General features: G+C 42.3%; 41 protein-coding genes and 1 tRNA gene. 18 read left to right on the forward strand and 24 right to left on the reverse strand.

Features of this window, described 5'->3' with window-relative positions; all coding sequences use genetic code 11:
- Positions 1 to 126: 126 nt before the first annotated feature.
- Positions 127 to 1,326 (forward strand): RsmD family RNA methyltransferase, encoded by a 1,200-nt coding sequence (locus tag R8P61_00705; protein MDW3645564.1) that lies wholly within the window; start codon positions 127 to 129, stop codon positions 1,324 to 1,326.
- 205 nt (positions 1,327 to 1,531) lie between these two features.
- Here the strand turns inward: R8P61_00705 and R8P61_00710 are convergent, their stop codons facing one another.
- The 3 genes from R8P61_00710 to R8P61_00720 all read right to left on the reverse strand — a co-directional run bounded on the left by R8P61_00710 (position 1,532) and on the right by R8P61_00720 (position 4,199).
- A complete protein-coding gene (locus R8P61_00710; GenBank protein ID MDW3645565.1) occupies positions 1,532 to 2,254 on the reverse strand; it encodes a hypothetical protein in 723 nt (240 codons plus the stop codon).
- Positions 2,255 to 2,317: 63 nt separating this feature from the next.
- Positions 2,318 to 3,043 (reverse strand): hypothetical protein, encoded by a 726-nt coding sequence (locus R8P61_00715; protein MDW3645566.1) that lies wholly within the window; start codon positions 3,041 to 3,043, stop codon positions 2,318 to 2,320.
- A gap of 55 nt (positions 3,044 to 3,098) precedes the next feature.
- Positions 3,099 to 4,199, reverse strand: a complete 1,101-nt coding sequence (locus R8P61_00720) for a mechanosensitive ion channel (protein MDW3645567.1) — start codon at positions 4,197 to 4,199, stop codon at positions 3,099 to 3,101.
- 113 nt (positions 4,200 to 4,312) lie between these two features.
- Here R8P61_00720 and R8P61_00725 point away from each other — a divergent pair, with 113 nt between their 5' ends.
- A complete protein-coding gene (locus tag R8P61_00725) occupies positions 4,313 to 5,065 on the forward strand; it encodes a lysophospholipid acyltransferase family protein (protein MDW3645568.1) in 753 nt (250 codons plus the stop codon).
- Positions 5,066 to 5,097: 32 nt separating this feature from the next.
- Positions 5,098 to 6,075, forward strand: a complete 978-nt coding sequence (locus R8P61_00730; protein MDW3645569.1) for an acyl-ACP desaturase — start codon at positions 5,098 to 5,100, stop codon at positions 6,073 to 6,075.
- Positions 6,076 to 6,280: 205 nt separating this feature from the next.
- On the opposite strand, the gene R8P61_00735 is transcribed toward R8P61_00730, so the two are convergent.
- Entirely contained in the window at positions 6,281 to 8,674 is a 2,394-nt protein-coding gene (locus R8P61_00735) for a penicillin acylase family protein (protein ID MDW3645570.1), read from the reverse strand.
- 142 nt (positions 8,675 to 8,816) lie between these two features.
- On the opposite strand from R8P61_00735, the gene R8P61_00740 reads away from it, so the two are divergent.
- The gene (locus R8P61_00740) at positions 8,817 to 9,848 is read left to right on the forward strand and encodes an AI-2E family transporter (protein MDW3645571.1); all 1,032 of its coding nucleotides are present in this window, start codon (positions 8,817 to 8,819) and stop codon (positions 9,846 to 9,848) included.
- A 60-nt stretch (positions 9,849 to 9,908) separates the two neighbouring features.
- Here the strand turns inward: R8P61_00740 and R8P61_00745 are convergent, their stop codons facing one another.
- Positions 9,909 to 13,553, reverse strand: a complete 3,645-nt coding sequence (locus tag R8P61_00745; protein ID MDW3645572.1) for a M1 family aminopeptidase — start codon at positions 13,551 to 13,553, stop codon at positions 9,909 to 9,911.
- Between the two features lie 23 nt (positions 13,554 to 13,576).
- Complete coding sequence (locus R8P61_00750; protein MDW3645573.1) at positions 13,577 to 14,473, reverse strand: ABC transporter ATP-binding protein; 897 nt, start codon at positions 14,471 to 14,473, stop codon at positions 13,577 to 13,579.
- A 156-nt stretch (positions 14,474 to 14,629) separates the two neighbouring features.
- Between R8P61_00750 and R8P61_00755 the strand changes: the two genes are divergently transcribed.
- Positions 14,630 to 15,733: a GDSL-type esterase/lipase family protein gene (locus tag R8P61_00755; GenBank protein MDW3645574.1), complete on the forward strand. Its 1,104-nt coding sequence runs from the start codon at positions 14,630 to 14,632 to the stop codon at positions 15,731 to 15,733.
- Between the two features lie 273 nt (positions 15,734 to 16,006).
- On the opposite strand, the gene R8P61_00760 is transcribed toward R8P61_00755, so the two are convergent.
- Positions 16,007 to 17,800, reverse strand: coding sequence for an acyl-CoA dehydrogenase family protein (locus R8P61_00760; protein ID MDW3645575.1), 1,794 nt, complete (start codon positions 17,798 to 17,800; stop codon positions 16,007 to 16,009).
- A gap of 157 nt (positions 17,801 to 17,957) precedes the next feature.
- On the opposite strand from R8P61_00760, the gene R8P61_00765 reads away from it, so the two are divergent.
- From R8P61_00765 to R8P61_00775, 3 genes are all read left to right on the forward strand, one after another.
- The gene (locus R8P61_00765) at positions 17,958 to 19,064 is read left to right on the forward strand and encodes a DUF3524 domain-containing protein (protein ID MDW3645576.1); all 1,107 of its coding nucleotides are present in this window, start codon (positions 17,958 to 17,960) and stop codon (positions 19,062 to 19,064) included.
- 72 nt (positions 19,065 to 19,136) lie between these two features.
- Positions 19,137 to 20,840, forward strand: a complete 1,704-nt coding sequence (locus R8P61_00770; protein ID MDW3645577.1) for a 1-acyl-sn-glycerol-3-phosphate acyltransferase — start codon at positions 19,137 to 19,139, stop codon at positions 20,838 to 20,840.
- Complete coding sequence (locus R8P61_00775; protein ID MDW3645578.1) at positions 20,818 to 21,873, forward strand: NAD(P)H-dependent glycerol-3-phosphate dehydrogenase; 1,056 nt, start codon at positions 20,818 to 20,820, stop codon at positions 21,871 to 21,873. The genes R8P61_00770 and R8P61_00775 overlap by 23 nt, the downstream gene beginning before the upstream one ends.
- Positions 21,874 to 21,988: 115 nt before the next feature.
- Here the strand turns inward: R8P61_00775 and R8P61_00780 are convergent, their stop codons facing one another.
- The 9 genes from R8P61_00780 to R8P61_00820 all read right to left on the reverse strand — a co-directional run bounded on the left by R8P61_00780 (position 21,989) and on the right by R8P61_00820 (position 30,532).
- Positions 21,989 to 23,968 carry a caspase family protein gene (locus R8P61_00780; GenBank protein ID MDW3645579.1) on the reverse strand — a complete coding sequence of 660 codons (1,980 nt, stop codon included), beginning with the start codon at positions 23,966 to 23,968 and terminating at the stop codon, positions 21,989 to 21,991.
- A 120-nt stretch (positions 23,969 to 24,088) separates the two neighbouring features.
- Positions 24,089 to 24,616 (reverse strand): hypothetical protein, encoded by a 528-nt coding sequence (locus R8P61_00785; protein ID MDW3645580.1) that lies wholly within the window; start codon positions 24,614 to 24,616, stop codon positions 24,089 to 24,091.
- A gap of 122 nt (positions 24,617 to 24,738) precedes the next feature.
- On the reverse strand, positions 24,739 to 25,566 hold the full coding sequence (locus R8P61_00790) for a hypothetical protein (protein ID MDW3645581.1): 828 nt from the start codon (positions 25,564 to 25,566) through the stop codon (positions 24,739 to 24,741).
- Positions 25,563 to 26,075, reverse strand: coding sequence for a hypothetical protein (locus R8P61_00795; protein ID MDW3645582.1), 513 nt, complete (start codon positions 26,073 to 26,075; stop codon positions 25,563 to 25,565). The genes R8P61_00790 and R8P61_00795 overlap by 4 nt, the downstream gene beginning before the upstream one ends.
- A gap of 45 nt (positions 26,076 to 26,120) precedes the next feature.
- Positions 26,121 to 27,815: a serine hydrolase domain-containing protein gene (locus R8P61_00800; GenBank protein ID MDW3645583.1), complete on the reverse strand. Its 1,695-nt coding sequence runs from the start codon at positions 27,813 to 27,815 to the stop codon at positions 26,121 to 26,123.
- A gap of 76 nt (positions 27,816 to 27,891) precedes the next feature.
- Positions 27,892 to 28,950: a helix-turn-helix domain-containing protein gene (locus R8P61_00805; protein MDW3645584.1), complete on the reverse strand. Its 1,059-nt coding sequence runs from the start codon at positions 28,948 to 28,950 to the stop codon at positions 27,892 to 27,894.
- A gap of 202 nt (positions 28,951 to 29,152) precedes the next feature.
- Positions 29,153 to 29,227: transfer RNA gene (locus R8P61_00810), tRNA-Pro, on the reverse strand.
- Between the two features lie 32 nt (positions 29,228 to 29,259).
- Complete coding sequence (locus tag R8P61_00815) at positions 29,260 to 29,613, reverse strand: MerR family transcriptional regulator (GenBank protein MDW3645585.1); 354 nt, start codon at positions 29,611 to 29,613, stop codon at positions 29,260 to 29,262.
- Positions 29,594 to 30,532, reverse strand: coding sequence for a M23 family metallopeptidase (locus R8P61_00820; GenBank protein MDW3645586.1), 939 nt, complete (start codon positions 30,530 to 30,532; stop codon positions 29,594 to 29,596). The genes R8P61_00815 and R8P61_00820 overlap by 20 nt, the downstream gene beginning before the upstream one ends.
- 197 nt (positions 30,533 to 30,729) lie before the next feature.
- Here R8P61_00820 and alaS point away from each other — a divergent pair, with 197 nt between their 5' ends.
- The 4 genes from alaS (at position 30,730) to R8P61_00840 (ending at position 37,289) form a co-directional block, all read left to right on the forward strand.
- Positions 30,730 to 33,354 (forward strand): alanine--tRNA ligase, encoded by a 2,625-nt coding sequence (alaS, locus tag R8P61_00825; GenBank protein ID MDW3645587.1) that lies wholly within the window; start codon positions 30,730 to 30,732, stop codon positions 33,352 to 33,354.
- Positions 33,355 to 33,434: 80 nt separating this feature from the next.
- The gene (locus tag R8P61_00830) at positions 33,435 to 34,214 is read left to right on the forward strand and encodes a TerC family protein (GenBank protein ID MDW3645588.1); all 780 of its coding nucleotides are present in this window, start codon (positions 33,435 to 33,437) and stop codon (positions 34,212 to 34,214) included.
- A gap of 108 nt (positions 34,215 to 34,322) precedes the next feature.
- On the forward strand, positions 34,323 to 36,089 hold the full coding sequence (locus R8P61_00835; protein MDW3645589.1) for a glycoside hydrolase family 9 protein: 1,767 nt from the start codon (positions 34,323 to 34,325) through the stop codon (positions 36,087 to 36,089).
- Between the two features lie 12 nt (positions 36,090 to 36,101).
- Positions 36,102 to 37,289, forward strand: a complete 1,188-nt coding sequence (locus R8P61_00840) for a DUF5009 domain-containing protein (protein ID MDW3645590.1) — start codon at positions 36,102 to 36,104, stop codon at positions 37,287 to 37,289.
- Here the strand turns inward: R8P61_00840 and R8P61_00845 are convergent.
- Positions 37,278 to 38,060, reverse strand: a complete 783-nt coding sequence (locus R8P61_00845) for a polysaccharide deacetylase family protein (GenBank protein ID MDW3645591.1) — start codon at positions 38,058 to 38,060, stop codon at positions 37,278 to 37,280. The genes R8P61_00840 and R8P61_00845 overlap by 12 nt on opposite strands.
- 98 nt (positions 38,061 to 38,158) lie before the next feature.
- The gene (locus R8P61_00850; protein MDW3645592.1) at positions 38,159 to 38,599 is read right to left on the reverse strand and encodes a PepSY-like domain-containing protein; all 441 of its coding nucleotides are present in this window, start codon (positions 38,597 to 38,599) and stop codon (positions 38,159 to 38,161) included.
- 242 nt (positions 38,600 to 38,841) lie between these two features.
- Between R8P61_00850 and R8P61_00855 the strand changes: the two genes are divergently transcribed.
- From R8P61_00855 to R8P61_00865, 3 genes are all read left to right on the forward strand, one after another.
- Positions 38,842 to 40,149, forward strand: coding sequence for a gliding motility-associated C-terminal domain-containing protein (locus R8P61_00855; protein ID MDW3645593.1), 1,308 nt, complete (start codon positions 38,842 to 38,844; stop codon positions 40,147 to 40,149).
- Between the two features lie 37 nt (positions 40,150 to 40,186).
- The gene (locus tag R8P61_00860) at positions 40,187 to 40,471 is read left to right on the forward strand and encodes a hypothetical protein (GenBank protein ID MDW3645594.1); all 285 of its coding nucleotides are present in this window, start codon (positions 40,187 to 40,189) and stop codon (positions 40,469 to 40,471) included.
- A gap of 146 nt (positions 40,472 to 40,617) precedes the next feature.
- The gene (locus R8P61_00865; protein MDW3645595.1) at positions 40,618 to 45,114 is read left to right on the forward strand and encodes a response regulator; all 4,497 of its coding nucleotides are present in this window, start codon (positions 40,618 to 40,620) and stop codon (positions 45,112 to 45,114) included.
- Between the two features lie 3 nt (positions 45,115 to 45,117).
- On the opposite strand, the gene R8P61_00870 is transcribed toward R8P61_00865, so the two are convergent.
- Entirely contained in the window at positions 45,118 to 45,852 is a 735-nt protein-coding gene (locus R8P61_00870) for a LytTR family DNA-binding domain-containing protein (protein MDW3645596.1), read from the reverse strand.
- Entirely contained in the window at positions 45,849 to 47,351 is a 1,503-nt protein-coding gene (locus tag R8P61_00875; protein ID MDW3645597.1) for a histidine kinase, read from the reverse strand. Before R8P61_00875 ends, R8P61_00870 begins: the two co-directional genes overlap by 4 nt.
- Before the next feature lie 190 nt (positions 47,352 to 47,541).
- On the opposite strand from R8P61_00875, the gene R8P61_00880 reads away from it, so the two are divergent.
- Complete coding sequence (locus R8P61_00880; protein ID MDW3645598.1) at positions 47,542 to 48,444, forward strand: ABC transporter ATP-binding protein; 903 nt, start codon at positions 47,542 to 47,544, stop codon at positions 48,442 to 48,444.
- Complete coding sequence (locus R8P61_00885; GenBank protein MDW3645599.1) at positions 48,434 to 52,015, forward strand: M1 family aminopeptidase; 3,582 nt, start codon at positions 48,434 to 48,436, stop codon at positions 52,013 to 52,015. Before R8P61_00880 ends, R8P61_00885 begins: the two co-directional genes overlap by 11 nt.
- Here R8P61_00885 and R8P61_00890 read toward each other — a convergent pair.
- Positions 51,990 to 53,504, reverse strand: a complete 1,515-nt coding sequence (locus R8P61_00890; GenBank protein MDW3645600.1) for an amidase — start codon at positions 53,502 to 53,504, stop codon at positions 51,990 to 51,992. The genes R8P61_00885 and R8P61_00890 overlap by 26 nt on opposite strands.
- Before the next feature lie 95 nt (positions 53,505 to 53,599).
- Between R8P61_00890 and R8P61_00895 the strand changes: the two genes are divergently transcribed.
- Positions 53,600 to 55,063 (forward strand): CoA-acylating methylmalonate-semialdehyde dehydrogenase, encoded by a 1,464-nt coding sequence (locus tag R8P61_00895; protein ID MDW3645601.1) that lies wholly within the window; start codon positions 53,600 to 53,602, stop codon positions 55,061 to 55,063.
- Positions 55,064 to 55,167: 104 nt separating this feature from the next.
- Here the strand turns inward: R8P61_00895 and R8P61_00900 are convergent, their stop codons facing one another.
- The 3 genes from R8P61_00900 to R8P61_00910 form a co-directional block, all read right to left on the reverse strand.
- Entirely contained in the window at positions 55,168 to 55,401 is a 234-nt protein-coding gene (locus R8P61_00900) for a hexameric tyrosine-coordinated heme protein (GenBank protein ID MDW3645602.1), read from the reverse strand.
- Positions 55,402 to 55,490: 89 nt separating this feature from the next.
- A complete protein-coding gene (locus tag R8P61_00905) occupies positions 55,491 to 56,291 on the reverse strand; it encodes an AraC family transcriptional regulator (protein ID MDW3645603.1) in 801 nt (266 codons plus the stop codon).
- A 242-nt stretch (positions 56,292 to 56,533) separates the two neighbouring features.
- On the reverse strand, positions 56,534 to 57,616 hold the full coding sequence (locus R8P61_00910; protein ID MDW3645604.1) for a DUF4440 domain-containing protein: 1,083 nt from the start codon (positions 57,614 to 57,616) through the stop codon (positions 56,534 to 56,536).
- Between the last annotated feature and the right edge of the window lie 55 nt (positions 57,617 to 57,671).

The raw sequence follows: 57,671 nt of genomic DNA on the forward strand, positions 1-57,671 counted from the left end.
AATAAAAGGAGAAATGCTATGGCTATTTGCTTTGCACGTTTCATAAAGAAAAATCTTTTTAAAATAGTGATCGAATCGTTTAAATTAGCGTTTGCTTACGTAAAAGTAAAATATTCGTGCATGTAAATGACTATTGAAGAATTTGAAATTCTAACGCATGATAAGATTCAAGACCTTATCGAAGCAAATTTGTACGAGAATCCGTCAAATTTGGCCTTGAGTCAAAAGTACAACGACTTTCCTATCTATATAGTTTCCCAACAACTGAAATACCTCCAAAAAAGTCGAAAAAAAATTCCTTCTTTTTATGAAAGCTGTTGTATCATACCCGGAATAGCCTTTGAGCAGGCAAGTAGTGAGCAAAGTGCTGGCATGAAATCCTTTAGTGGTGAAAGTTGTTTGGATTTAAGTACAGGGCTAGGCGTGGATGTTGCTCATTTCTCTCGGTATTTTCAGCAGGTCGATACAGTAGAAATTGATGGGTTAAAGGTTGAAGTGGCCAAACACAATTTTCGGAAACTTGGAATAAAGAATGTAAACTTTCATCACGATTCTTCCGAAAACTACCTGAAAAATTATACAGGTGAAGCTTATGATCTGATTTACCTCGATCCTGCCAGAAGGGATAAAAGGGGCAGAAGGACCTTTGCGCCTGAAGATTGTCAGCCCAATGTCTTCGAATTGCTTCCCCTTCTTTTGCAGAAAGGCCAAAAAATTCTGGTCAAACTTAGTCCGCTTTATGATCATGTTGAGGCCTTTCGAAAGTTCCCTCAGATGAGTCGCTTTCATATTTATTCAATTGATCATGAAGTCAAAGAAGTCTTGTTGGAATTGGATAGAGAGCCAGTGGGGGAAAAGGAAATTCTGCTTAAAATCCACCGAAATGGAATTACGCAAAGTTTTCATTTCCTTTTAGAAGAAGAAGGTTCCCTTGATTTTGAAGAACGCGAAATCTCTTATGTCTGGGATGCTGATCCTGCTTTTTACAAAGCAAGATTGACTGAGCAGTTATTAGCTAAATACTTTCCAGATAGCGCAGGCTTTATTGAAACCAGCAAAGGATTCTTTTTTAGTTCGGAAGCTGCGGCTTCTGATTTTCCGGGAAGAATTTTTAAGGTGAAAGCTTCTTTACCCTACAAACCCAAAGTTCTGAAAAAACATTTCAAATCTGCTGGCATAAAACGTGCAGAAATAATACGACGAGATTTTCCATTTTCTACTAAAGATATCCGTAAGCAATTGGGATTGGATGCCGGAGGTGAGACCTATCTTTTAGCTTGTATGATTAAAGGGGAAAGAAAAATCCTGATTTGTAATCGGGCTTGACTCTTCTGCTGCATTCCCATTTCTCTTAAAAGAGAAACAATGCGCTTTCCAGACCATAGGTCATCTCGAAGCTTGGAAAAGCGAAGGGAGTTGGGCAGAGAGAGCATGTCTTATTGGTGATATTTTGTATTGGCTCTGCGCGCACTCCATTATTTCAAGCGAATTAGGGAGTGTGGGCTTGAGGCGCTGGGTTCCGGTAGGACCATCAGTACTTCGATAACCAGGGAATATAGGCATGTATTTTTCCATAGCTTTCGATCTTTCTGCCTGCCCATCTCACAGCAAAGGTGAATAGGAGCAATACGGAAATGTACACAAACATCATGGTATTATGAGAAAGAAGCTTCGATAAGAGTTGGTCAGCTAGATAAAGGCCTGCCAAATTACTGACCCAGAAGAAAAAGAGATAGACAGGGGATTGGAGGTAAACCAGAAGATCGAGCATTTTTGGGCTGAACTGCAAAGGATAAGATTCTTCTTCCGCTAAATCCCGGTATTTCTCTAGTAAATGAGAACGCTCGGTAATTTTAAATCCTTCTCCTACAAATAATAGAAAGGCAAATAGATAAATAAATTCCATCGGAGGGCTAATCGTAAAGAGCTTGAGAGGGATGCTCAGTGCCCAAAAGTAAATACAAAGCAAAAAGGCCACCGTCAGCATAATGGGATAAAATTGCACCAAGGGGGCTTTTACATGCTGCTCCCAGGCTTTTTTTGGCCCTTCTTTTCTCATTTTGAAAAAGCATACAAAGGGACATAAGATTGTATAGGCCCCTGAAATGAACAAAAGAAGATTAATGGATAATCTCACTCCGATTTCACGGTAAAATTCTGGAGCAAAATGTATGGGCAAATACAAAAGCCCATTAATAATCAGAAAGGGAAGTGTAAAGAGGATTGAGAGAAAGATGTATTTCAGGACTTTCATTAATGGCGGCTTTCTTCTTTGTAACAAATTAGGAGGAAAACTAACCCCCTTGACAATTTTACCTTAGAAATTTGAATCCCAGGGAATAAATGCATGCATGCGGGCATGTGCCTCTATTTTTCTTGCAAATTTTTGGATATATATCATACAAAATATTAGATGAAAAAGGTATAAAAGCTGTAATAGATCACGAGACAGAAAAGGATTGAGCAAGGAATCTATCAGGTAAATTCCCCCAAACAAACTCCCCCAGAATAAAAACAGGAAACCCAGACTTTGGGCATATAAGAGCACTTTTAAACCAGTAATAGGTAATCGAATATAGGAAGCCTTTTGATCAGCTTGCTGAAGGTAGGCTTTGAAATCACTTTTCCGGTGGTCTGTTTTTACGATTTCTGCAGCAAAACCCAGGCAGGAAATGATGAAAAGGAGAAAAGGGGGGGGACTATTGTCCAGGAAATGTAGAAATGGCAAGTGAGTAAGCAACAGCCATATATAAAACATAAAGGCATAGGCAAGACTGGGCAGATAGAATTTTTTTATAGGCATCCCTATATGCTGCTTCCAGGCTGTTTTAGGATCCTCTTTTTGCATTTTGAAGAAGAGGATAAAAGGAATTGCACAGGCATAAGCTCCCCATAAAAGACTGAGGATTGTCAGGACGGGTCTTAGTAGGTAGGCTCCCAGAAGATCATAAGCCATGACCTGAGGCAGGATCACCAAAATGGCAAAACCATAGATGGGAATAGAAAATAGGAGCGAAAGAAAAATATTTTTAAGTAGCCTCATATAGAATATGATCTACTGTTAGTTGCTTGATAGTAGAAGAATGTAACCGGAATGCTTATTCTTTCTTTTTGAGTTCCTCCATGCCTTTGTCCAGGCGTTCCTGAGTGGTTTTTTTTAGCTCTTCCACTAGATTGATCTGCTCGGTATAGGCCTTTTTGCTCTGCTGATCAGAGGCATCTTTGAGTTTTTGAGTAAGCTCAGTCAGCTTACTGTCGAGCACACTCATTCGTTGCTTTTGAAGTTCAACCGAACTAGCCTGCTCTGCCTTGTCAAACATAATTTCCTCCGGAGTCTCAACCTCAATTTCCGGTTCCAGATGTTTCTGTTGTTCAGGTATGAAGATCGTTTTGTTTACCTGTCGCTGGTTCATAAAACTGGGAGAAACGATCTCAATATCAGCTTCATGCAGTTTGTCGAGCATCATGGCATGAAGGCGGGATTTGGCTGTCAGGATGCGCTTGGTATCTGTGAGCATGCCATGAATCTTATAGACGATGGAAAAATCTCCCAATTCGGTGATATAAACAAAAGGCTCAGACAAGTCTGCCTCTTTTGCTGCTTCGATTAAAGCAGCTTCTATTTTTTTACGAGGGACGTCATAGCCCAAAGATGCAACCGCAGAAATGATGGTACCCGAATTCCGAATTACCTTAACGGGATTATTAGCAAGAAATAGATTTGGGAGTGTTGTGAGGTCACGATCCTCCGTTTGCAACTCTATATGAAACAAGCCTCTATCCGATATTCTTCCTGAATAATCTCCTATCCGTATAAAATCACCCGGTTCGCAACTATTGGTGATGCGATTCATGATCCCTGCCAAAGCATTTCCTAAAAAGGTAGTTGAAGCCAGAGCAAAAGTTGCCGAGAGTACAATGCCTAATAATTGTAAAACTTCCTTCTGTAACTCAGAGTCTAAAGGGGCAATAACGATGGAAATAAATCCAAATAAGCCTAGTAAAAAAAGGATGATCTGCTTGATCAAAAGGCCATCTGAATGCCCTTTCATCTGCCTTCTAAGGATAAAATTGGCAATCGTATATATAATGAGTACTCCAATAATGGTAAGAACAGTATCCTGAACCGGAGGCCAAAAATCTCTGAAAAATCTTACCAGAAATTCAGGAAAGACACTTTGGAGGATGAAATGCGGCATAAATAGAAGTATATCTGTGTTTTCTATTCTTATTGGCAAATAAGTTCCTATAATCCATAAAAAATGGCAAATAAAAATATTTTCCTTTTCTTTGGGGGCTAGTTAACAGAGAAATGAGGAAGATACTAGGTTATATTCTCACACCCATTCATATTTCGGCTTTTGCACTGGTTCTTTTTATTTTTCATCCATTGCAATGGTTAGCCTTTAATCTCGGCGGCTATAAAGCCCATAAAATTGTAGTGGATTTTATGAACTTTTTTCTCATAAAATCCCTCTTGTTTTTAGGCATTAATCCCAAATTTGAGCTAAACCAGGAACTACCAGAAGGAAGACCGCTGATTGTTGTTGCCAACCATCAAAGCTTGTACGATATTCCTCCTTTCTTCTGGTATTTGAGAAAGCATCATATCAAGTTTATCTCCAAGATAGAGTTGGGCAAAGGCATCCCGAGTATTTCCTATAATCTTCGCCATGGAGGCAATGTCTTGATTGACAGAAAAGATCCCAAACAATCTCTGGCAGCTATTAGGGACTTTGCCAAATACATAGAAAAGAACAATTATGCTGCCGTCATATTTCCCGAGGGCACAAGAAGTAAAACAGGCCTGCCCAAGCGGTTTTCTCCTAATGGCCTCAAAATGTTGCTGAAATATGCTCCTTCAGCCATTATCCTACCTGTTACCGTCAATAACACCTACAAACTCACCGGCAAAGGCTACTATCCCATGCCTGCCTTTATAAAGCCGAGTTGGAAAGCGCACCCATACCTTGAGCCAAATGGCCGAAACGCAGATGATTTGATCCTGGAGATCGAAAGCTTAATTACAAAAGAGGTCGAGACCGATAAAATTGTGGTATCTTGACCGGCTATTTGACTATATAATCCTTTTCCTCAATGATTTTAAAAAATATACGACTAGAAGTTATGGAGGCCATAGAGCCTTTTCTTGAGGGCTTCATGAAAAAATACCTGATTCCGATTGAGGAAAACTGGCAACCTTCAGATTTGTTGCCTGATTCTCGTAAAGAGAATTTCTTTTATAAACTCGAAGAACTTCGCGAACTGGCTCAGGAGCTGGATTCTGATTTCTGGGTGGTGCTTGTCGGAGATACGATTACCGAAGAAGCCTTACCGACCTACGAATCCTGGTTGATGGATGTGGAGGGGATTAGTCAACAAAATGGAGGGACTGCCTGGTCCAAATGGGTAAGAGCCTGGACTGCGGAAGAAAATCGTCATGGAGATCTTCTCAACAAATATCTCTATTTGTCGGGGAAGGTGAATATGCGAGAAATGGAAACCTCTACTCAACATCTCATTGCGGATGGATTTGATATAGGTACAGATCAGGATCCATACAAGAATTTTATATATACCAGTTTTCAGGAATTGGCGACCAATATCTCCCACAGAAGAGTAGGGGCATTGGCTCATAAAAAGGGGAATGAACAATTGGCAAAAATGTGTGGAGTGATCGCAGCTGATGAGCTGAGACATGCACGTGCCTACAAGCATTTTGTACAGAAAATTCTCGAATTTGATCCCAGCAATCTTATGCTGGCTTTCGAAGAAATGATGCGTCATAAGATCGTTATGCCTGCTCACTTCCTTCGTGCTTCAGGAGATGCCATTGGGGGATTGTTTGAGCATTTCTCTCATGCAGCAGAGCGATTAGGGGTTTATACTGCACAGGATTATGTATTTATTCTCCGTAATCTCCTGAAAGAGTGGGAAATTGATTCTGTTACGGATTTGAATGATCAGGCAGAAAGAGCGAGAGATTATCTGATGAAATTGCCGGATCGTCTGGCAAGAGTAGCAGAGAGAATGAAAACCCCTGTAAAAGAATATGAATTCAGCTGGATAAGCTGATCAAGATATGAACTGCTATGAACGTGCAGAAGGCGACGAGTATTCTCGTCGCCTTCGCAATTTTTAGGGGGAGCGTTTAAGGTTTAAAACGAATGTCATTGCGAGCCTGTATTACAGGCGAAGCAATCCCCTTAACTATAAATGGTAATTTGATTGAAGGAGATTGCTTCACTTCGTTCGCAATGACAAGCGTGTTGGAGCTCTCCTAGGGTTTCAACACCAGTTTCTTCCCAATCTTTTTAATCTCATCTTTATTGGTCATCTGAAGTCGGAACTCACCTTTGGCAAACATCTCTGCCTGATCTCCATAGTGAGGACTCATGAAGTTTCCGGATTGTCCACTGGGTAGCACGCTTACCGAATGCTCCATATCTCCAAAATCGATGATCCTTCTTAAAGCTGGTCCTGCCTTTACCTCATAGATTCCTTCGGCATTAGGAATAGACATCTGATTATTGATTACCTCAGTTGCTCCTTTGATTGGCATTGGGCCTACATTAAAGGTCCCTCTCAAAGCCTCTACCTGTGCCAGTGGATGTGGATGTTCTATGCTATTTACCTTGCCCCATTTCCACTCATTGATATCTCCTCCTAATTGAGTTTCCAATTCCTGGATCGTCTGGCTAAAGGCTTCTTGAAAAATATCTTGTCTACTTTCAACCGCTTCTGTATCCTTTTTATCCCACCAGACACTTGTTTCATTCTGAACCAGGAAGGGAAGTGTACGTTTTATCATATGGGTCAGCAAAAAGGTATTGAAATCCTCTTCCCCCAATTCGTCTGCAAAGGTTTTCTCTGCGATGTGGAAGAGTAATTTTGTATAAATGGTGGGAGCAATATCATCGAGTTGATTATCGCCATCCCATTCCCCTAAAACAGTAACAGCCTGAGCTTCAAGATCAGTTTTGTCTTCTGAAAGTTGAGCAAGAACCGCTTGAGCCACCTTGGGCATAATGGGAGATTTTACATCTGTAATCATCTCCTGGGCTGCCTCCATATCCCATTTTTTATCGGTGGAAAGGATATCCACGATACGTTTTGCTCTGGCTTGAGGGATATAATAACCCGGATGCATGACGCCATTGTGGGTAGTGGGTTGATTATTGGCAGAGTAAACAAAGCCTGATGGCGGATTTTCGGATTGAGGATTGTCTTCAAATTCATAGTAGCCGTCAATTTCATCTTCTCCACTGGCTCCATCGAGGAAGAATTTTGAATTGGTATGCTCGGGTCTTTTGGGAAGTTTCGCCATTGCCCACCAGGCAATGTTACCATCTACATCTCCGTACATAACATTGAGTCCGGGAGCCGCGCCTGTTGCGATGCATGCCCTTACTTCCTCTAAGGTCTTTTTATGACTCATTCCATAGGCCAGTTCAAGATTGTTGGGAATAAATTCATTATACACCCACCAGAAAGAAACCGGGTCTTCTGTCGTTTTGGAAATATCTTCGATTGCATCGTTTACCAGGGGACCATGGCGGGTGGTCTGAACGGTAAAAACGAGATCTTCTTCATCCAGAACTTTCACCCTTTCCTCCCGACTTTCCATTTCCTCCCAATGGTCATTTACATAGACCTGATTAGCGTTTTCTGGATTTATTTTCTCAACATAAAAATCGATATCATCATTTTCGAACATGGTCAATCCAATGGCATGATGTTCATTATGACCAATCACAGGAAAAGGAACACCTGCCAAATAGGAACCATAGGATTTGAGTCCGGGAAACTCAATATGCGCCTCATACCAAACGGAAGGTTGTGCATAAGCGATATGGGTATCATTGGAAAACAGGACCTTGCCGTTTTTCGTTTTTGAAGGGCCAATCACCCAGCTATTACTTCCGATCCAGGGAGCGACAGGCATACTTTCAAATAATTCCTTTATTCCAAAAGCCTCTGCCATTTCCTCCTCCATTTCGGCTGCTTTATAATGAGGAATAACCTGAGCTGCGGGATTCCAGTGAACATCCAGGTCTGCGAGGTAAGCATCTCCGTATTTTTCCTTGATCCGCATGACCAGAGGGTCTGTTCGAAATGCCTGAGCGAAACTAAAGGCCATATAGGCAAAAGTCGCATAGGTATCTTCAATGGTGAAATGGCGTACAGGTATACCCATGAGTTGGTACTCTACGGGAAGATTATCCTGATCTATGAAGGCATTGATTCCATCCAGATAGGCTTGAGCCGCAATCTTCATGGGATCGTCATCTGCTTTTGCATGGAAAACCTTTGCGGCTCGCCTGGCACTTTCAAGCGTACCGATGGTCCGAAAGAAGCGATCCGTCTTGGCCATATCAGGCCCTAGTATTTCTGCTAAATCCCCTCTGCCCACTCTGCGAATCATTTCCATCTGAAAAAGGCGGTCCTGTGCATGCACAAATCCCAGGGCAAATTGCGCATCCTTTTCCGTATCAGCATAAATGTGAGGAATTCCATAATCGTCGTAAAAAACTTCTACTTTCTTATCCAGTCCTTCAAGTTGAAGGCTCCCTTCATAATTGGGAGAAGTAGAACGCAATAAGAAATATCCACCTAATAAGAGTAGACCGACGACGAGTAAAAAAATAAGTAGTATAGTCCTAAGAGCTTTCATAGTCTGCAAGTTATGAATTTAAAACTGGGTCTGCGAGGGCCGTTCATTTAATTGGGATAAGAAATTAGAAATATCAAGGAATCCTTATATTCGCTTTGAAATGAATGAAAAGGGGGGAGGCTAATCTTTAAATTTCGAATCCTTGCAAAAGACTGCATATTTTCTCATCAGCGCTATCGGGATTGTTCTCATCCTGATTTATGGGCAAAGCCTCCTGGTTCCCTTTGTCATGGGTTTGCTTTTTTGGTATATGATGCGGGGAATCAAGAAGTATTTGCATAAGATTCCTTTTGTGAAAAAGTACTTTCCCTCCTGGCTGGAAACTAGCCTGGCAACCCTGACAGTAGTGGTGGTGATCATGGTGATGTTTAACATCATTTCCGTTAATATCAAGACCCTTTCACAATCCTATGCTGACTATGAAGCCAATGTGGAGTCTGTATTGGACTTGCTAAATGAAAAATACGGCCTGGATATTTTAGAAAGTCTTAAGGGACAAACGCAGAACATCGATTTTGGAGAAATCCTGGGTTCGATCCTGAGCTCGCTTTCAGATTTGATTGGCAATACTTTCATGATCCTGCTCTATGCGATCTTTATCTTACTGGAAGAAGCCCAGTTTGGAAAGAAAATCCGAGCAATCTTTACAGAAGAGGATCAGTACGATCGTTTCAATGAGGTTTTGGGGGAAATTGAGTCCTCGATTTCCCAATATTTTCGCCTGAAGACCATGGTTAGTCTGCTGACGGGAGTTTTATCCTATATAGCCTTAATGCTTATAGGTATTGATTCTCCGGCATTCTGGGCCTTTCTGATCTTCCTCCTAAATTATATTCCAACTATAGGTTCGCTAGTCGCCACGGGTTTCCCGGCCATATTTGCCCTTTTGCAATTTGGAGAGGCCTTGCCGGCGATTTTGGTTTTGGGAATTGTAGGTACGATCCAGATTTTGGTAGGAAATTATATAGAACCTCGACTGATGGGGAGCTCGATGAATATCAGTCCTCTGGTTACGATACTGGGACTGACGCTATGGGGAATGATTTGGGGAGTGATCGGGATGATTCTGAGTGTACCTATCACAGTTGTAATGATCCTTGTTTTCTCTCAATTTGAAAGTACTCGGCCTGTAGCGATTTTGCTCTCCGAAAATGGGAAGATCGGCAAGAAATAGAAAGGCCGGTAGCAAAGCTACCAGCCTCATAACAAACGTCATTATGTTAGGAACTCGTTGCTAGTTCATGGCGACTGTACTTTCTGCTTCTCCTTTGGTAGCAGTAGTAGTATTGTCGCTGGGGTTCCGATCGATCAATTTGTTGATGGGGTCGATACCAGCTTTGGTCGGCTCCACATCAACTTCCACTTCCAGCACTACATCTCCTTTGATCGGATGTTTTTGTAAATAGATCAGGCTATCCTTTCCAGATTCTCCTTCGGTATAGACGCCGATATCAATCCAGTCTTCGAAATCAATAGCTGTTTCATTTCCGAGACTATCTGCGCGGTATTTGACCGCGCTGAGATCCAGGCTCACCTGGTACTTGCCATTGTCAAGTTCTGTATAGTTGACAGTCTTGGCTCTGTTCTCATACAAAGTGATGGTCTCAAAGAAGTCGGTAATCATGTATTGAAGGCTATCCGGAGTTACATCTCTCAGGTATTGAACCAGGGTGTCTGTAGTTGCATAGCGATCTTCTCTCCATGCCCAGGTATCTACCATGCGCTTGAGGGCTTCATTTACCTTGTCCTCGCCGATATAGTCCTGGAGGGCATACATAATCAGCGAACCTTTGCGATAGTGGATATACCCTTGTGATTCGACCAGGTCAAGCGGACGCTCTTTTTTCTGTTCAAATCTTCTTCCGGAGAGGTAGCGATCCAGTTCATGTTTGAGAAATTTCTGCATCATCTCTTCCGGATACTTTTCCTTCATCACCATCAAGGCAGAATATTGAGACATGGTTTCAGAAACCATAGCTGCTCCCTGCACATTGGCCGGGATAACCTGATGGCCCCACCACTGATGTGCCATCTCATGAGCTGTGACATAATAGTTCATGTCCACATCATCCTCATCAGGCTTTAGGATAAATCCTATGCCTTCTGAATACGGTACTGTATTGGCAAAGGATTGAGCGAAGGTCGAATAGCGTGGGAATTCCATGATGCGCATTTGACGGAACTGGTAAGGGCTGAAATGCTCCTCATAGTAGCTGATCGAATGCTTCATAGATCCCATCATGCGATCCAGGTTGTATTCATGTCCTTTGTGGTAGTAAACCTCAAGATTGACAGGCCTTCCCTGAGGCGTTTCCCAGGCTTCTCTCACTACCTCATAACGAGCAGAGATCATGGAGTAGAAGTTGAACATCGGAACATCCATTTTATAATGGAAATATCGTCTGCCCTCTTCTTCCCATTCCTTTTGCAGATAACCCGGGGCTATTGCAATTTGGTCAGGGGAAGTACTCATCTTAATCTCAAATTTGATGTGGTCGGCATCATCTCCGAGGAAGTTGGTGATCTGACCCAAAGAATCTGTTCTGGGCAGGGCTCTTTCGCGCTCTTCCGGTAAGTCGTATTCTTTCCGGTCATCTTTGTCTGTCAATTCCCCACTAGCATTGTAGCCGATGGATGGGAAATAGGTATTGTTAAAGAAAGTTCCATTGAAAACGACCTGGGTATTGGACCCACTTTCTACAAATCCATTGGTACGGAATTCATTTTTGAAGTACATGACCACGCTGTCTCCACTATCCAGAGGGGTAGTCAGTTCATAGATGTAGTAACCGAAGTCAGGGAATTCTTCTTTTATACTGGCCTGTCCATGTCCTTCTTCCGCTTTCTCTCCAAAACTCAGATATGCCAGACTCAATTCATCAACATTTATATTGTGTTGGATGTGGATTTCGGATATGGCATGTGCATGCTTGTTTTTCAGGACGAAATAACCTTCCGCATCAAAATCTCTTCTTTCCGGGTAAATATCTACTTCCATATAGGTTTCGACATTTTTGGGCTGAGCGAGATTCTGGTATTGTTTTAATTCTTTCTCATAATTGGCCTGCCTTTCTTCGCCTATATCCGAGTTTTCATATTTATTGACCACATTGGTATTGTAGAAAATATAGCAGCCAGAAAGCCCAAACATCATCAGGGCTGCCAGGCCAAAGCTCAAAATAGGTCGAGAGAACCTAAAACCTGCAAGTTGAAAGCGGGTTTTCATAAGGGTATCAGTTCCTCGCACTGCCAGAACAACCGACAAGGCTGCCAGGACAAATACAAAGCCCAACCAATACAAGCTGTACCAGGAGAAGGGGGTTACGTAATGGCCATAATCATTCATGTCAGAGTAAGTACCCAGTCCAAAGTTTCCAAAGAGGAAGAGGTTATGTTCAATCCCCATTTCGGGTAAGATGAAACTAGTCATCAGGAATACCAGGACTACAATCGCATGCCCGAGGAATTTCTGATTGACAATGACATGTATGAAAAAGGTCAGTAGGGTAAAGAGTGTCAGGAATATCAGGGTATCAGAGAAAAGGGTTTTTAAATAAACACCAATCTCGAAGTTGAAATAGCCTTTCGTGGCTTGAATGATAATCCCGGCAATCATAAGTATCATCAACATCACTACATGCAGGGCCATGAAACCGAGAAACTTGCTCACCATCCCTACAAAATCCGGCATCGGCAAGGCATCATGAATCTGATTGATCTTTACATCTCGTTCTCGCCAAATCAACTCACCGGTATAGAAGACGATAAGGATGATGAAAAAGAGGTTGAAGTTGCCAATGATACCTAGTACCTGATAAGTTGTAGGATAAGAGTTGGTCCCGTACATGGTTCCCATATCGGTGGAGTCCATGATGAGAGAGAATAATCCCAGTCCTACGATTACCTGGAAAGGAATGGACTTGATCACCTCCAGGAAGTAAAACTTACTGAGGGAAAGAACCCTTTGAAGGTTGGTCTGCCATCCACTTGAAACAGCTACTTTAGGAATAGCCGTAGGTACATGTGTGGTAGATAAAGGCGATTTGCTGACTTCTTTTCCTTTTTTGACTTTCTTTTGTCGGGCGTGAAAATTGAACCTGAAATAGGTGATTGCCAATGCTGCGATTCCGATCAGGGTCCAGAGTACCCTGTTTTGAAGGATAAGTCCTGCCAATTCGTAGGTTTGAGAATTTTGCTCCGTTACGGTCCAATATCTTGAAACCAGGTTCAATAAGTTCAAACCGATTGGATCGGACCAGGCAACGAATTGATGCCTTTCCAATTCCGATAGGAATTGACCACTCACCATATATAAGACAAAAAGGGCAATCCCTTGTACGTAAACAAACAATAGCTTTTTGGACAGGGCTCCTCCCATGAAAAAGAGAGAGCCTGCGATAAAGGCATTGGGTATCACGAACAATAAGAAGGGTTGGATGAAATGCCATACATTGTAGGGCAGGTATTTATCTGCATCCACCCAGGGCATTACGGGACCCAACATGAATCCGACCAACATACCGGAAAATATAAGCAGAAGGATGAGGTAGGAACCTGCAAACCTTCCAAACAAATATGCGCCTTTGCTGATTGGAGTGGTAAATATGAGGGCACTGGTTTTATGTTGAAAATCCCTCAAAATGGGATTTCCCATCACAGCCGAGGCAAAGAAAAAGCCAGGTAAAGCTGTCAATACAGCCATCATTAAGGCGATCTTTGTCGGTGCATTTAGTTTTATCAATCCAGACGAACTACCAATGGTAACATAATCTGTACTGGCTGCTCCAAAAGCCAGCAAAAACATGATGCCAAAATAGATCCAGGTAGCTGGTCGGGTAATTCGGTATCTTAATTCAAATCCGAGTACTTTTAATAACATCTTGATCTGTGTTTAAGGGTAAATTATCCTGCTACAGCTACTTTTTCTTTGATTCCTCCGAATATGTAGGAGAAATACACATCTTCCAGACCGGGTTCAACAGCACTAAAGCCTTGTTCGGGATCACTGTCAGCGAAAATATTGATAATGGTTTCCCCTGTTTCCAGGCGATCAGATATTACATTGAAAGCATCTTTGTATTTGGGTAATTCCGCTTTCGCAATCTTTTTCTGCCAAATCTTTCCTTCTACCTCAGAGATCGCTTCTCTCGGATTTCCCGTCATAAGAATTTGCCCCTGGTTGATGATGGCCATGTCAGTACAGAGTTTTTTGACATCATCTACAATGTGGGTAGAAAGGATTACAACGGCTTCTTCTCCTAACTCACTTAAGAGATTGTGAAAGCGATTTCTTTCTGCCGGGTCCAGTCCAGCTGTCGGTTCATCCACAATGATGAGCCTGGGACTAGCCAACAAAGCCTGAGCAATCCCAAATCTTTGCTTCATACCTCCTGAATATCCTCCAAGATTCTTTTTGCGGGCTTCATAGAGATTTGTTTTGTGAAGCAGGGCTTCTACCAGTTCTTTTCTTTCAGAGGTGTTGCTAATGCCTTTAAGGACTGCGAGGTGGTCCAGCAATTTTTCAGCGGACACTTTAGGATATACTCCAAATTCCTGGGGTAAATAACCGAGTACTTTGCGTAATTCTTCTTTTTGTGTTCGGACATCTATTCCGTCAAATACAATTTTTCCTCCATCAGGTTCCTGGAGAGTTGCAATGCTGCGCATGAGGGTTGACTTTCCGGCTCCATTAGGGCCTAGCAAACCAAACATGCCTTGTTGGATAGTAAGAGATACATTCTGCAAGGCCCTGACTCCATTAGGATAGGTCTTGCTCAAGTTTTGGATAACGAGTTCCATATATGAGTATTGTGTGAAAGATATATCTAGGGTTTTATTGTTAGTAGTAGATGAAATTGATGCCTGAGAGGTTGGCAACGGGAAGCTTGAATTCTGCGAATCAGGAGATTTGGTCTACGAATTGGATTATTGAGCAGAATTCATGAAAATAGTCGCATGAAACGGCATTTTGTTACACTAATAAGCATATTCTTTCTCATTTCCATCGGATGTAAAGAGGTTCCGACAGGGGAGGGAACAGATTTTTTCGTCCATCCAGCTGCTGATTTTATTCAGTATCAGGGAAGAATTGGGGAAGAAGATGGAGCCAAAGTCCTCTACTGGTCAGGTTCGTCTATCAAGATTCAATTTAAAGGAGAAAAGATGTCTGTGGTCCTTAGAGATGAGAAATACGATAATTATTTCAATGTTTTACTCGATGGGGAGCTGATAAATATCTTACGGCCGGATACCCTCAAGAAGTCTTATGTGCTGGTTGAAGATTTGAAAGATGAAACCCACGTACTCGAAATCTTTAAGCGGACTGAATGGGAGCACGGCAAAACCTGGTTTTATGGATTTGAGCCGGAAACCGATACGGAATTCGAAATGCCTTTTCAAAAAAAGCGGAGGATGGAGTTTTATGGAAATTCGATAACAGCGGCCTATGCGGTAGAAGATACTTCCGGAAAGGACTCTCCAGACAGTACCTATACCAATTTCTACCAGAGTTATGCGGCCATTACTGCTCGCCATTTTCAGGCTAACTATAATGCCATTGTGAGAAGTGGAATCGGGATAACTGTAAGCTGGATGCCTATAATTATGCCAGAGATATGGGATCGGCTCGACCCTACTGATCCTGGTAGTAGATGGGATTTCAGGAGCATCCCTAATCCGGATGTAGTTGTTGTCAATCTTTTACAAAATGATTCCTGGTTGATTCTTCTGGAAGATTTTGAGCAATACAAAATTCGCTTTGGAGATAAAAAACCCAGTATTGAATTTGTAACTGCGCGTTATCAGGATTTTATCAGAAATATCAGAGGCAAATACCCCGCTGCACATATTATTTGCATGCTGGGCAATATGGATATTACTAAAGAAGGTTCTCCCTGGCCCAAATATGTACAATCAGTGGTAGATGCCCTGGAAGATCCAAAGATTCATACCCTATTTGTTCCCCATCAGGCGATTTCTTCTCATCCTCAAATAAAGGAGCAAGAAGCCATGGCGGACTCATTAATTAATAAGATTACTGATAAAGTTGGGTGGAAGTAGTAGAAACACAATTCCCTGTCTGCTTTCGTTAGCATTTGTAAGTACATCTACATTATGAACAGGGAATGAGGAAAGCTTGGTGGCCAAGTTTTCAAGGTTGTGTTGTGGGTAAATATGTGTATCCCTATATCTCTTATAGGGTTACATACCCTAAAAAATTTCCGCAAAATTTTTTGTGTCAAAAGATTTCCCTCAATAGTAAAAAGAAAACCCCTCCTTTTCAGGAGAGGTTCATTACAGAGAAATTCAATATTATAGATAGTTGCTTATGCCTTAGAATGGATAATCATGAGACTGCGTCATGATATCCGCTATTTCGCTTCTCAACTTAGCGGTATTGACTAAAGGTGCTTTCGTGAGATATCTAAGGCCTTTTATTAACATTGGCTGCTCGGCTTCTTTCGCAAAACAAGCCAATGCTTCTTTACCTGCAGTAAAGAGTTTGTCTGCAGTTTTATACAAGTACAATTTTGTCATATTGATCTGAGCCTGGCAAGCTTCTTCTCCTTTTTGAGAAATGAGTTTTTCTGTTCTCAATAGGGTAGATTCTACAGCATAAAGCTCAATGATCATATCGGCTAGATTTAGCAGGATTTCCTGCTCATCATTGAGTTTGGGACCTAAATCCTGAGCGGCTTTCCCCAATACCATCAAAATAGACTTCTTGAGCTGATCAATAGTATATCTTTCTTTCGCCAATACTCCCTCTCCCAATTCAGGTGCTGCCTGAGGACTCGCCAACTCCTGAGCAACTGCCATAGCAGGCTTCATCAGGTCAAGCTCTCCTTTCAGGGCACGTTTGAAGATCATACCGACTGTCAACATACGATTGATCTCATTGGTCCCTTCGTAGATCCTCACGATACGGGCGTCGCGATAGGCTCTTTCCATAGGTGCATCGGCAGAGAATCCCATTCCTCCATACACCTGAATTCCTTCGTCCACGATATATGCGAGGTGCTCAGAGCCGAGTACTTTGAGGATGGCACATTCGATGGCAAATTGCTCAAGTCCTTTTAAACTGGCGTTCTCTTTATCCATCCCGCCTGCAACTAATTCATCGATCTTGTCTTCGATATTTTGCCCAGCTCTGTAAGAAGCAGCCTCTGTTGCATAAATACGGGTTGCCATTTCCGCCAATTTGTGTTTGATAGCCCCAAAGGTGGCGATGGGCTTACCAAACTGCTTGCGCTCAGCTGCATAAGAAGCAGCCTGCATAGCTGTCAATTTTCCTCCCCCAACAATTCCTACTCCTAATTTGATTCTTCCAATATTGAGGATATTTACAGCGATTTTAAATCCGTTTTGACGATCGGATAACATGTTAGCAACCGGAACCGGTGTATTGTCAAAGAATACCTGGCGAGTAGAAGAACCTTTGATTCCCAGTTTCTTCTCCTCATCTCCCATGGTAATTCCTCCAAAATCTTTTTCTACAATGAATGCAGTCAGGTTAGGATCATCCTCGATTTTTGCAAATACAATAAATACGTCTGCAAAACCGGCATTGGAGATCCACATCTTTTGTCCACTGATCAGGTAGTGGGTACCTTCTTCATTTAATACAGCTTTGGTTTTTCCTGAATTCGCATCAGAACCAGAATCAGGCTCCGTCAAGCAATAACAGGCTTTCCATTCTCCAGAACCCAACTTAGGCAGGTATTTGGCTTTTTGCTCTTCATTGCCATAGTACTGAATCGGTAGAGTACCGATACCGGTATGAGCACCAAAAGCCGTCGAGAAAGAACCGCTCATCCCCACGATATCTGCCATAAGCATGGAGGTATTGAAACTCATACCCAGACCTCCATACTCTTCTGGAATCGTTACTGCCAATAAACCCAATTCTCCAGCCTTCGTGAGCAGACTAGCCATGAAGCCTTCCTCCATGCTATCCATACGCTCTACGTGCGGATCAATTTCCGTTTTGATGAAATCGGCACATGCTTCAGCCATCATTTTTTGTTCTTCTGAAAATTCTTCCGGGATGAAAACATCTTGTGCCTGGGTGGAGCGGATGAGGAATTCACCTCCTTTAAGGGCGGACTTATTGGCAACTGTATCCATTCGTTTTATTTATTGCTGTGATTTGGACTAAAAAAGGTATGCATGCATACTATTATACGGTAAAAATACCAAAAAGTGGTATGCATGCATAACATTTTTTTGATTTTTTTTAACAAGGCTGAATGATACCTTTATCCGAATCATAAATCTCTCTGAAATGAAAATACTGCTCCTCGAACCCTTTTTTACCGGCTCACATGCGAATTGGGCCAGGGGAGTTGCCAAACATAGTGGACATGAGGTGAAGATTCTTTCTTTGAGTGGGAAATACTGGAAGTGGCGAATGCATGGAGGCGCTCATAGTCTGGCTGTCCAATACCTGGAAAGCGATTTCAAAGCGGATTTGATCCTTGCGACTGATATGCTGGATGTAGGGCTGTTTGTGGCTTTGGCGAGAAAGAAAGTAAAAGATACGCCTGTTGCCCTTTATTTTCATGAAAATCAATTGGTGTATCCCTGGTCGCCGGATGATGCGGATGTTTCACTCAAACGGGATCGGCACTATGCCTTCATCAATTTTAGCAGTGCTCGGGTAGCTGATCGGGTGTTTTTCAATTCTCGCTACCATTTGGAGGCCTTTTTCGAAGCACTGCCTTCTTTTTTAAAAGCTTTTCCGGATCAGCGGCAATTGGAAGCTATAGAGGAAATTCGTCGTAAGAGTGAGGTCCTGGAGCTCGGTTTGAATCTTGGTTTTTTTGATTCCTTTCGTCCAGGAAAAAAAGTGAAAAATAAAGTGCCGGTCATTTTATGGAACCACCGTTGGGAATATGACAAGGATCCAGATAGCTTTTTTGAAACGCTTTTTCACCTGAAAAAAGAAGGCCAGGAATTTAAACTCATTGTTGCGGGGGAAGCTTATAAGCGGCAATTGCCCATATTTGATAGAGCCAGAAAGGAATTGAAAGAAGAGATTGTGCACTGGGGATTTGTTGAGAACCGAGAAGCCTACGCAAAACTCCTTTTTCAATCAGATATTATAGCTGTGACTTCCTTACATGATTTTTTTGGGGTTTCAGTCGTCGAAGCCATTTATTGCGGACTTTATCCTATCCTTCCTCAAAGATTAGCCTACCCAGAGCATATACCAGCGGAATTTCATCCCACCTATTTGTACCAGTCTAAAGAAGACTTATTCCAGAAACTCTCAACTCTCCTGGAAAATCCTGCTCAAATCGAAGTTGAAGTTTTTCTCCAAAGGGTAGTTGGACGCTATGATTGGAGTCAGATTTCTTCTATCTATTTTAGGGTCTTAGCGGGGATTTAAGTACGAAAAGCCGTTAAAATTGCGCTGAGTTCTTATATTGCATGGAAATATTTTTATACCTAACACTACAGCTTGGAATCAGTCCAGCACTACATACAGGAAGGGATTCTATATGAACCCGTCGTTCCAGATATTCATGATTGGCCCATTGCCCGCCTTTTTCAGGAGCGGGGCAAATTCGTAAATCAGGTTATACAGGACGCAAGTACTCGTTTGCAATTGGATGCCTCGGGAGAGCCTGCAAATATTCAGGAATTGGTCGAAAGAACCATGTTTCTGGAGAGAATCCGAATGGTCGAAGATCCCTGGCGGGTAGATCCCAAGAGTGAAAAGAAATTTTGGGGAGACATCAAAAAAGGACTGGTAAGTAGCGAACAAAGCTTGGCGGATGCTGCCAGCCTTTCCAAAAATCAGGAGATGCTGGAAAAGATCGTTGACCGCTATGCCAATGAAATCGCCAGTACCTTCAAACCGCAGAGCTATCATTTTGCCAAACGTTTTCTTCCTTTCTTTTTCTCAACCCTCCTAAATGCAGGAGCTGGAAAAACCTTGCGCTCGACCATCAACCATAGCGTAGGCTTGCAGGAGAAAGTTCACTTTCTTGGTCAGACGGAAGCCATCCGTAACCTGGCGACTAAGGGAACGGTAATTCTGGTTCCCACCCACATCAGCAATGTGGATTCGATATTGGTGGGTTGGGCATTGCATGCACTGGGCTTGCCGGCTTTTATTTATGGAGCAGGTTTGAACCTTTTTAACAGTAAAGTCCTTGCCTACTTCATGAATCGTTTGGGTGCTTACAAGGTGGACAGACGAAAGAAGAATCCCATTTACCGACAAACCCTGAATTCCTACTCAACAGTTGCGATACATGAAGGGGTACATAGTTTATTCTTTCCCGGGGGGACACGTTCTCGTTCGGGCATGATAGAGAAGAAGCTCAAGCTGGGCTTGTTGGGAACGGCAATGGAGGCACAAAGAAGAAACTTTACAACAGGTGTACAGGCACAGTCTGAAAAAATATTTGTGGTGCCCATGGTGATGAGTTATCACTTTGTTTTGGAGGCAAAATCTCTCATCAATCAGCATCTCAAGCGTACGGGACAAGAGCAATATTATATCCTTAATGACGAATTTGCTTCTTACCGCAAATTCATCAAATTTCTTTGGAACATTTCAAGTACCAAATCAGATATCGCACTGGCTTTTGGTGAGCCGATGGATCTTTTTGGCAATCGCGTAGATGAAAACGGAGTAAGCTATGACCAACACGGAAGACCGGTTGATTTGAAGAGCTATTTCATGAGTAAGGGAGAGGTTACGACCGATTTACAAAGGGATGCGGAATATACGCGTATGCTGGGAGAGAAAATTGTAGATCGCTACCACATTGAAAATCGTGTATTTAGTAGTCATTTGGTGGCTTATGTGGCTTTTCAGATGCTGAAGAAACGAAATCAGGCCTATGATTTGTACTCTTTATTAAGGATTTCTGAAGAAGACCGAAGTATTTCTTTGGAAGAGTTTCACGCAACTTTTGATCGAGTCTTGCAGCACCTCAGGCATATGGCTGATCAGGGCAAAGTGCATCTTGCAGATCACATGGTCAATGATACCAAGACCATCATTGAGCATGGGGTGAAAAATCTGGGGGTATATCACAGCAAGAGGCCCCTGACTTATCAAAACGAAAAGAGCTTGATGGCTGAAAATATGAGCCTCTTGTTTTACTATCATAATAGAATGGAAGGTTATGGGCTCGCAAGTCTCATCTAAAGATACCGTAGGCGTAATTGGAGCGGGAAGCTTCGGTACAGCTGTTGCCAATCTGCTTGCAGAAAACAGGGAGGTATTGCTGTATGCCCGAAGACCAGAAGTGGCCAAAGACCTTAGCGAATCCCGTTCGTATAAAGGACGGAAACTCAATGAGGCTGTCAAACTCACCAATGATCTGGAGGAAGTTGCCCAAAAGTGTGAACTGATCTTTCCCATAGTTCCTTCTGAGAACTTTCGGGAAATGCTGTTAAAATTGGCTCCTTTCCTTTATCCCTATCATATACTCATTCACGGGACCAAAGGCTTTTCTGTAAATCTTGCAGAGGGTGAAAGTCTGGCTGATCTGGAAATTCTGGATAAATCACAGGTAAAGACCATGAGTGAGTTGATCCGTGAGGAGACCGTAGTGAGGAGGATTGGTTGTATGGCAGGGCCTAATATTGCCTACGAAATAGACGCAAAAGAACCAGCTGCTACTGTGATTGCGAGTCATTTTGATGAGGTCATTCGGGAAGGGCAAGCAGCCTTGCGAAGTCCCATGTTTCGCGTCCATGGCAATCATGATATTGTGGGGATTGAATTAGCAGGTGTATTAAAGAATATTATGGCAATTGTGGCCGGAATTATAGATGGTTTGGGCTTTGGTGCAAATACCCGCGGTTTGTTTGTGACACGTGGGCTGGCCGAGATCGTCCATATAGGTACAGGCCTGGGAGCCAATCCCAGGGCTTTCCTGGGGCTTGCTGGTATTGGAGACCTGGTAACAACATCCACCAGTAGCCGCAGCCGTAACTTCATCGTCGGGCAACGTTTGGCGAAGGGCGAAAGCCTGGCTGAAATCCTGGATAGCATGGATGAAGTAGCAGAAGGAATAAAAACGGTCCGTATCATACGGGCATTGGCCAACAAACATAAATTTGCTGCACCTATCACCCATGCCCTTCATCGGACGCTTTTTGAAGGTATGGATATCGCCAAAGGGGTAAGGCTCCTCATGGAGTTTCCCTTTACGGAGGATGTAGAGTTTATATAAGCCACTCTTGACCTGCGGAACAATGGAGGGCAGGCAGAGCAGGACAGTATTGGAAGTGTGGAGCTCCCACCTCTTACTAAGAAAAGGGAGGTTTGGCTTGCATGGAGAGGTTCTCCTAGTCCAATCGCTGTATGATCACTCCATATTCATCTGTGATCCAGTCATCTCCACTACTCGTATTATCGTCATCTTCAAACATGAGGGAGCGCGTATTGGTTTTGGGTTTTCCTATATTTCTAGTTGTAACCGGTTCTCCTAATTCTGGCATGCGGAGAAGTTTGGCATTTATCTCGGTAGTACTTGCAATCAATTTGAAGGTTTCCTGCACTTCAGTCCTCCCGAGGGAATAATGTGCATCACTTACACTTCCTTCAATCGCTTTTCCATTGATGATCCATGTTTCCTGACCGCTATCCAACCATATTCCACCTCTGGGGATGGTGCCTTCGTTTATGCCGTATGAAGAAGACATATAAAGGAAAACAACGTAAAGCCTTTGAGAACTGGTATTCTGAAGTTTTACCCTGAATTTGGGTTTTTCTCCTCCTGAATTTTTATAAGTAAGCCGATATCCTGCAGATCCTGGCTGAATAATTTCATCAGAATCCTCTTTGTGTAATGTAACTTTTATCGCAGTACTTGAAAGACCGGTTCCGGGATTCTTGAGCTCGAGCATGCGCTCCCATTTAGCGATGTGGACAAGGTTATCTATAGCAGTTTTAGCATTGGCTGCTGTATATCCATTAAGCTGAGCGATCAAAGCTTGGTCTGGCCCATCTGTACCCCGTGTAACGATGTATTGGCTATTATGGATATGAAGCAAATAATCAGCCTCTTTGGGATTATCTGTGACATCAAGATAGAGATCATCCTCTCTTTCATCTTCTAGTGCCTTTATCAATAAGGGCAATCCATCTCCTTCATCTCCCACAAGTGCTACTTTCAGAGGAGTGATAGGCATAGAGAAAACAACTGCCCGATACTGGGTGTTTTTATCCAACCAAAGATCTCCTTCTAAACGGACGGTACTATTCGCAACATCTATTTTCTTTACCGAAACTTTTCCCAGCGCTCTGCTGTCGTCTGTCAATTCGCTTTCATTGGCATCTTCTGCATAGACCGAAAGTATGGTGTCTTCTCCATTATGTGATGCCAGGATTCCATGGGCTGAGCCAGCGTCTATAGACCACTCATTGGATTCACGGTCATAACTCAATCCATAATAATTTGCCTTACGAGCGGTTTCTCCTCCTAAAAAAATGAGGTCGGAATCATCTGAAACAAAACTATATAGCTGTGGTGTTTGGTCGTAGGTTCTCTGGGTAACGAGCCTGCGCACTCTCCGCATAAGATCACTATAGGATACGGGTCCCACGGAGGCTTCCAATACCTCAATCAGGGAATAGGTAAATACCCCTCTTGGCGATCCTCCCAGGTAAGTCTCTTTCGCTAACTCAAAAGAATGGGCAGCTGACATATGAACATGGCGCGGAGTTGGAATCTCTAATTTTTCTACACCTGAAGTAGATAAGACACTTCTGTCAGAACTCATGTTGCGGGGGAGAATATAAGAATCCAGCGATCGTACATTATCCGTTGAGGGCGACTGCCTAACTTTGGAAGTTGAATTCAAATTTCGGGTACCATCACCGGAATTGCAGCAATCCATGATCACGAGTACATGTGGATTTTTTTGTGAAACCTGATCTATCAGGGTTGCCAGTTCTTTGTCGGCAAGGTCAGACCCATCAGAACTACGACTGTCATAACAAACAAGGGTCTCATTCTTTTTATCAGGTTCAAGGTACCAGAAAGCTTCATGAGCAGGCTCCTGAGAACCATGGCCGCTAAAGTAAAAAAACACTACATCATTTTCGTTTGCCTGACTGAGATGCTCTTCAAACTTCTGTACTACATTCATGCGGGTAGCCTGATCGTTTTCCAGAACTTCCATGTGGAGATTTTCCGGAGCAACACTACGCTTGATATAATCACGCATGGCTCGCATATCATTGACGCAGCCATCAAGGGGTGGTACCGGTGGCAGATAGGTGTCAATACCGACGAACAAGGCATAGAATTGAGGGGCGCTCATGTTTGTGTAGTTTATGGAATGAAACAATTATTTGTACTTTCCAAATACGCAAAATGAATGCAGGATTACAAGTCCCGAAAAGGGGGACCCATAAGGATCGGAAAACCCTTGAAAATGAGCTTAATTGATCAGATATCGGATGCTAAAGGCTGCCTGATTTCCCGATAAACGTTTTTCCTGAATCAATTCGTAAGCGGGATTGATGTCAAAGGAAAAAGAGACATTGGATCGGGGATGCACATACTCAAAGCCAACCAAAGCGCTGACACCTGCAACATTATTTTGACCGGGAAATTCGTCAAGCAGAGCCGTAACTCCTGCATAGCCTCCAATACCGATATAGAGGTAAGAGCTGGACCTTCTTCCTAAGGCCAAATGTTGTTGGATATAGCCGATTCCTCTAAATCCTTCTTTATGGTAAACGACCATACCTTCAAAGGCTGTGTATTCAGCCATAAAGGCCTTATAGGTAATTCCTTTGGTAGAGCCATATCGTAGACCGATTGACTGTTGGTATTCCTGGGCTGAAATATTTCCTGAAAGGAGGAAAAGGATTAGACCGGATAAAAGGATGGATCTGGAAAATTGTCTGTTGATTGTGTGTAGGACCAATTTCTGAAAGTTGTTTCCTGGAGAATAAGAATTCATCAATGATTTGGGTAATGTGAGCAAGTAAAGGATCGTTTTCAGGCTTAAAACCTTATGAAAACGCATACGCATTCAATAGATTGTGTAGGAAGGTCTTTTTCTCCCTAATGCTTAGGGGCAAATTAGTTTTTTGACTTCTCCAACTCTGCTTCTATATCCGCCAGAAAAATTTTGTCCACCTGATGAGTATAGGGATCATACATAGTCTTATGATTCAGATAAAGCTCATGGGCCAGCTTGAGCGATTCCTGGGTTTTCTGTGTTTGAGTTAGACCCTGATATGCCATAGCCTTGTAATAAGCATTTTCGGCACAATTATACTCCTGACTTTGTTTTTCAAAAGTGGCAAGCGCTTTTCCAAAGTTTTCTTCTTCCAAATACAAAACCCCTAAATGAAGATAATCATAGAGATCGGGAGCTCCTTGATAATTGGCTAAATGATCCTCCAGAATCTGAATGGCGATCTTTCGTTTATTCAGGCTCTTATAACATAGAGCTTTCGCAACCTTCAAATGATACATTCCATTTTGAGAGTAGGCAATATCGGTACGGGAAAGGCTCTCAAGTGTCTCGATATCTTCAATCGCTCCCTGATAGTCCCTGAAAAACTGAAATCGACACCAGGCTCTATAGCCCAAATGTTCAATCGGATTTAATTCAACCGCTTTGTCCATCAGGATTTTCCAATTGATGAAGTCCCCTGTTTTAAGGTAGGCTACAGATTTCCCCCGATAAGCATCGCTATACTCCGGGCATATTTCCAGGGCTTTGTCGTAGATGTCATGAAACTCTTTCCGGAGCTGGAAGAAGCTGGGGGCCTTCTCAAGATAATCACAGGCTTTGTAGCTGCAACTATCTCCTGCTGTAAGGAAGACGTCGCAGTTTCTCTGAGAAAATACCGAAACGGAGTTTATCAGGATTCCAGATAATAAAAGAAGTAAATGTTTCATGGCATAATTTCGATAAGTCTTCCGTCTTCGATTTTAAATATGAGGTATTGATAATAGTCATAGCTTCGACCTTTTACTTCCATAGCTTTCCAACCGTCCAGGCTTTTTGTTATCTCCAATAGTGAGGAACTAAGGTCTGGATCAAATGCTTTCCCCTGATAGTTTGTGTCCATCCCCAAAAGATGAAATCTCCCACTTTCGCCTTTGCAATTGACAACAAAACGGATTCTCAATAGACCAGAATCTGTATGAGAAGGATTGGCTTTAAAGAACCTATGGAAGTGATCAACAATCGCTTTCTTTTCTCCCGTATAGGTTTTCTCATCAAATGCATAGTATTGTACAATCCGATCCTGCGGTCCACAAATTTGAAAAGAGCTTTCTTCTGTGGTTTCATTTGGCAAAAGCTCGCCAACTGTATGCAGAATCGTATTTTTCTGCGGTCCCTGGGCTTTGCAAGAACAAATGATAAGGAGAAGAAGGGCTGTTTTGAAGAAATCGCTTAGCATAAAAGAAGGTTTCAGAAATAAGAAACTCTATGATACAGGATGATTTCAACTCCTCCTAAGAAAAAGAATATCCCTTGCCAATTCGTCATTTATGGTAAAGCTACTGATCTGTCCCTCTGGAGAACGTTCAAATTTCAGATAGCCAAAGTGAACATCATTAAATACATCTTCCATCACAGGGAATACTTCTACCAGCAAGTCAGAGCCTATAAATATGTGCAAACTACTCTCTGCAGCCTTTATGATATAGCTGCTTTCTAATTCTTCAGAAGTATAGCTTCCTTCAAAAGCTTTTAATTCCTGCTTTTGATACGATCGAGGAGTGTATTTATGCATATAAATCGGTGGATCATTTGCCACCTGAAATTTCAGCTCGATTCCAGTTGCAGAGGATTGAAATACTAGTTGGACAAAAGAAAGCCCTTGTAAGTGAAAACGATTTTCACTGAGTGGGATCAATTTGGTCGTGATTCCATTGCTTCTTTGGTAGATCAACGTGTCATTTTCTAGTAAAATATTTCGGCTATATCCTTCTACTGGATTGAAATAGGAGCCCGGGAAATTGCTTTTTGCTTTTTTGTTTAAAAGAACATGCGCTTCATCCTGATCGTTCCCTTCAGTATTCAATTTTTCTCGAGCTGCAGCTATTTCTTCTGCCAGAAATAGCGATGTCAATTGATTTAAGAGTGCCCAAACATCTGTATGGGAATTATTACTGAAGATGACGAAAGCAATATCCTGTTCGGGGAATTTGAAAAAGAGAGACCTGAACCCCGCCCAACTTCCATCATGTCCGATTGTTGGCAAGCCTGGCAGATTTTGATAATCCCCTAAAAACAATCCCCCCGCATAATTTGTCTTTTCCCCAGAATTTAGGCTACCCAGGCTCAACATGGAATTGATGAATGACTTTCCTCCTAGCCTGGCATGTTTGAAGTTTTCACTCCATTTGAAAAAATCTTCAATATTTGTGTGCAAACCTCCATCGCCCACAATGGTGTTTTTTTGATAATGCTCTAGTTCAAAGGCGCCATTTTGCCATTCATAGGCCAGAGCTTGATCTGAAATTTCTAATGCAGTATCCTCTCGAAAGAAAGTATGATGCATTCCCAATGGCTCAAAAATGCGTTTTTTGGCAAATTGACCAAAACTTGAACCACTTGCTTCTTCTACGATGCTTGCCAGGAGCATATAAGCGGTATTGCTGTAGGAAAAGCGATCACCCGGATCAAAATTCAGGCCTCTTTGTTTCGCCATTAGCTCAAGTCCATCTTCATTATTAAATGGCAGGTCCCAGGATTTGCCCTGAGCATATAGGAGGCGCAAATAGCCCCTCAGACCGCTGCTGTGATATAAGAGATGCTTAACCTTGATATCCTGCCCTTCATATACAGGGAATTGAGGGAGGTGTTTTTGAATGGGATCTTCCAGAGAGAGTTTTCCTTCTGCTTCGAGCAAAAATATACAGGCAGCTGTGAACTGCTTAGAGACAGATGCGATGTCAAATATTGTCCGGGAACTTATAGGAGTCTTCTTTTCCAGATTAGCTTGTCCATATCCTTTCTGGAAGAAGATTTTTCCTTCTTTATATATACCCAGGGCGCAGCCGGCTTGATCCTGGTAGCTCGCAAAAATACGGTCAATGGAGGCCTCGATCTCCGGAGAAGTGGAGTTCTGAGCGAGAAGTTGAAAGGAATTTGACAGAAAGAGTAGGAGGAAAGGGAAAATGATTCTTTTCATTGGATGTGGTTTTACCCCTAAATAGGCGGTTTAGCACGGGAAATACTCAATGAAAAGCCCTCCGAAATGTGCGATCTTATAAATTAGCACTACTTTTTTGAGCCTTGAGGTATTTTGAAGGGCTTTGGCCTGTTATTTTTTTGAAGGCAGCATAAAAGGTAGACTTGGAGTTGAAACCCGCTTCATATCCGATGGCTTCGAAGGTATAGTTTTGCATGGATTTCATGAGTTCTTTGCTCCGATTGACACGATATTCATTGATAAAGTCAGTAAATCGCTTTCCAAGGCTATCATTGAGCAGGGTCGACAATTCATGAACACTAATATCCAGTAGCTTTGCCAATTCTTCGGATTTTAAGTTGGGTTTTGTATAGGGAGCTGCCTCTTCCATTAGGCATTTTAATTTTTCCAGAAGCTTTTGTGCCCTTGCGGGATCTATTTTGCGCTCCTCCTGTTTCCGATTGTCTAAATAAAGCACGGATCGCTTCTTTTTACTAAAAACATAGGATAGGATAAGCAGATAGGTAATGACGGAAAAGCTAATGGCTCCGCTGATATAGCTGGTGAAATAGGAAGTAACATAGACGAGCCAAAGCAAGCAGCAAGCCAAATACACATTGCTCATCCAGAATTCAAGGGTATTTGTCTTTTGGTCTGCCTGAAAAAGTTTTTTTAAGATGGGAAAAATCAGTTTCCCCGTGAAGAGCAGATAAATAAACCACTGAAAGTATACAGCATTCATAAACCAATCCTGCCAAAGCGCCCGATTAGCTTTATAGGGAAAGAAAATCCCTAAAAGGAGAATCGAAATAAATAATAGCAGGATATGAGGCTTCCAATACTGGACGATTTTACCCTCAGGCTGAAGGAGGGCATGTATATATAAGAACAGAAATGGGCCTATGAAAAAACAGCCGGTTATGCCTGTTTGAATATATATATCCGCCAGGTTATCATTGAAATAGAAGAAGATAGACTTGCCTACTCTCAGGCAGATAGCTAGTAGAAGGACTCCCAGAAAGACATTAGAGATATGCCGGGGCTTAGCCAGGAGGAGGAAATAAATACATAGCAACAAGCCATTAAAAACCCCCAGGGCACTAAAAAAGAACAGCAAATAATTATCAAAGGCCATAACTTTCTTTCTATATCGAAGATAAAGAATTAGAAAGGAAGTTGGCTGTAAAAGGCAGTTGAAATTTCTTTTGTCGAAATGGATAGATAAGCAGAGGGATCTGCGAGTAGGGGAGGATACTCAAAATAAAAGGCTTGGGTTTGCGGCTGCTTTAATCAATAAAAAAAGGTGCTCACTTTCGTAAGCACCCTTTTATTTGTTGTCGGGATGGGCAGATTCGAACTGCCGGCCCCACGCCCCCCAGACGTGTACTCTAACCGGACTGAGCTACATCCCGAGCCTAAATATTTTTTAGGGATTGCAAATCTACTATAAAGATTCTTTTAAATCCAATAGAAAGGACTTCAATTTTAATAAAGTATCGCGGGTCTTGAGTTCTTCTTCCACCGCCTTTAACTCATGCTTGAGTCTTTCTTTGGCACCCTTGATGGTATACTTGCGATCTTTGAGAAGAAATTGGATGACGCGGAGGACCTCTATATCCTGGGGAGTATATACGCGATTACCCTTACGGTTTTTCTTGGGATTTACTTCCCGAAATTCCGTTTCCCAAAAACGAATCAGAGAGGTAGTCAAGTCTAATTCCTTGGCTACCTCTCCAATCGTATAGTATTGTTTCTGTATGATATCTTTACTTACCCCATTAGTCCATGGATTCAGTATCCTTCTTAGCCAATTCTTTCAATTTGGCGTAGTCGGCTTTGTTCATACCACCGTAGAAAAATTCTATCGGATCTATCTTTTTACCGTTTAGGATAATTTCGTAGTGAAGGTGAGGCCCTTTTGAGAGACCTGAGTTTCCGGAAAGCCCAATTTCTTCTCCTCTTTTCACTTTCTGCCCTTTCTTTACATGAATTTCTCTCATGTGAGCATACTTAGTGATATAGCCAGTAGAACCGTGGGTAATTTCAATCTGGTGTCCATATCCTCCTTTACTCTTTCTTACTAGCGTAACGGTTCCGTCAGCACTAGAGATGATTGGAGTTCCCATAGAAGCTTGCATATCCAGTCCCCAGTGCATCTTGCGAATTTTCTGAAGCGGGTGCATACGCTGACCAAAACCGGAGATCACAGTACCTCTTACCGGGCGAATAGCCGGAGTGTGGCGAATTCTGTAATCATTGCTGGTCATCAGCTCATGAAGGTGATTGAAACTTTTTCCTTGTATATCAACCTTTCTCTCAAGAGTCTTGAGGCGGTCTTTTGCATTTTTGAGATCTTCAGGAGTGTTAGGGTCGTTGAGGACTGAACCCCCAATACCACCATTCCAGGCTCCTTCATCTATTTGTGTGGCCTCAGGAATCAAACTTCTGAGAAGTTTGTTATCCTCATCGTGAAGCTTATCTACTTGGTCTTCCAGAACTGCCAATGAATTTGTGAGAACCTGTAATTCAGTTTTTAGCTTTTCATTTTGGTTCTTTAGATAGATCGTTTTAGGATCATCAAAGAAGATAGAGTAAGCCAATAATCCACAACCTGCAAGTATTACTAAAGTCTTTTTGAAGATCGACTGTGCGCTCGCTTTCTCTTCCTGAAAGGTACAGCTCTCTTCGTCGTAGTAATATCGTATTCGTTTTGCCATATGAAACAGGTATTATTTACTACCTTTGCGAGATCGTTGAGCAAGGGATGTATGCTTTGTTAATTTTGCGTCCAAAATTGGATGTATTTTTCACAGGTAGCATTAAATTTGCTGACCAAAGTTAAAAAAAATTTTAATAATCAAAATAATTACTCTTTCGCTTATAAAACGAAGAGTTAACAAAGGAGTGGTAATCAATGAAATCGTCTAAAGAAATACGCAATATATTTCTACAGTTTTTCAAACAAAAACTGCACCAGATTGTAAAATCTGCTCCGGTTGTTGTAAAAAATGATCCTACACTCATGTTTACAAACGCCGGAATGAACCAGTTTAAGGACATTTTCCTCGGTTTAAAGCCGGCAAAATTTAAACGTGTAACTGACACGCAAAAGTGTCTTCGGGTATCAGGAAAACACAATGATCTGGAGGAAGTGGGGCATGATACCTACCATCACACCCTCTTTGAGATGTTAGGAAACTGGTCTTTTGGGGACTATTATAAGGAAGAAGCGATAGATTGGGCCTGGGAATTACTTACCGAAGGATTTGAAATTTCCCCTGATCGTATTTACGCAAGTATCTTCGGAGGAGACAAAGAAGACGGTATTCCTGCAGACGATGAGGCTACTTCTTACTGGAAAAAGTACTTACCTGAAGAGCGGATTTTACCATTTGGGAAAAAAGACAATTTTTGGGAAATGGGAGATGTTGGACCTTCCGGGCCTTGTTCGGAGATCCACCTCGATTTACGCTCAGATGAGGAAAGAGCAAAAGTTCCCGGAAAAGATCTGGTAAATGAAGATCATCCTGAAGTGGTTGAGATTTGGAATCTGGTATTTATTCAATTCAATAGAAAAGCAGATGGAAGTCTCGAAGAATTGCCTCAGAAGCATGTAGATACAGGTATGGGCTTCGAAAGGGTAGTTATGGCCCTTCAAAACAAGCAATCTTCTTATGATACCGACCTTTTTGATGGTAGCCGGAATTTTTTACAGGCAAAAACCGGACTGACCTATTCAGAAGCTTCAGAAGCCGAACAAATCGCTATTCGGGTCATTATGGACCATATCCGGGCCGTAGTATTTGCTATCGGAGACGGACAAAGGCCCGAAAATACGGGAGCAGGTTATGTGATTAGGAGAATTCTGCGTAGAGCTTCTCGCTATGGATTTACCTATTTAGGTCTGCAAAAACCATTCATGTATGAAATGGTGCCCATTCTGGCTGAGCAATATAGAGGAGTCTTTGACGAAGTCGAAGCCCAACAGGATTATATCACCCGTATTATAAAGAGTGAAGAAGAAAGCTTCCTGCGTACCCTGGAAAGTGGATCAAAACTCTTTGACGCTTATTTAAAGGATCATAAGGATTCAGACAAGGTAGACGGGGATTTCGCCTTTATGCTTTATGATACCAAAGGCTTTCCTATTGACTTGACCGAGCTCATGGCACGTGAACAGGGCCGGACAGTAGATATGGATCAGTTTCATGTGCGACTGGAAGAACAGAAAAAGCGTAGCAGGGATGATTCAGAGCGCGATACGGGAGATTGGGTGATTGTAAATACTTCTAATGATCTGCCCATCTTCAAGGGTTATGATGTCCTGGAGCTGGAAACTCGCATTCTCCAATACCGAACCGTAAGTACTGAAAAGAAGAGCATCTACCAGTTGGTGCTGGAAGAAACGCCTTTTTATGCAGAAAGTGGGGGGCAGATCGGAGACAGAGGTTTATTAAAAAATGGAGAACAAGAGATCAAAGTCCTTAATACGCAAAAAGAAAATGAACTCATTATTCATTATGTAGATAAGCTGCCAGAGGATGCAAGTGGAAGTTGGAAGGCTGAAGTCTTTAAAGAATTCAGACAGAAAGTTACCTCCAATCATAGCGCAACTCATTTATTGCATGCGGCCTTAAGGGAAACTTTAGGGACTCATGTAGAGCAAAAAGGCTCCCTGGTTTCCGATAAAGCTTTACGATTTGACTTTTCTCACTTCGAAAAAGTTACCCCCGAAGAAGTAAAACAGATAGAAGATATCGTAAATGCACAGATTGCCAAAGGGATTCCTTTGGAAGAATACAGAGATGTGCCCATTGATGATGCAAAGAGAATGGGGGCGATGGCCCTTTTCGGCGAAAAATATGGAGAGCAAGTACGTGTGATCGTATTTGACCAGGAGCACAGTGTCGAATTGTGTGGGGGAACGCATGTAGGTAACACCAGGGATATTCGTCTGTTTAAACTGGTCTCAGAGAGTTCAATTGCTGCCGGAGTAAGAAGAGTAGAGGCATACACTGGTTCCAAAGCCTTTGATTATCTCAATGAAAAACAAGAGACCCTTAGTCGGGTTTCTGCTATCCTGAAAGATCCCAAGGACCTCGAAAAGTCTGTGGGAGATTTGGTAGAAAAAAATAAAGAACTGGAAAAAGCCCTTCAAAAACTCAATGCAGAAAAAGTAGGGCAATTGAAACAAGGATTATTGGATAAGGCTGAAAATATCTCCGGAATCAATATCATTCGGGCAAAAGTTGATCTGGGATCATCTGATGACCTGAAGCAGCTTTCCTTTGAACTGAAAAGAGCAACAGAGAATACCCTGGTAGTTCTGGGAGCAGTGATTAAGGATAAACCTCAGCTCAGCGTTATCCTTAGCGATGACCTGGCTGAGAAAGGAAGCTATCATGCTGGAAATATGGTAAGGGAGTTGGCTAAGGAAATCAAAGGCGGAGGCGGTGGACAGCCATTCTTTGCAACTGCTGGAGGAAAAGATGCCAATGGAATTCAAGCGGCATTGGAAAAAGTGACACAAATGCTCTAAATTTCCAACTTTAAGATAGGCTCCTCTATCTTTAGCCTTATGAAACGCCCGGCGATTGGCCTTAGCTTTTATTTCTTCTTATGGATTTTAGCGTACTCATTACCACCGATGGACTTGTAAGTCTCTTTACTCTTACCCTCATGGAGATCATCCTGGGGATAGATAACATCATCTTTATTTCCATCGTCGCAGGTAAGTTGCCGGAGGATCAACAAGGCAAAGCACGTACACTGGGATTGTTCCTCGCCCTCTTTTTCAGAATTGCCTTACTATTATCGATAAACTGGATTGTAGGGCTTACAGATCCCGTTATCGCCTTAGAGTCTTTGCCCGAAAGTTTTGAGTTGAGTTGGCGGGATATTATTCTGATTGCGGGAGGTATATTCCTTATGGGGAAAACCATTCTGGAAATGCACCATAAATTGGAAGGACAGGATGGTTCAGAGGATAGCATAAAGGTCAAAGGATTTTGGAATGTTATCCTCCAAATCATCGTCCTGGATATCGTTTTCTCTTTTGATTCAATATTGACAGCGGTTGGATTGGTCAAACATGTGGAGATCATGATTGTGGCCGTAGTGATTTCTTTGGCTATTATGCTTGTTGCTGCAGGCCCGATCAGCAAATTCATCAACGAAAGGCCTACCATTCAGATGCTGGCTTTATCCTTCCTCATGCTCATTGGGTTTATGCTGGTGGCAGAAGGCTTCGAGCAACATGTAGACAAAGGCTACATCTATTTCGCGATGGCTTTTGCCTTTATCGTAGAGATATTGAATTCAAGACTGCGTAGGGGTAAGGATAAAAATATAGAACCGGTAAAGTTGAGAGATCGCTTTATTGATGAAGAGGAATACTAGCAGATAATATTCTCTGATAGAAAAATTCTATAAACAGCCCTTCTGATTCTGTCAGAAGGGCTGTACTTTTTGTGTATATTTCTTTTCTACTACTATCTGAGAAAAACTATGCGATTTGCACTTTGCTTCATTTTATGTTTTGGATTCCTTTCAGCACAGGATATTCACATTCGTACAAACATCATTGGCTACTTTCCAGAGGATTCAAAAGTTGCTTTGATCATGGCCACTGAGGACCTGAAAGGCAAAGCCGAATTGATTTCGACAAAAGGAGATAAAAGTATTTTGAAGAAAAAATTCTCGGAAGCCAAAGGCAAAACCTGGGGAAAATTCGCTCATCAATACCTGTTTGATTTCAGTGAATGGCAGGAAGAAGGGAGCTATTATATTAAAGTAGGCGAAATTCGCTCAACTTCTTTTTCCATCGGTGAAAAAGTCTATGGAAACTACCACTTGGACTTATTGGCTTTTATGCGGCAACAGAGATGTGGCTACAATCCCTATTTCGATATTGTTTGCCACCAATCTGACGGACGTATCTTTTATGCACCGGTTGAAGACTCTAGCTATTTTGACTTTAGCGGAGGCTGGCATGATGCGGGGGACCAACTCAAATACCTGATCACTTCTTCCAATGCTACAGCTCGTATGCTTATGGCCTATGAAATGGCTGCAGAGAAGTTTAAAGACATAGTAGATGAATATGGGCATCCACATGCCAATGGAATTCCTGACATTTTGGATGAAGCGAAGTGGGGCCTGGATTGGATTCTCAAACTGCATCCCAAAAACGATTGGCTGATTCACCAGATTGCAGATGATCGAGATCACCGAGGCTTTAAATTTCCCCACAAGGATAATGCAGAATATGGTTGGGGGCCCAATTCCTATCGGGCAGCATATTTCGCTACAGGCACTCCTCAAGGCTTAGGAGAATGGAAAAGCCAAGCTACGGGTATTGCGAATCTGGCTGGTCGCTCTGCCGCTGCTTTAGCCTTAGGAGCAAGAATATGGAAACAGGCAGGTTTGGACGAAAACTTTGCCAATAGATGTCAACAAGCTGCTGAAGAACTCTATCGCATGGGCAGAGAACAAGAAGGCTATCAGCAGGGAAACTCACATGGAGCCCCCTATCGCTACAATGAAAATAGCTGGGAAGATGATATGGAATGGGGAGCCGCTGAGTTATACAAACTGACCCACAAAAAAGTATATCTGGATGAAGCCATTGCCTATGCCTACCAGATTCAGGAGGATGGCTGGATGGCTCGGGATACTATGCTGCACTATGAAAAGTATCCCTTTATGAATATGGCTCATTTTTCCCTTTATCCCCATGCACCTGATTCCGTGAAAAAGGATTTGATCGCCTGGTACAAAGCGAATATTGAAAAAGTCCTTCAACGATCCCGGGGAAATTCCTACCAAATCGGAGTTCCTTTCCTCTGGTGCTCTAATAATTTGATGGTCAATTTCATTACACAGGTGATGCTTTATGAGAAAATGAGTGGAGATGAGCAATTTCATGCAGAAATGCTTTTGCACAGAGATTGGTTGTTTGGGCGAAATCCCTGGGGAACGAGCATGTTTACAGGCATTCCCAGAGAGGGAGAGACTCCCTTTGATGTGCATATCCCTCCCAGAGCTTTACTAAAAGAGACTCCTGCAGGAGGCCTGATAGATGGGCCTATTTTCCGCACAATCCATGATTATCTCAAAGGACTTATTCTTACCGAAGCAGACGAATTTGCTCCTTTCCAAAATGAATTCGTGGTTTATCATGATGATATCGGAGATTATTCCACCAATGAACCTACCATGGATGGTACCGCTGATGCTATACTTATCATGGCCCTATGGGCAAAAGGCTTTTAATCTTAAAAGACGATGAAAACAGAGCGCATACTATCTATAGATATTTTCAGAGGCCTGACCATTTTTATGATGGTCTTTGTAAATGAATTGGCAGCCGTATCGGGCATCCCTGCCTGGATGAAACATGTAGCGGCAGATGTAAATGGGATGACCTTTGTGGATGTGGTTTTTCCGGCTTTTCTCTTTATCGTGGGAATGTCTATCCCTTTTGCCGTAAGCAATCGACTTGCCAAGGATTCCTCTAAAGTCTCTTTTTGGAAACATACCCTCATACGAACTTTAGGCCTGATCATTCTAGGCGTTTATATGGTGAATGCTGAGGAAATGAATGCCGAGGCGAACCTTATTCCTAAACGCCTATGGTCTGCATTACTCTATATCGCCGCTATTCTCATTTGGAACAACTATCCCAAAAGCACAGAGCGCAGCAAACAAAATCTATATACAGCTCTGAAAATAGGCGGAATACTCATCCTCATTGCACTCTTTGCAAGCTATCGAAAAGGCAGTGAAGGAGACTTAATAGGAATGACGCCTAGTTGGTGGGGAATCCTGGGTTTGATAGGCTGGGCCTATTTGATAGCGATCCTTGCATATATGGCAGGGACTAAAAAGCTAGCTTATTTACTCGCTCTCTTTCTGGGATTTATTTTTTTGATTGCTGGATTGAAAGCAGATGTGTTTGGGGAACTATCTATTTTTTTATGGCTTAAATCTCAAAGTGGGCATTTGGTGCATAGCCTGATTGTCATCTCGGGAATTCTCTGCTCAGCCATATTAAGAGGGGAGGGGATTAAGGCTGATGCCAAACAAAAAATTGCCTATATGCTGCTTGCCGGTATGCTATGTTTGATCCTTGCTTATTTTATGGAGGGATTTGGAGGAATTTCAAAAATAAAAGCCAGCTTGAGCTGGGCCTTATATTCTTCAGCCTCCTGTTTTTTTATTTTTCCGCTGGTTTATTGGTTGGTAGATATGAAAGGGCGAAAGTCATGGGCTAATTTCCTCAAACCTGCGGGAACCAATCCCCTGCTTACCTATATACTACCCGCTTTATTTTATGCTATCGCAGGCTATGGGTTTATCCCTGAATTTTTAAATATAGGCTTTGGAGGAATTATGCGTTCCCTGCTTTTTAGTTTTTTCATTTTATTTCTGGCGGATCAATTGACAAAGCGAAGCATTCGTTTACAACTCTGATAATAAGGAAAAAGAATAGCCTCTATTTCGAAGTTCATCTATCAGCTCCCCAAGCTTGTCGTAAAATTTATCTGTACGGCTGGGATGAGTACCGATATGAAGCAAAAGGATAAATCCATTCAATCCATTTGCATCCTCTGTCTCGTAGTTCAGGATGCTTTCAAAAATTCTTTGGCTACTCAGGTATCGTTTGCCCATGTCAGGGGTAGTATAGTCTGCATTTGAGCGGGTACCGGGACTGAAGTTGATAAGAACCAGATTCATTTCTTTTGTCCATTGACTTATCTCCCGATTATACCATTCATAAGGTGGCATAAAAAAAATCGCTTCCTCTTTTTCTATCCCAAAATCCGCCATGATCTGATAATTGTTTAGGAGGTCCTTGGTAAAGGTAGATTTACTGACCAATAAAGAATCCCGCTTCTCCCAGCTTGCATAGAGCAAGTGCTTATCAGAATGGGCGCCTAAATAATGTCCCATTTTCTTTAGCTTTTTGATATGTCGGGCATTGTCGGGATTTCGATAATAATCTCCCGTAAAGAAAAATTGAGCCTTCAGTTTTTTTCTCCGAAGGCAGCGGAGGATTTTTTGAGCACCCTCATTGAAATCACCTCCAGTGAATGTCAGGAAAATTTCTTTGCTGGTAGTATCAAGCCTGATAAGCCCGCCATGACTATAACGGGCATGGGGAAAGCTATAATCCTGAGCAGGAAGCCGGGAGGGAAACATGCTCAGAACAAGGCTACAGACTACAATGGCAGATGTTTTCATCCTGAATTTTACACATAAAAATCAGGCAAGACTAAGGGAGTCTTAAAAAAACCTACGTGTTCTCTGGAAAATCAGGAGTATGATTTTATCAAATATTTCTATTTGTTAACTGCTCTGATAAAGTTTCCATTATCATCGTAATGCAGTTCTCGTTCAGAGGAACGGCCAATGACGAAGATGCAATAATAACTGTCGCCGGTCGCGTCGTGAAAGACAGTTTCTGTTATCCGAAATCCGGGATAATTGTCCCGATAATGACGCATAGCATCACTGGGGACCTGACTTTCGGGTATGCTGATCCGAGTAGACATCCAATCGCCTTCTTCGGAGAAAAAAGCGGTCATGGCATAGCCTCTTTGGAAAAAACTGGCTGAAAAGCCATATCGAGGTGAGTTCCAACGAACTTCTTCTGCATCAGGGAAATTCCGCTGAAATTGTTGTTGGATAAAATTAGGTGGTACGGAGCTACCGCGTGTAATTTGGGAATGGGCAGATTGCGCCAAAAAGAAAACAAGCAGTATGAAGGCAATTCTCTTCATGAGGATGGCGTTAATAGAATTACAAGACAAGCAAGGCTAATATACAAGCTTTATCATAAATTACAAAGATTGTTCATCTGTATGAATAATTTATTGGGACGTTCTTTAAGGGTCGCAAAATAGATTTTCGCTTATCCTCGGGGGCTTTACCAAGAAAATTGGTATCTTTTTGCTCTGAATGGGTAGGTCATTCAGTATATTTGGGGTCCAATGAAGTTAGACTTCGTTGTTTTTCTATTTCCATGAGAATTCCGTTGCTTCTTTCTGTTGCTCTACTTTTACCTGCATATTTACTCGGTCAATTTACAGACAGATCCTTACCGGATACCCTGGTAGTTTGTCACAAATCCTCTACCCCTCGCATTCTGAATGTATGGGAAGATTTACCAGATAGTCTCGAATGTGTCTGGACTTCTCAGGATTTGAGTCGAGGTCCTTCCTATAGTCATGCCCGTTTATTCACAGAAAAAATGGAAAGCGGCTATTTTCGATTTAAAAGGCAAGTACTGGATTCTGCAGAAGTTGTACAGGAAGATTCCCTGGTATTACATATTGCCCCACCTCCTGCTATCGTTCCTACAAGCATCAGTATTCCAACTTGTGATAATTCCGGAGACGGAGCCATACGCTTGAAAGAAATTGCCGGTGCCGGTTATAGCTATCAGTGGAATTCCGGGCAGACAAATGCTTCAATCGAAGGCTTAAATTCCGGCACCTATGAGGTCCTGCTTTCAGATAAAAATAACTGCAGCTCTAAGCAAACCTTTGCCCTTATGAGTCCAGAGCCAATATTTATTGATTTGGTCCATAAAGAAGACGCATCTTGCAAATTGGAAAATGGAGCGGCAGTCGTAAGAGCTAGTGGAGGAGTAGGAGAATTCAGGTATCGCTGGGATACCCAAAATGAATATGAGGGAGTAGGATTGGATGGCCTGGGACCGGGTTTATATACCATTCGTGCGGAAGATAGCAGAGGTTGCTGGGACACGCTTCATATAAACATAAAAGATCTTCCTTTTAGAAATGCACAGATAAGTAGTACCCCCTCGGATACGATCGCTCTTTGTGTATCTGAAGCCAGCTTTAGTTTTGAAGCTGCTGATTCTTATGCCGAAAGCTATATATGGGATTTTGGGGATGGAACGGAGCCTGTAAATACGAAAAACCCCAGTCATACATTTGAAGAAGCCGGAACTTATACGGTTTTATGCACTATGTATGAAGAGGGAAACGATTGTCCGGCCAAGGATAGTTTGCAAATTGAAGTGCAGCACGATGGGATGATCGTCGTCCCGGAGCTTTTCTCGCCCAATGGAGATGGAGTAAATGATCTTTTTTTCGTAAGAGGATATTTACAAAGCATCGATATGAAAATTTACCAAAAGAATGGAAAGCTAATAAAGCATATCGATCAGCCAGATGAAAAATGGAACGGACGGACGGAAGAAGGGCGTAAACTCTCTCAGGGAGAGTATCGCTACGAACTCAATGCCCAATTGAGTGTTTGCAAAGACCTTCAGCAAACAGGAGTTATCAAACTGGTCAGGTAGTAGCTATTTTATTCTCCATTGGTTAACTTCAGTAGCTATGGAAGAGAAAATCTTAACCCTTCATCCTGAAGGGAAAAATGGCGTCAACATATCCCGCAAAAAGTATGAGCATGTCAAGGCACTCCTCCTTGAATTGATAGAAGATGCGGGCAAAATTACATTCAAAGAATTGACCCGAATCGGGCGTAGAGTTCTGGAAAAAGAATCTTTTGAAGGCTCTCCCATGTGGTATATCACCACTGTGAAACTTGACCTGGAGGCCAGAGGTTTGATAGAGCGTATTCCCAAAAGCAGCCCACATGAGCTTAAGCTAAAAGACTAAGGCTTTTCCCTCGCTTTTAAGCTACACATTCACCCAAAATATTTCCTGTGTAATCTTCCTCCCTAAAAGCGGAAGACTTTATTTCAATACCCTCATATATTTAGTACATAATATTAAATATCCACTACAAATAATTGTGGCAGGTAATGGAAATTAATGGAGAAGTAGCTGGCTCTTTTGTTCATAAATTTATTGATTCATTTCTATACTCCTACACACTCAGTAAGGGTGAGGCAGAAACGCTATCTCAAGATTTTGAGAAGGATCAATGCTATCCCATAGGGGATTTTCTGGAATTACTCGAAAATCTTACAGCCAGACACAGCAATCCTGCCAGCATTTTATTTTTTGCGGGCAAAGAGTTTAGCCGCACCTGGTTTATTCATGCTGGTAGCTCTGCTCCTAATTCCTCTCTCGAATTTTTGCAATTCAACCAGAATTTTGGACTTCTTAGTGATGTCTTTCACAAACTCGAGGAGTCTCGGTTCAACATCAAACTCCTGGAATTTAATGAAACAAGCAAGTTCAGCCTGTCGCTGACTTCCCCCTTTCCACAAGAATTTATCAAAGGAATCTTTTTTGAAGGAATGAACCTCTTCGATGATCTCGACTTTGTTGAGGTTCTTGTTCGTTCAGAGCAATCTGACAAAGTTGCTTCCTGGATGAATCAGTATATAGATATTACTTTTCGACCCATCGGGGATGTAAAGCAAAGTCTGGATTTGGATGAATCACTGAGGGCTTTTCAAAATGGAGAGAAACTCACTTTGAGTCAGGAGCAACTTGAGGCTCTCGCCTGGAAATACCTGGGGGTAAAAAAGCAAAAGGGAGTAGAAAGTATCTATCAGAGAGAACTGATCAGTTATAAGCAAAAAAACCTCGATAAGTACAATGAGCAAACTTCTCGCTTGTCCTTACTCAATGAAATGGGTCTGGAACTGGGAGGAGCAAAATCGCAGGAAGAAAGCTTTCAGATTTGTGCTCGTTTTCTGAAGAGAATCATGGGAGCTGATTTTGCCTGCATCAATCTCATCGAAAAAGAATCGGAAAGTATCAAGATTTTTAGTGCTTCTCAAGAGACCTTAAATGTTGAGAATTTTTATAGAATTCCGTTTCAGGGCTCTGCACAGGAAGAAATCTGTAAGAGCAAAGGGGATATATTACTAAATGAAGTTTCAGATCGCGATTTTTCTGAAAATAGCATGTTGATGGAGAAGGGAGTGAGGTCGCGGATTGTTTCCCCTTTAATCATTCTGGGTAAAGTGATTGGAACCCTGGATGTAGGAAAGAAGCGCGGGAAATCATTTGACCAAAGCCATCTTCAAATCATTTCACAGATCGGTTATGTCCTGTCCCGAACACTCGAAAATCAATTACTCCAGCAAAAAACGAAAAATTCGATTTCTCAATCTCAACTGGCATTGAGAAAGTTGGAGGTTGCGAACAAGGTGGTCGAAAAAAGTCCGGTAGTTCTTTTTCGATGGGAGATAGAAGGAAACAATTGGAAACTGGACTATGTTTCTCCAAATGTGACCCAGTATGGATATGATGCCAAGGATTTTCAGGGCGATGCCTATGATTTTGCAAAGATTGTGCATCCTGAAGACATAGAAAGGGTCTTCAATTACGCAGAAACAGAATTGGCGAGAGGAGCGAATTATGTAGAACAAGAGTACAGGATCATAGATAAAAAGGGTGGGGTAAAGTGGATCCTTGATCGGGCCATGATTGAGCGGACAGAAGAGGGGATACCCACCCATACGCAATCGACGCTGCTGGATATAAGCGAAAGAAAGACCATTGAAAATCAGTTGAGGGAAAATAAAAATCAACTGGCAATAATTCTGGGTCGTTTCAAACTCTTGCTGGATACCATAGATTATGGAATCCTTTTTATGGATAAGGATTTGAATCTTCTGGTAGCAAATAGAGCAGCCTGTCGCATGTGGAACTTCTCAGATGAATTGATCAATAGCAATCCATCATTTGATGATATCCTGGAGTTCAATCGCTACTCAGGCATTTATGAAGTCGAGGATGATAAATGGGAAGAATATAAAAAGGACCGTATAAGCAGCATCACTTCTCCCGATGGTGTTCCAAAATCGGAATTCAAACGGCAAGATGGAAGTGTTTTAAGTTATCAGGTGCAGGTACTACCGGATGGAGGGCGAATGCTCAATTATTTTGACATCAGCGAACAGAAAAAAGCAGAGGAAGAAATAAAGAAACGAGAACAGGATATCCGCTATATTCTGGATAAACTTCCCATTCCAATCGCCATCAATGATACCAAAGGCTTCTGCCTGTATGGAAATGAATCTTTGGAGCGGACCATGGTTTGCCTTCCCGGAGAAGGAGTGGGTAAGCATGTAACCGAAATAATCAAAAGGGGAGAAGATCTTCAGCTTTTGATGAATGTAGTTAAAAGAGGAAAGGCTCGGAAGAATAGAGAGATTCTTTATACCAAATACAATGGAGAAACTTTTTGGGGGAGTACTTCTTTCTTTCCATTCCAATATAAAGGAAGAAGAGCTATTCTAACGACAGTTTACGATTTGAGTGAGCGAAAGCATGCAGAAGAAATGCTCAATATCGCCAAGGAAAATGCAGAAGCTGCGAATCTTGAATTGAGAGTATCTAAAAAATCTTTGGAGCTGGAAAGAAGGCTTTTGCGGAATATAATAGATGCAACGCCCGACTGGATCTTTGTAAAAGATCTGGATCACAAATACACCCTCGTAAACAAGGCTTTCGCGGAAGCTCATGGAATGAAAAGTGAAGACATGATTGGGAAAAATGATCTGGGAGTTGGAGTCCCGGAGGAATTGGTGTATGGAAATCCGGAAAAAGGTATTAAAGGCTTCTGGAAAGATGATGATGAAGTCGTTGCAAGCAGGGTTCCCAAATTCATTGAAGAAGAACATCTAGAAAAAGAAGGGCGAAAAACCTATCTCCATACTGTGAAAGTTCCTTTGATCGATGAGGATGAAGAGGCGTTTGGACTCCTGGGATTCGTGCATGATATTACCAAGCTCAAAGACAATGAAAGAGAGTTGAAAGAGGCGAAAAACGCTGCTGAAGCTGCCAGTAGAGCCAAAGGAGAATTTCTCGCCAATATGAGTCATGAGATCAGGACTCCCATGAATGGAGTTATCGGTATGACGAGTTTATTATTGGATACGCCTTTGGATCATGAGCAGCATGATTATGTAGATACCATACGGACAAGTGGAGATTCCTTGCTGACTATCATCAATGATATTCTGGATTTCTCCAAAATAGAATCGGGAAAACTCGAATTGGAAGAGCAGCCCTTCTACCTGAGAAACTGTGTGGAAGAAGTCTTGGATTTGGTGGCTCATAAAGCAGCCGGGAAAAAGCTGGAACTGGCTTACCTGATCGAAGCAAATACCCCGGAAACTATCATTGGGGATGTTACCCGACTTCGACAGATTCTCCTGAATCTCCTCAACAATGCCATTAAGTTTACAGATAAGGGCGAAGTCGTACTTTCAGTCAATGCCAACTGTCTTAATGCCAAAAAAGGAGAATACGAACTTCATTTCGAAGTGAGAGATACCGGGATAGGGATTCCCAAAGATCGCATCTCCCGACTCTTCCGCTCATTTAGTCAGGTGGATGCCTCTACTACCCGTAAATACGGAGGTACAGGCCTGGGACTGGCGATCAGTAAGCAGTTGAGCAATCTTATGGGAGGGGCTATGTGGGTGGAAAGTGAAGGTATTCCTGGAAAAGGATCACAATTTCATTTCACCATCAAAGCCCGACATAATAAAAACCAGAAAGAGCTCAAAGAAAATGAAGCCTTGCCTAAACTGGCAGCTAAGCGGGTATTGATCGTAGATGACAATGAGACAAATAGACTCATCCTTTTGCAGTATGCCAAAGGATGGAAAATGGATGTCGAGCTGTGTGAAGGTGGAAATGAGGCCCTGGAAAAAATAGCGAATGAGGATCCTTTTGATATCGCCATTCTGGACATGCAAATGCCAGAAATGGATGGAATTCAATTGGCCCAGAACCTGCGCAAACTGGAAAAGGGAAAGGATCTGCCTTTGATTATGCTGACCTCTCTGGGTAATCAGGTGGATAAAAAGTCGAGTGAATTTGAAGCGCTATTGAATAAACCCATCAAACCGGCTGCTCTGGTCAATGTGCTGGTTGGGATTTTTGTGAAACAACCCGTGCTGGTCAAAAGCCAGGATCGCAAATCTGAATTTGACAAATCTATCGGGGAGAAAAATCCGCTGAAGATTCTTTTGGCAGAAGATAATGTAGTCAACCAGAAAGTAGCCCAAAGGATGCTCGGACGAATCGGCTATCGCATTGATATTGCCGCCAATGGACAGGAAGCCATTGAATCACTCTCCCGCCAGGCTTATGATGTAATCCTCATGGATATCCAGATGCCGGAAATGGATGGTATGGAAGCTACCAAACTGATCAGATCTCGGTGGGCAGCAGATAAGCAACCCTATATCATTGCCATGACTGCCAATGCCCTTCAGGGAGACAAGGAGAAATATCTGGCTATAGGTATGAATGATTATGTGTCCAAACCGGTACGGGTGCAGGAATTGGTAGTGGCGCTGGCCAAATGTAAACCCTTGAACGTATAGAGCTTATATATCGCGAGACATAAAGCGCTTGAAATGTTGTTTGTGATTCTTCCCAATAGGGAGCTCAACTCCGTTTTTTAGCATTAAACGATTTCCTTCCAGAAAATCTACCCAAAGTCGATTTATTAGATATGATTTATGGATGCGGATGAAAAATCGGGTATTCAATTGATCCTCAAAACTACTCAGGGTGCGAGAAGTTAAATGAAATTTTTCTTTCATCCATACCTTCACATAATTTCCATAACTCTCCAGATAATAAATGTCTGAAGTCTCCAACTGAATGAAACGTTTATCCGCCTTGATGAAAATTTGATGATTTTCTTCCGCTTTTTGAGAGATGTTTTTGGGTTCAGGAGATTGCTGCGATTGCTCCTGCATTCGTTTTAGGCTAAGTGCTTTATTTGTTGCCTTGAGAAAGCGATCAAATCGGAAAGGTTTCAACAAATAATCACAGACATCCAGTTCAAAACTTTCTACAGCATATTCTGCATAAGCGGAACTAATGATAATAATGGGAGGCTCGCGAAGCGTTTTTAGAAAATCCAGTCCACTAAGCTTGGGCATCTGTATGTCCAGAAAAATGAGATCTACAGAGTTTTGATGGAGGAAAGAAAGGGCATCCGTAGCCAGGTGAAATTGACCGGCCAATTCCAGAAAGGGCACATCCTCCATGTATTTCAGGATGATATCATGTGCCAAAGGCTCATCGTCAATGATCAGGGTACGGAGCTTCATGAATTCTTCCAACTCAGATGAACCCTAAAGATATGATCTTTTACCTCCTGCCTCAATTCATAATTATCCCCGAAAAGCAAGTCCAGCCTTCTTCTTAAATTGTATAAGCCCACTCCTCCCTTTTCGCTTTGACCGGACTCAAAGGAGTTTTCACAAAGGAAATCGACTTGCTTTCCCTCTATTCTCAGGTTCATATGTAAAAAGGCATCATGCTCTGCAGGTTCTATTCCATGTTTAAATGCATTTTCAACCAGTACAACCAGAAGTAGGGGAGGAATCTCCAGATGCTCATCATCCAATTCCGTGCTGAATCGGAAGTCCAGTTTTTTATGCAAGCGAATTTGCTGCAGGTTACAATAGTCTTCCAGATAACTTATCTCCTCCGCTACATATACTCGTTCTTCCTTACCTCTATAAATCACATACCTCATCAAATCTGACAATTGGAGAATGACCTCAGGAGTTTGAGAAGATTGTTTTTGGCTCAGGGCATATAAATTATTGAGGGTATTGAAAAAGAAATGCGGATTGATTTGTTGTTTGAGTAAATCCAGTTCAGTCTGTATTTGTTGCTTTTCCAGGCCCAAAATCTGATTGTTTTGCTGAAACCACTGAAAAACCAAAATCACTGGAAGGCTGATAATAAGGCTTATGAAAGCGACTCCTCCATTCAGAAAATCGAAGGGCAGCATATTTTCGCTGGGAGCCAGCAGTTGGAATTTCTGATGGATAGGCAGCCACATAATCAGCTGGGCGAAAATGGGATAAAGAAGAACGACAGTAGCCAGTCCCCCCATAATGTAATGCAGGATGCCTTTTTGCTTAAGGAGTTTCCCGACCAGGAACCGATGATTGATCAGGTAGAATAAATAGGCTACCGAGTAAAGGAGGAAAAACTGAATCAATACGCTCAGGAAGGTCCCAATGTGGGAAAATATCTTGGGGAGATTGAATCCCATTCTTACGATTCCTGCCTCTTCAAAGGATTCGATATCACTGACTACTAGAGAGGCAGCAAAAAGCGTAGCCATAATCAGAATGAGAAAAAAAGCCTTTTCCAGATTGAATTGCCGAATTGCAGGAAGCCATTTGGACCTGCTTTGCAGGAATTTCAATATTTCCTGAATCAGAGCCAGAAAGAAAAACAGGATTCCTATTGTGAAAAACTCATCTTCCTGATAACTGATAAGCTCTGAAAAAGGCCTGACTTGCTGAGCAGTTATACCCACACAAAGAGGCCAGGCAACAAAAGCCAGGGACCAAAGCAAATAATAGTACAAAGGCCTGGTAGGAAGTGCATGCCTTTCCTTTAATAATGCAAAAGTCAGACTAGGGGAGAAGGCGATACCAAAAAAAAGCACATAAGTCAGATACTGCCCCCAGCTATGCGGAGGAAAATAATTGGTTTCGAGTATCGCGACCCCCAAAATCACCGCCAGGTACATCCAGCTCTCTTTTCCTAAAAGATAGGCTTCAATACGTTTGTAAAATTCTTTCACCCCGGAATTTAGAAGGAGAAGGAGACAAGGATCAAATTTAAATGAGTAAAGGCCCAAAAATGATGACGAAGGGAAAAGAGGGGTTCTTGTAGGAGAGAAATGTCTTTCATCCTGACTATTTCTCCCTTAATCATATTTTTTTGCGCTCCTTTCTTCCGGGCTTGATCTTGAGCTATCATCCAAAAAATTTATGACCAACGAACTGATCATTCATAATCTCTCCAAAACCTATAAAAATGGAGTCAAAGCTCTGGATGGGGTATCTCTCCGGCTGAGCAATGGAATGTTCGGACTTCTCGGACCCAATGGTGCCGGGAAATCCAGCTTGATGCGAAGCATAGCAGCTTTGCAAAGTCCGGACGAAGGAAGCATCCATTTCAATCAGGCAGATATACTGTCAGAACCTGATTTTATCCGGAAAGAGCTGGGCTATCTCCCACAGGAATTTGGGGTATATCCCCGTATTTCAGCCCTTGAACTCCTGGACCATTTCGCTATACTCAAAGGCATAGTAGATAAAAAGGCTCGCAGATCACAGGTCGATGCCTTGCTGGAACAAACCAATCTTTATAAGGATAGGAAAAAAGCAGTGAGTAGCTTTTCAGGAGGGATGAGGCAAAGGTTTGGGATTGCGCAAGCTTTGTTAGGGAGTCCGAAACTGATCATAGTTGACGAGCCTACTGCGGGACTGGATCCCGAGGAAAGGTATCGTTTCCATAATTTACTAAGTGAAATCGGAGAGCAGGTGATAGTCATCCTATCCACTCATATTGTGGAGGATGTCCGAGACCTCTGTAGTCGAATGGCCATCATGGCAGAAGGTAAATTGATTCAAGTGGGAAGTCCGGATGATTTGATTGCTGCCTTGAATGGAAAAATATGGAGAAAGACTATAGAAAAAAGCGCCTTGCCGGAGTATAAAGAATCCTTTAGTCTCCTTTCTTCCCGATTTTTCAGAGGAAAAATCCGCATCCATATTTATGAGGAAGAAAATCCGGAAAATGGCTTCGAATTGCTTCCTCCTGACTTATCGGATGTTTATTTCCATGAATTACAAGTGCTAAAAGGAAAGGAGGGCCATCATGCTGCCTAGTCTCTTGAAATTTGAGTGGCGTTATCATACCCATAAACTACTCTTTCTATTTGCCAGTTTGGCCTTTGCCTTTTTTGCTTTTGTCTTTTCTGTTGCTGGTTTTCGCCTTCCCCAGGTATATATGAATTCCCCCTATATGATCGCTTATATTATGGGAATACTTTCTATGGGTGCCATTTTCCCGGCTGTGGTTTTTACTTCAAATGCGATTTTGAGAGACAGGGATCATCGGATGGAGGAAATGGTTTACTCCAGCCCTATCTCCAAATGGCATTTTCTGTTTAGTCGTTTTATGGGCGTTTTTCTGGCCTGTTTTGCGAGCTTCGCCTGTATGCTGATTGGGCTATTGCTAAGTACCTATATGCCCTGGATTGATGCAGAAAAAGTAGGTGCTTTTCACCTAAGCTATTATCTCTGGCCCTTATTGGTATATGTACTTCCTAATGTGCTCCTCGCTGTATCTCTGGTTTTTCTGATTGCCTCTCTGAGCAAAAACCGGATCATGCTATACTTGAGCGGGCTGTTTTTGTATGTTCTTTATGTGCTGGCTTCTATGTATTCCAATGCTCCCTGGTTAGCAACAGCAAGTCCCGCTACAGTAGAGGCGATTTCTCTTTCCGCTAAACTGGATCCTTTCGGTATCTCCGCCTTTTTTGAACAAAGCCGTTATTGGTCGCACATAGAGCGGAATACAGAACTCACAGCTTTAAAAGGAAACTTCTTGACAAACCGGCTGCTATGGATCAGCATTTCTCTTCTTTCCTTTGGACTGGCTTATTGGAGATTTAGCTTCAGAAAGGCCAGGGAAAAGAAAAGAAGAAAAGTAAAACAGCATTCAGCCCCTATGCGAAGCATTCCATTGCTTCGAGTGGAAACTTTTTCTGCAAGTGCAGGGGCGCAAAGACTGGCCTTATGGTCTTCCTTTCAACTTGAAGTTAAAGCTATTTTCAAAAGCCTTTCCTTTCTTATCCTGATTCTCCTTTGGGCCTTAATCTATACCTCAGAAGCTCTCGACACTCTGTCTGGAGGGAGCCGCATGCCCGATGATTATCCTCTGAGTGGATTGTTGTTTGGCAATCTGATTGAAGTCATTCCCTTCTTTGGGATTGTGAGCCTGATCTTTTATAGCAATGAACAGATATGGAGGAGCCGGATTTTGAATGTCGATTTGCTCACCTACTCCTATCCGGTTCGCAATTATGTTTTCTTTCTGTCAAAATTCCTGAGCCTGGCCCTCATTCCTCTCTTGATGATCAGTCTCGCTATCCTGATAAATATTGGGATACAGTTGACTAAAGGTTTTCTGGATATAGACCTTGGCCTTTATCTTTCTGCCTACTATTATGCGGGTTTACCTCTTCTTTGTGTAGCGATTCTGGCCCTCTTTATTCAATCCCTTTTTAGCAGGAGGTATTTGGGAATGCTTATCACAGCTTTATTCCTCCTGATCACAAGTTCGCGATTGAGCAGTCTTTTTGGAATCAGGCATCCTTTACTCAAATATGCCCAGCCGCTTCTGGAAATCTCCTATTCAGAAATGAATGGATTTGGAATATATGCGGAGGCCTTTCACTGGCGCATGAGTTATTGGTTTGCCGTCGCATTTTTACTGGCTATTCTTTGTTTTGGATTATGGGGGCGAAAGTTAGAACAAGCTCTGTCAGACCGGATCCAGGTTTTTCATAGCCAAATAAATCGAAAGACTATTTTTCTTTCAGTCCTTAGTATCCTGATTGCCTTGAGTAGCGCTTCTTTCATTTTCTATAAAAGCAATATTGAAGAAAATTCTATGAGCCGGGAAGAGGCCCGAGATTGGAGCCAGGCCTATGAAGAGAAGTACAAAAGCTATGAAAATAATGTGCAGCCCATACCTGTCGATTTGTATACAGAAATTGAGCTTTATCCTGAAACACATTCCTATAAAGTCTATGTCCGCTATTTACTCAAAAACAAAAGTGAGAAAGCTTTGGGGCGGGCCCTGATGGGGCTAAGTTTTGAGGCTGAAATGGATTCCCTGCATTTTTCCAAAGGAGAAGTAGAAAGCTATGATGCGGACTTTGCCCAATATCAGCTCGTATTTCCGGATAGTTTACAACCGGGAGAAAGCTTTGAAATGCAAGCCTATTTCCATTCCTCCTGGAATGGTTTTCAATCCCATACAGCCTTTAATTCGATTGTTGAAAATGGTTCCTTTATCCGAATGAGCCGCTACTTTCCCTTCTTTGGGTATCACAGGGATTATGAATTGAGCAATGAAGAAGTGAGAAGAGCCCGGAATATGCCTCCTCAGGAATCAGCCCTTATCCCCTTCACAGAGAGTCCGGGAGATTCATTGCCCTATGACTATGATTTCATAGAACTGGAATATAAAATTTCTACTTCGGCAGATCAGCTGGCTTTGGGAGCAGGAAGCTTACTGAAGCAATGGACAGAAAATGGAAGGAATTTTTTCCACTATAAACTGGAAAGAGCTATCCCTTTTCGCTTTGCTTTTTCCTCTGCAAAATATGCCCTCACAAAAACAGAACATAAGGGCATCTCGATCGAGCTTTATTATCATCCGAAACATGCCTACAATACAGATAGACTGTTACAATCTGCGCGTCAAAGTCTGGATTATTGTATAGAGGCATTTGGTCCCTATCAATATGAGCACATACGCTTTGTCGAAGTTTCTGATTTTACTTCCGGTTTTGCGGCCACAGCGTATCCTAATACCCTCTTTATTCGTGAGAGCATGGGATTCTTTTCAGATATGCGGGAAAAAGGATCTCATGATATCGTCAATCAATTGGTTGCTCATGAGCTGGCGCATCAATGGTGGGGGGGACAGCTAAATACACCCAGCCAGGAAGGGGCAATTCTTCTCTCAGAAATGTTGGCGCAGTATACAGAGTTTATGATTTATGAACAGACATATGGAAAAACGGCTACAATTGATGCCCTGAATGTAGAGATGGATCTCTATCTGAGAGATCGGGCTTTTAGCGAGGAAGTTCCTTTGATCTCTGCTGCTTACGACCATCCACATATTCCTTATAGCAAAGGCGCCAAGGTCATGTATCAACTGAGAGAAATGATGGGAGAGGATAGCTTGAATTTAGCCCTCAAAAAGGTACTTCAAACATTTGCCTGGCCAGATCCTCCTCCCAGCTCTTTGGACCTGCTCGATGAGATTGTCAAACAAGCCCCGGATAGTTTAGAAGTCTTTATTCGGCAAATGTTTACCCAAATTCGGGTCTATGAGCTAAAGTTGGAGCAGGCTAGAATTCATGAGCTCGCGGAGGGGATTTATGAGGTGGAAATGGAAGTCATGGCCAAAATGTATGAAGGGGATTCTTTAGGAAATAAAAAGGAAATCAACTTTCAGATTCCCGTACAAATCGCGGCTTTGGGAGAGGGAGGAATTCAGGAACTCATCAGGATTGAATGGGTTGAACTTACTGAAGGGAAACAATCCTTCCGCATGCAGCTAAAGGAAAAACCCTACCAGTTGGCAGTAGATCCTTATATACTTAACATTGATGTAGACCGAATGAATAATTTTAAACAGATAAAGCAGGAGGATTGAATTTGGCAGAAAGTTGACTGGCAGATTCAAAAGCTTTTGCCAATTGCAATACTTCAAGGTCTGTCTGTGGCTTGCCGATGATCTGAATCCCCACGGCTAAGCCTTGTTTACTAAACCCACACGGCATAGAAATGATGGGAAGGCCGACAGTAGAAAGGATGCAACATATACTCATCCATTGGAGATAGTCTCTCATCTGGCGATCTCCAATTTTCTCCACATAATCCCATTCGATATCAAAAGGAAGAACCTGGGTAGTGGGGCAGACGAGGAAATCATGATGCTCAAAAAAGTTCATAAATTCACGGAAAATTCGCTGTCGGTTTTCATTTGCTTTGCAAATATCCATGGTGCTGACCGTTTGGTATGCATCCAGCATTTGATATTGGGCAATAGGGCCCATGTATTTCCGGATTCCTCCTTCTCCCAGGGCATTGTGAAAGGCGAATACATTACACCCCAAACTTACGGTTCGTAAGGTCCTAAATACACTCATGGCATCCCATATGCCTTTTTCGGGATCCGAACGCATGATATCAGGGTACCTATCACTGATTTCAATACCTATATCTTCAAAATACCCAAGAGCATTTTTGCAGACCTTTTTTATTTCATCCTCTACTGCTAAATGCCCAAAATCTGCTGTCCAACCAATCCGTATTCCTGAATGATCCTTTTTGAGAATTTCCCGAAACTGATCTCCGGATTCCTGAATGGATAGGGGATCATTTCTATAGGGGCCTGCCTGTACAGATAAGAGAAGTCCTATATCATCAACAGACCTTGCCATTGGACCTTCAGTTCCCATTCTTGCCGCCCAGCCTGCTTCTTTGCTCGGGATTCTGCCTATCGATGGGCGAAATCCAATGACATTGCAAAATGCTGCAGGGTTTCTCAAAGATCCTCCCAGATCGCTGCCATCAGCAATAGATACAATGCCAGCTGCCAGGGCTGCTGCGGCTCCTCCGCTACTTCCACCAGCAGATTTGCGTAGATCATACGGATTTCGGGTAGCTCCATAGAGGCTGTTTTTCGTATGGGAGCCAAAAGCAAATTCAGGAATGTTGGTCTTCCCAACATAAAGCACGCCTGCCTGCCGCATGCGAGCTGCGAGCAAACCATCTTCCTCCAATACTTCATTCAGGCACATGGCGGATAGTGCTTCTTCCTCTACACCCGCTGCCCAGCAAAAGGTTTGTTTCCAACCCTTTACCTCCAGCATTTCTTTTGCAGCTATCGGGATGCCATGTAGAGGCCCGATTTTTTCTCCTTTTGCAAGTTGCCGATCCGCTTCATCTGCCATTAACAATGCTTGTTCCTCATCCAGATAATCAATGATCGCATTGATCTTTGGATTGAAGAGAGAAAATTGCTGAAGATAGGATTGCATAAGTTCACGGGCAGAAAGTTGTCCCTCTCTTATGAGAGCTGCCAATGTACAAGCATCAAGATAGGCTAATTCCGTTATTTCAGGAATTGTTTTACGCATATAAGTAGTCCGTTATCGGTTCCCCGCTTTCTTCCAATTTATAGGATTTTTATTAGATTCACTCTTACACGCCCGTATTTTTAACAATTATCAACATGACTGGTCAAAATCAGGCTCCGATTACCCACAATTTTATAGATGGGGAGTTCCAAAAAGGACAAAGAAGTAAGCTGGAAGTCCTAAGTCCCATCGATGGCAAGCAGATCTCTGCAGTTGTTTTATCCGAAGTATCTGATCTGGATGCTGCGGTAAAAGCTGCGAAAGAGGCATTTCCCATTTGGTCCTCTAAAACCCTCAAAGAAAGGGTTCAGGTGTTTTATAGATTTCGACAGCTCCTTGAAAGTCATATGGAAGAACTTTCTGATATTATCCAGAAAGAGAATGGCAAAATACTGTCTGAAGCAAGGGCTGAGGTGATGAAAGGTATGGAGCTTACCGAATTTGCCTGCTCCTTACCGCAAATCATTCATGATGAAGTGCAGGAGGTCAGTAAAGGGATCGAATGTAGAACCACCCATGTTCCTGTGGGAGTGGTAGCTTCAATTACCCCTTTCAATTTTCCCGCGATGGTGCCCCTCTGGACTATCCCCAATGCGATTGCCCTGGGAAATTGCATGATCCTTAAACCTTCAGAAAAAACTCCAATTGCAGCGGGAAAGATCGCTGATCTGCTCTCGGAAGCAGGACTACCTCCAGGCGTGTTCAATGTGGTAAATGGAGAAAGAGAAATTGTGGAAGCGATTTGTGATCATCCTGATATTGAGGCTGTTTCTTTTGTGGGTTCTACCCGGGTTGCAAAAATCGTTTACAAAAGAGCTACCTCCAATCTCAAAAGATGTATGGCCTTTGGGGGCGCTAAAAATCACCTGATCATTCTTCCGGATGCCCATTTGGATATGGCTGCAAATATTGTGGCTTCCATGGCGGGTTGCGCAGGTCAAAGATGTATGGCTGCTTCGGCCATGGTGGCAGTAGGAAGTACGGATCATATTATTCAACGCATTTGTGAGGAAGCTGCGAAAATTAAAGCGGGCGAAAATATGGGTACCGTCATCTCCGCCGAAGCAAAGGAGCGCATAGAAAGTTACATAACAGAAGCAGAAGCTCAGGGAGCCAAAGTTTTGGTAGATGGACGTAATACAGTTGTCCCTGGAAAAGAAGGGGGTTTTTACGTAGGTCCAACTATCATAGATCAGGTTAAACCAGATATGCGTATCGCTCAGGAAGAGGTTTTTGGGCCGGTTTTGGTCATCATGAGAACCTCGGATATCGACGAAGCCATACGCATTGAAAATGGCTCAAATTATGGCAATGCTTCCTCCGTTTATACCCAGAATGGCAGTTTGGCCAATTATATTATGGATAGAGTGAGCGCAGGTATGGTCGGGGTGAATGTTGGGGTGCCTGTACCAAGAGAACCCTTTTCTTTTGGAGGCTGGAACCAATCTCGATTTGGAGTTAATGATATTACAGGTAAGGATTCAATCAACTTCTGGACGAAACTGAAAAAACGAACCACCAAATGGAATCCTGAAGACTGGAATGATTGGATGAGTTGATCCAAAGGCAAATAGGCGCCATTTCAGAAACAAGCTATATGTAAAAGTTCCGAAACGACTTAAGCCTACTTGCTAGTTTCAAATGGGTTAGATCGGATAAGGGGTTATTTCCAATAGTTGTTGGCTGCTGCTATCGTTTGGAAATTTAGCGCGATTACCTGTGAAGCTGCTGTTAGGCCTGACGCATTTTCCGCATAGTCTGTTCGTAAGCGTTTCAATACTTCCACATCCGGCTGGGTAGATTTTACGCCCATTCTGGAAAGTTTGATGGCCAGTTCAAACCCAGCCTGCGCATGTTCTGTGATGAGGCTTTTAAGCCATAATTCTTGCTGTTCCATAATTATATTTCCTGTTAAATAGGATATGAAACAAATCTACAGAATGACTGCAGGCACTAATAAGGACTAAAAAACCATTGTATGGACAATTATGTCAATCGGTTGCTTTTTAGCTGTCTTCTGAATTCGCTGGGACTGATACCACTATGTTTTCTAAATACCCTGCTGAAATATAAGGGATCATTGTACCCAACTTCATAGGCAATATCTTTTACTGGTAAATTGCTAAGGAATAATCGGTTCTTGGCAGCTGCGATTCTTTTGAGGTTTAGAATATTGATGAAACTATTGCCAAAGTAGGCCTTACACAGGCGATTGAAGGTGGATGGGGAAATATCTAATTCTTTTACATAAAAATCTGCAGAGGATTCCTTTCGAAAATTTTGATCGATCAATTGCTCAATTTGATGATGAAGATTGTCTTTGCTAAGGGAGAGTTGAAGGGATTTTCCTTTTTTAATCCGAACAGCTCTGATCAAAAATATCTTAAGCAGACTTGAAACCATATCCAATTGACCGATAGCCATCTGTTTCAATTCTTTTTGCAGGGATGTATAGAATCGAAACAACTTCCTGAACTCCTTTTCGCTGCATCGAAGCAAAAAGTCATTGAAGAAATTATTGAATAGAAAGCCCTGACAGCCAATATCTTTTGCGTGAATGTCAATGCAAAAAAAATCGGGATGAAACTGCACCAGTATACCTTCAAATTCCCCTTCTACGGAAAGTTGCTGATAGGGATAATAGAAAAGAATGTAATTGTCTTTTATCTCCGTCTTTTGCCCATCGATGATGAGCTTGGCATCTGCCTGAGTAAAAAAGAAAATGCCATAGAAATTGGGGTTCTGGAAAAGTGCCTGAAAGCTGGCTTGTGAAAGCGCCGATATCATCAGCACCTTTTCATTTGAATTATTGAATAAAGCCGACATCAGATACAAAAGAAAGTTCAAATTCAAGTGGAAAGCGCAAAGGGGCTGCTAATCTACATCCTTTCCTGGATTTTGAATTTAGGTCACTACTCGAAGGAATTAGCAATCTCTCCTCTCAGAGTAAGAAAGAAATCTTTGCATACAAAATTTTCAGCCCGAAAATATTTCTTAACACCAACACTCAAGCCCCACAATAACATACTTTACTCTCTTACCCGGTTCCAGATATCGAGATACATTTTCCAGACATCCGCTTCGACTTCTTTCCAGATAACAACATATTTCCCTTTCCATGAGGTCTCACTTCCATCAGTATTTTTGGTCTTGCCTTCGTAATAACCATAGTCATAGGCTTCATTTCCCATGATCCGGATCTCTTCCGGCATGAGTTTATGATAGGAAGTTTTACTTTTTCGATCGGCTGGTGGAATCCAATAAGCTCGTAAGTCAGCTTCTCCTTCCATAATGGGAGCATTATTGGGAAAGATTTTACCATCCGCTGTATAGGCGTCAATTACCGTATCATAATCGCCCTCTACCAAAGCTTTGGAAAATAGCCTCATATTTCTGCGGATGATATTCTGATCTTTTTCAAATACCCAATCCGGAATTTCAACATTAAGCTTTACTTCCAGTGTTTTAAATCTCCTGAGCAAACGATCATTGGCATATAAGTCAGTGATGAAAGGGAAAAGGAGGCCATCTACCTTCCGATAATCAGCAAAAGTCGTTTTGAATTCCACTCCTTTCCAACTTACGTCCTCGGAAAATTCAGAAATCATTTCCAATAAATAGGTTTCCGGATTGAGGTAATAGAACTGCTCATCAAGCTCCGATTTAGCCATTTTGATCTTATGAACCTTCTGCCCATTAAGCTCAGCCAGCCCTTCATAGCTCATCTGATGGCCTCGACTTTTCGCCAAAACCAACTCTCCATGAAATTCTGCTTCTTCGGCCATTTCTTTGTCTTCTCCTTCCGGCATAGGCTTGAGGCTATCATTTCGCATGATCCAGCCTTCCTTGCCATCATAGGATTTGATCCGGTCCCAATTTTCTGTCTCCAGGTCTATTCGGACTTTGTTGGGGAGTTTAACAGTGAGAACACTCCTGTAGGTAATGCCATTTCGCTCACTTTCATCCTTAATAATATGAGCATGCATCTTTTTCCAGGCATCAACTCCCCCCATCGCTTCGGCGTGTTTATCAAGGAGTTCATCCAGGCTTTGGGAATAAAGTTGAGGCAGGAACAATAAGCCCAGACTGAATAGGAGGATGAATTTTTTCATGGAATTCTATTTCTCACAAGGTCAGGAGAAAGTCGGGAATGCGGGAATCATTTGC

Source organism: Bacteroidia bacterium, from assembly GCA_033391075.1.
Classification (GTDB): Bacteria; Bacteroidota; Bacteroidia; order J057; family J057; genus JAWPMV01.

Excerpts from the sequence above, each read along its gene's own strand:
- R8P61_00705 (MDW3645564.1), top strand. The coding sequence starts at position 127 with ATGACTATTGAAGAATTTGAAATTCTAACGCATGATAAGATTCAAGAC.
- R8P61_00710 (MDW3645565.1), bottom strand. The coding sequence starts at position 2,254 with ATGAAAGTCCTGAAATACATCTTTCTCTCAATCCTCTTTACACTTCCC.
- R8P61_00715 (MDW3645566.1), bottom strand. The coding sequence starts at position 3,043 with ATGAGGCTACTTAAAAATATTTTTCTTTCGCTCCTATTTTCTATTCCC.
- R8P61_00720 (MDW3645567.1), bottom strand. The coding sequence starts at position 4,199 with ATGCCGCATTTCATCCTCCAAAGTGTCTTTCCTGAATTTCTGGTAAGA.
- R8P61_00725 (MDW3645568.1), top strand. The coding sequence starts at position 4,313 with ATGAGGAAGATACTAGGTTATATTCTCACACCCATTCATATTTCGGCT.
- R8P61_00730 (MDW3645569.1), top strand. The coding sequence starts at position 5,098 with ATGATTTTAAAAAATATACGACTAGAAGTTATGGAGGCCATAGAGCCT.
- R8P61_00735 (MDW3645570.1), bottom strand. The coding sequence starts at position 8,674 with ATGAAAGCTCTTAGGACTATACTACTTATTTTTTTACTCGTCGTCGGT.
- R8P61_00745 (MDW3645572.1), bottom strand. The coding sequence starts at position 13,553 with ATGTTATTAAAAGTACTCGGATTTGAATTAAGATACCGAATTACCCGA.
- R8P61_00750 (MDW3645573.1), bottom strand. The coding sequence starts at position 14,473 with ATGGAACTCGTTATCCAAAACTTGAGCAAGACCTATCCTAATGGAGTC.
- R8P61_00755 (MDW3645574.1), top strand. The coding sequence starts at position 14,630 with ATGAAACGGCATTTTGTTACACTAATAAGCATATTCTTTCTCATTTCC.
- R8P61_00760 (MDW3645575.1), bottom strand. The coding sequence starts at position 17,800 with ATGGATACAGTTGCCAATAAGTCCGCCCTTAAAGGAGGTGAATTCCTC.
- R8P61_00765 (MDW3645576.1), top strand. The coding sequence starts at position 17,958 with ATGAAAATACTGCTCCTCGAACCCTTTTTTACCGGCTCACATGCGAAT.
- R8P61_00775 (MDW3645578.1), top strand. The coding sequence starts at position 20,818 with ATGGGCTCGCAAGTCTCATCTAAAGATACCGTAGGCGTAATTGGAGCG.
- R8P61_00780 (MDW3645579.1), bottom strand. The coding sequence starts at position 23,968 with ATGAGCGCCCCTCAATTCTATGCCTTGTTCGTCGGTATTGACACCTAT.
- R8P61_00785 (MDW3645580.1), bottom strand. The coding sequence starts at position 24,616 with ATGAATTCTTATTCTCCAGGAAACAACTTTCAGAAATTGGTCCTACAC.
- R8P61_00790 (MDW3645581.1), bottom strand. The coding sequence starts at position 25,566 with ATGAAACATTTACTTCTTTTATTATCTGGAATCCTGATAAACTCCGTT.
- R8P61_00795 (MDW3645582.1), bottom strand. The coding sequence starts at position 26,075 with ATGCTAAGCGATTTCTTCAAAACAGCCCTTCTTCTCCTTATCATTTGT.
- R8P61_00800 (MDW3645583.1), bottom strand. The coding sequence starts at position 27,815 with ATGAAAAGAATCATTTTCCCTTTCCTCCTACTCTTTCTGTCAAATTCC.
- R8P61_00805 (MDW3645584.1), bottom strand. The coding sequence starts at position 28,950 with ATGGCCTTTGATAATTATTTGCTGTTCTTTTTTAGTGCCCTGGGGGTT.
- R8P61_00820 (MDW3645586.1), bottom strand. The coding sequence starts at position 30,532 with ATGGCAAAACGAATACGATATTACTACGACGAAGAGAGCTGTACCTTT.
- alaS (MDW3645587.1), top strand. The coding sequence starts at position 30,730 with ATGAAATCGTCTAAAGAAATACGCAATATATTTCTACAGTTTTTCAAA.
- R8P61_00830 (MDW3645588.1), top strand. The coding sequence starts at position 33,435 with ATGGATTTTAGCGTACTCATTACCACCGATGGACTTGTAAGTCTCTTT.
- R8P61_00835 (MDW3645589.1), top strand. The coding sequence starts at position 34,323 with ATGCGATTTGCACTTTGCTTCATTTTATGTTTTGGATTCCTTTCAGCA.
- R8P61_00840 (MDW3645590.1), top strand. The coding sequence starts at position 36,102 with ATGAAAACAGAGCGCATACTATCTATAGATATTTTCAGAGGCCTGACC.
- R8P61_00845 (MDW3645591.1), bottom strand. The coding sequence starts at position 38,060 with ATGAAAACATCTGCCATTGTAGTCTGTAGCCTTGTTCTGAGCATGTTT.
- R8P61_00850 (MDW3645592.1), bottom strand. The coding sequence starts at position 38,599 with ATGAAGAGAATTGCCTTCATACTGCTTGTTTTCTTTTTGGCGCAATCT.
- R8P61_00855 (MDW3645593.1), top strand. The coding sequence starts at position 38,842 with ATGAGAATTCCGTTGCTTCTTTCTGTTGCTCTACTTTTACCTGCATAT.
- R8P61_00860 (MDW3645594.1), top strand. The coding sequence starts at position 40,187 with ATGGAAGAGAAAATCTTAACCCTTCATCCTGAAGGGAAAAATGGCGTC.
- R8P61_00865 (MDW3645595.1), top strand. The coding sequence starts at position 40,618 with ATGGAAATTAATGGAGAAGTAGCTGGCTCTTTTGTTCATAAATTTATT.
- R8P61_00870 (MDW3645596.1), bottom strand. The coding sequence starts at position 45,852 with ATGAAGCTCCGTACCCTGATCATTGACGATGAGCCTTTGGCACATGAT.
- R8P61_00880 (MDW3645598.1), top strand. The coding sequence starts at position 47,542 with ATGACCAACGAACTGATCATTCATAATCTCTCCAAAACCTATAAAAAT.
- R8P61_00885 (MDW3645599.1), top strand. The coding sequence starts at position 48,434 with ATGCTGCCTAGTCTCTTGAAATTTGAGTGGCGTTATCATACCCATAAA.
- R8P61_00890 (MDW3645600.1), bottom strand. The coding sequence starts at position 53,504 with ATGCGTAAAACAATTCCTGAAATAACGGAATTAGCCTATCTTGATGCT.
- R8P61_00895 (MDW3645601.1), top strand. The coding sequence starts at position 53,600 with ATGACTGGTCAAAATCAGGCTCCGATTACCCACAATTTTATAGATGGG.
- R8P61_00900 (MDW3645602.1), bottom strand. The coding sequence starts at position 55,401 with ATGGAACAGCAAGAATTATGGCTTAAAAGCCTCATCACAGAACATGCG.
- R8P61_00905 (MDW3645603.1), bottom strand. The coding sequence starts at position 56,291 with ATGATATCGGCGCTTTCACAAGCCAGCTTTCAGGCACTTTTCCAGAAC.
- R8P61_00910 (MDW3645604.1), bottom strand. The coding sequence starts at position 57,616 with ATGAAAAAATTCATCCTCCTATTCAGTCTGGGCTTATTGTTCCTGCCT.